This window comes from Lentzea kristufekii, assembly GCF_033949925.1.
In the GTDB taxonomy this organism is placed as follows: Bacteria; Actinomycetota; Actinomycetes; order Mycobacteriales; family Pseudonocardiaceae; genus Lentzea; species Lentzea kristufekii.
Map to the genome: position 1 here is coordinate 224445 of NZ_JAXAVV010000010.1, position 56354 is coordinate 280798.

The following is a 56354-nucleotide window of genomic DNA, read 5'->3' on the forward strand; positions in this document are numbered from 1 at the left end:
CGGCCGGGGGGAGTTCGCCGCCCGCCTTGCCGACCAGCTCGCGCACGAGGGTGTACTGCGCGTGGTTCGTGTCCTGGTACTCGTCGACCAGGACGTGGCGGAAGCGGCGGCGGTAGTGCTCAGCCACGTCCGGGAAGCGCTGCAGGAGTTCGACCGTCCTCATGATGAGGTCGTCGAAGTCGAGCGAGTTCGACTCGCCCAGGCGGCGCTGGTAGACGGCGTAGACCTCGGCAACGCGGCGTTCCAGGTCGTTCGTGGCCTGGGCGGCTGCGGTCTCCGGGTCGATGAGCTCGTTCTTGAGGTTCGAGATGTGCACGGCGAGGGTGCGGGCCGCGTACTTCTTCGGGTCCAGGTCGAGGTCCCTGGCGACGAGCGTGATGAGGCGGCGCGAGTCGTCGCTGTCGTAGATCGAGAAGTTCGACGACATGCCCAGGGTCTTCGCGTCCCGGCGCATCACGCGGACGCACATCGAGTGGAACGTCGACACCCACATCGAGCGGGCGCGGGCGCCCACCATGTCGGCGACGCGCTCCTTCATCTCGGCGGCGGCCTTGTTCGTGAACGTGATGGCCATGATCTGGCCGGGGTGCACGTCACGCGCCGCGAGCAGGTACGCGATCCGCCTGGTGAGGACGCGCGTCTTGCCGGAGCCGGCGCCCGCCACCACGAGCAGGGGCGAACCGGCGTGCTCGACGGCTCGGCGCTGCGCGGGGTTCAGGTCGTCGAGCAGGTGGCCCGCGCGGGAAACGGGGGGACTTGAAGGCAAGTCGAACAAGGCGCTCATCGTCCATCCACGGTACCGGGCGGCACCGACGATTCCGGTACCGCCCGACCATGTGTTCGAGGAGCGGCGTCTGTCAGGTGCCGGTGTCGATCATGAAGTTCTGCCCCGCGTGCACCGCTTCGTGGCCGCCTGCCTCGGCGTACACGTCGATGCTGTCCTGCGTCCAGATCGTCGCGGCCCTGGTCTCGACCGTGAGCTTCGGCCACGCCTCCTCGTGCACGATCAGGTGATCCTGCGTGCACTGGCCGCCTTGGGCGCCTGGACCTTCGTCGACGTCCCAGCAGGTCCAGCCGTCACCGTCGTACCCCGTGACCTCGAGCCGGTCGGTCGGGAACGAGATGAAGACGGACAGGCCCTGTTCGTCAGACCTTCGTGAGTGCGACGGTGGCGAAGTCAGGCTCCGCGGACGCGGACGGAACGACCGTGAGAGACAGCGCCAGGGCAGCCGTCATCCCGAGTACGTGTTTCACATGACCCCCAGGTCTTCGACATGTACGGCACGACTCCACGTGGGGGTTCAGGCCTCCCGGCCAGGGCAGAAGCAGGAACTTGCGACCGGCACGTCCCACCTGGTGAGCCCGCTCGGCGCGCGGACTTGGCAGGCCCGGGAGGTTCTGTGCAACACTGAATCCATGCGCGCGACGTTCTTCGAGTTTTTCTACGGGACCCGGACTCCGGCTCCCGTGGTCGTCTAGCGCTGAAAAGCCACCACGAAGCCCCGGAGTCCTCGGACCCCGGGGCTTCGTCGCTTCCGGGCCAGGACTCGAAGTTCTCGAGAGGTCACCAATGATGGACACCACCACCGACCCCGACATCAACGAGCTGCGCGAGGAGATCGACCACCTCGACGCGGAGATCCTCCGCCTGGTGCAACGCCGCGTCGAGGTATCCAAGATCATCGGCGCCGCCCGGATGGCGGCCGGCGGCACGAAGATCGTGCACAACCGCGAGATCGACGTGCTCAACCGCTACCGGCCGCTCGGCCCGGAGGGCAAGGACCTCGCGATGATCCTGCTCAAGATGGGCCGCGGCCCGCTCGGCAGGTAGCACGTCAGACGGGCCCGGCGTCACAGCACGCCGGGCCAAAAAGGTTTCAGGGCGGCCCTGACGCGGTCGAGGTCCGCATCCGCCGGCCGGCTGTCGTCCGGCACGTACGCCAGCGGGTCCTCGAGCAACGGCTCCGGCAGCCGCAGCAGCCCCTCGACCAGCGCATGCAGGCACAGCGCCGAGTACCCGCGCAGGTAGCCGCCCTCCTGGGTGAGCACGGCCCGCGGTCCGAACGACGCCACCCTCCGCCCGATCTCGCGGTACCCGTCCGCCGTGAGGTTGTGGCGCCCGTTGGGGTCGAACGCCGATCCGTCGAACCCGGACGCGCACACCAGCAGGTCCGGCTGGAACTCGCGCAGCAGCGGGAAAGCGATCTCGTCGAGCGCGCGCATGTACGTCGTGTCGCCCGCACCGAGCGACAGCTCGATGTTGACGTTCCTGCCGTTGGCACCCACTTCTGATGGTGCACCCGTCTGCGGGTGGTTGGTGCCCCACGAGCCGTGCCGCATGTGCACCGAGATGGTCAGCACGTCCGGGCGGTCGTAGAACACCTCCTGCGTGCCGTTGCCGTGGTGCACGTCCCAGTCCAGGACGGCGACCCGCATCCCTTGGCGCCGCGCGGTTTCCGCCACCAGCGCCGCGTTGTTCACGAAGCAGTAGCCGTCCGCCATGTCCGGCTGCGCGTGGTGCCCTGGCGGCCGCACGAGTGCGTACGCCACCGGCGCACCGGACTCCAGCGCCGCCAACGCGGTCCCCGCCGCCGCAGACGCGGCACGCCACGTCTCCGGCCCTACGACCGTGTTCACCTCCAGCGCCACACGCTCCAACACGCGCAATGAGTCCAAGTACCCCGCTGTGTGCACGCGCAGAAGCTCGTCGACGGACGCATGCCGACCCTCGTGCCACTTCAAGTGCGGCGCTACGGGACCGTGCGTCAGCGCGTGCCGGAACGTGCGCAGCCGCGCCGCCGTCTCCGGGTGCGGCTCGGCGACGTCGAGCCACGGCCAGGAGCCCGGCAGCTCCCACAGGCCCTCACCGGCGTCGTGCTCGAGGCAGTCGTCGTGCCAGAACATGTCCACCCGAATCGGATATCAGGGCGATCACGGATGGTCCACCGAAAAATTCTCGGGGCACACTGGAGGCATGGGCCTCATCGCCGCACTGATCGCCATCGCCGGCCTGCTCGCCGCCTTGGCGCACGACGCATACCTGGGCTTGCTCGGTTCGGCCGCGAACAAGAAGGGCCTTTCCGGAGCACCTGTCTCTCAGTTCGTCCGCAGCCGCTGGAAGACCGCGATCATCACGACCGCGGGCGCGGTGATCGGCTTGCTGATCACCAACGGCGACTCGCTGGGCGCCGACGTCATCGGCTCGCTGATCGCGGGTGGCAGCGGTCTGGCCGCGCTCAACGGCGTGCAGAACACGCGCAAGCAGCTCAACAGCGGTCAAGCTCAACTGCCGCCGCGCTGAACAACTTCACACAAAAGAGTGTCACTCGTCCTGAACACCCCCTTTTGGTTGCTTCGGCACCGCCGGACGGCCCTACCCTGATTGCGTCGCAGAGGGGTGTCGGGGATGGACGAACTGCCGGGCAAACATCGTCTCGGCGACGGGCCGCAGCCGCTGGACGCGCGACCCGTCGCCGGGGGCGACCGCATCCCACTGCCCCGCCGCCGCCAGACAGATCCGCTGCAGGACACCGACGGCCTGCGGAAGTTCAACATCGGCCTGGTGCCCGCGTCGGTCACTCCGCCGCGCACGTGGAAGCGCGCGGCCTGGTTCGCCGTCGTCTCGTCCGTGCTCGTGCTGGTCGGCCTGAGCGTCGCCGCGGCCAAGCTGGTCGGCGGTGGCGGTGCGGTCGAGACGGTCGGGCTGCCCGGCTACCCGTCGGACGTGCCGACGATCGGGGCGCTGCGGACGGGTGGCACGAGTCCCTCGGCCACCGGCGGCTCCACGCCGTCCGCCGCGCCCACCGGGAAGGTCGCTCCCGCGCCGGGCACGGGGACGAGCAGCGTGCCGGGCACGAGCGGCCCGGCGTCCGCCACGAACACCAAGCCGTCCGGGACGGCCCCGCCGGTCATCACGACCGTGCCGGTCACCCAGGCCCCCGTCGTCGACGGCGGCAAGATCGCCGAGCAGACCGAGAGCTTCTACCGGGCGATGGCGACGAACGCCGACACGGCGCTCGCCATGACCACGGACACCGTGCGCTCGAACGCCGACGCGTTGCTCGAAGGCAGGGTCGCCGACATCTCGCTGATCGAGGTGAAGGAGATCCTGGTCGACCCGAGCAAGGGCCTCACCGTGAGCCTGTTGCAGGTGACGAAGAAGGACGGCTCGGTGAGCACCGAGAAGCGCGAGCTCACCTTCACGCTCGGCGACCTGCCGTTGATCAACGGTGAACGGTTGAAGACCGGCGGCTGAAGTGGCTCAAGGTCCTGCCTGGAGCTACCGAACGTAGTAGGTAGCACCATCGAGCGATTTCCGCGCACCGCTGGCCGCCACGGACGAGTGAAGTCCATCAAGAAACTGGCGTCATCACGTGAGGGCACGGTACGTCTTCAGCTGTACACGAACAGTACGGAGGACCAGAGCAGTGCAGCGTCCCGCGGCGACGACCGGACGGCGGCACAACCGCGCCGGCTCGATCAGCGTGGCCGAGCTGATCAAACAGCAGCCGGCACCGATGCGCATTCTGTCGAACGAGGAAGCCGCCACCGACGCTCTCGTCACCTCACTGCTCGGCCCGACGGAGAACATGACCGCGACGACGACCGTGATCCCGGCCGTCCCGAACCGCCGCCGGCGCACGAAGCCGGGCCGCGTCGCCAGGGTCGCCGGCCTGCTGACCGGCGCGGTCGTGCTCGTCTCGTCCATCGCGGGCGCGGCGATCCTCGCGGGCAAGCGCCCGGCGAACGTCGGCGTCCCGGTCACCGAACGGCCCGTCGCGCTGTCGGGGTCGAGCGCGCTGCGTCCCGACGTCCTGTCGGCCCAGCTGCCGCACGAGCGCCCGCCGCTGCAGACCACCTCCACCGCCGTGATGCCCATGCCGCAGCCGTCCGCGTTGCTCCTGGAGACCGCCGCCGAGACCACCGAACCGTCCACGCCGGAGGTCTCAGTCGGTCCGCTTCCGCAGGTCGACGTGGTGAAGAAGTTCTACGAGCTGCTCGCGACCAAGCCGAACTCGGCGGCCAAGCTGCTCTCCCCGGAGCTGGTCGGCGCGAACCCCGCGGAGTTCGCCCAGTCCTGGGGAAAGATCAAGACGGTGAGCGTCGACCAGACGTCGGTGCGGCCGGACGGATCGGTGCTCGCGGTCGTCTCGATGCAGGAGATGGACGGCGGCTGGCTGCGCATCGAGCAGCTCTTCTGGCTGACCAGCACGACCCAGCCGAGGATCGTCGCCACCGAGGTCCTTTCGGCGCAGCGCAGTTAGGCCGAGCAGTTAGGTCGCACCCAACTGGTTCGCCGTTCGCAGTCGAACGGTGACCGCTCGTCGCGAAAACCGGGTTGCGGCCGTGAAAATTCCCCCATAGGGGTTACATCTCGGGTCACGATTCGGTATCCATGTTCCCGCCAGTACGCGTACGCGAACTTGGAAGGGTGAACGAGCGGTGTCGATTGAGGACCATCGTCGGCGGTTGAACGGATCGGCCGAGTCGACCGGCCAGCTGTCCGTCGCCGAGCTGATCGCCCGCCGCGAGGCGGAAACCGTGGAGATCCCGGTGATCACCGACGACATCACCCCCGCGGCGTTCGAGCCGACGATCAAGTTCAAGCCGGTCAAGGCGCCGGGCGGCAAGGCGAAGAAGCAGCCCATGAAGGAGCTGCACATCACCGAGCTGCTGCGCCGTGAGGGCCGCGCCGACGACACCCAGCGCGGCGGGTTCACCGTCGGCAAGCTGGCCGCCGCCGCCAGCGGTGGCGTCATCATCTGCGGTTCCGTGGCGTTCGCCGCCTCCTCGTGGCTGTCCTCGCCCGACGAGCGCCCGCTCGCCGAGGTGCGGTTCGACGAGCGCGCCCAGGCCCGTGGCGCGAGCGCGGGCACCGAAGGCGTCGTGAAGCTGCCGTCGAACAAGACCCAGCAGGCCGACGCCACCGAGACGCAGGAGGCCGACCCGACGTCGGCGAACCCGACCACGCGCGTCGCCCCGTACGTCCAGACCCAGCAGCAGCGTCCGACGCAGCAGGCCCAGACGCCCACCCAGCAGCCGACGCAGCAGCCCACCTCCGAGACCTCGACCACGCCGTCGACGTCCACGGAGACCAGCACGCCGAGCACGCCGCCGTCGAGCGAGACGCCTCCTCCGCCGCCGAGCTCGTCCACGGCCACCCCGCCGAGCAACAGCACGCCTCCGCCCAGCTCCGAGAACCCGCTGCCGCGGCCGTCCAACCCGGTCGACGTGAGCGTGGACCTCGGCATCCTCGACCCGGTGCTGAACACCGTGGGCGACACCGTCGGCGGATTCGACTTCTTCGCCCCTGTGAACTGACGTACGACAGGTAGCTCAGCGGCGGGCCTCGACAGGTACCCTGTGCGGGCATTCCGGACGACCTGCTGACTACCGCACGAGGAGCACGAGCGTGGGATCTGCTGCCGCAGCCGCAGTCACGCCTTCGAGCACCCATGGGGTGGGCTTGTGACGACGTCCGGCACCTCGGACGGCCGTCTGATCGCCGACCGCTACCGCTTCCTAGACCGCATCGGCTCCGGCGCGATGGGCATCGTCTGGCGCGCCCACGACGAACGCCTCGGCCGTGAGGTCGCGATCAAGCAGCTGCTGCTCGCGCCCGGCCTGGACGAGACCGAGCAGGACGAGGCCATCCAGCGCGCCATGCGCGAGGGCCGCATCGCCGCCAAGCTGCACCACCCGAACGCCATCGCCGTGTACGACGTCGTCGAGGAAGACGGCGTCCCGTGCCTGGTCATGGAGTACCTGCCGTCCTACAGCCTGGCCGACGCGCTGGCCGAGGGCGGGCCGATGGACCCGGTCGAGGTCGCCAGCATCGGTGCCCAGTGCGCGGCGGCGCTGGCCGCGGCCCACGCGGCGGGGATCGTGCACCGCGACGTGAAGCCGGGCAACGTGCTGATCGCCGAGAACGGCGTCGTCAAGATCACCGACTTCGGCATCTCGCGCGCGTCAGACGACATCACGGTCACCAAGACCGGCCTGATCGCCGGGACGCCCGCGTACCTCGCGCCGGAGATCGCGCGGGGCCAGGACCCGACGCCGGCCTCGGACGTCTACTCGCTCGGCTCGACGCTGTTCGCCGCGATGGAGGGCGAGCCGCCCTACGGAGTGAGCGAGAACACTCTCGGTGTGCTGCACGCCGTCGCGGCCGGGCGGATCAACCCGCCGACCGTCGACCACCCGCTCGCCGACACGCTGCTGTACCTCCTGAACTTCGAGCCGGACGACCGGCCTACGATGTCCCAGGCGCGCGAGGTGCTCAACGCCGTTGCGCACGGCCGTTCGCCGTCGTTCAGCGGCCTGGCCGTGACCGACGGGCCCGACCCGACGACGATCGTGGAGCCTGACCGGACCCGAGTGGTCCGGCCGGTGGCTCGGACCGCTCCGCCGCGGACCGCTCCGCCGATGGCCCCCGCAAGGGGTCAGGAGAACAACAAGCCGCTGGTGATCGCCGCCGTGGTGTTGGCGTTGCTGCTGGTCATCGGTGGTCTGATGGTCGCGCTCGGGGTGTTCAACAAGGAGCAGCAGAACCCGTCCGCGCCTCCGGCGAGCAGTTCACAGACGGTGGAACCAACGACCTCGTTGCCCGAGGTGACCACAACCACGCCTGAGGCAACGACGACGCAGCAAACGACGTCTAGCACTACGACGACTACAACCACGACCACCACGACGACTACTACGACTACGACAACCACCACGACGACTACTCCGAAGCCGTCGTCGTCGGTTCCCGTCGTGACGACCACGACAGTGCCGCCTCCGGCGGGCTAAGCGTCGTTACACCGTAGAAATCTCGTAAGGTGGGTACTCGCACCTAATGGGGTGATCTGAACCCGAAGGTGTGATCAGCCGTTGAACAGAGAGCAAGTGACCGCACAGCGGGGAGCAACTGTGACCGACGATGGCCGATTGGTCGCTGGTCGCTACCGATTGAGCCAGCGGATCGGCAGCGGCGCCATGGGCGTCGTCTGGACGGCACATGACGAACGCCTGCACCGCACAGTCGCGGTCAAGCAACTCCTCCTGCAGCCTGGACTAGCCGAAGCTGACACGGACGAGGCCAAGAGACGTGCCATGCGCGAGGGCCGTATCGCCGCGCGCCTGCAACACCCCCACGCGGTCGCCGTCTACGACGTGGCCGAGGACGACAGCCAGCCGTGGCTGATCATGGAGTACCTGCCGTCGAAGAGCCTGTCCGCGGTGCTCTCCGAACGCGGCACGCTCCCTCCGCGCGACGTGGCGTCGATCGGCATGCAGGTCGCGTCCGCGCTGGCCGCCGCGCACAACGCGGGCATCGTGCACCGCGACATCAAGCCCGGCAACATCCTGCTCGGCGACGACGGCACCGTGAAGATCACCGACTTCGGCATCTCCCGCGCGACCGGTGACGTCACGGTCACCGCGACGGGCATGCTCGCGGGCACCCCCGCCTACCTCGCACCCGAGGTGGCCAAGGGCTACGACCCCGGCTCACCGTCCGACGTGTTCTCCCTGGGCTCGACGCTCTACGCCGCGATCGAGGGCGAACCGCCGTTCGGTCTGAGCGAGAACACCATCGCGCTGCTGCACAAGGTCGCGTCCGGCAAGGTCAACCCGCCGCGCAACGCCGGCCCGCTGACCGCGCTGCTGATGCGCCTGCTGCGCGCGGAGCCGGAAGACCGCCCGACCATGGCCGAGGCCCGTGACGCGCTCGCCGCCGTCGCGAACGGCCAGGCCGCCCCCGCCTTCACCCCCGCCGTGGTCGCGCCGACCCACCCGCCGTCGTGGCGCGGTGCGCCGGTGCAGCAACCGCAGCAGCAGGCCGCCACGCGGGCCCTCACGCCGCCGCAGGGGCACCAGCAGGCGCCGCCACCCAACGCGACGCGGGTGGACATGCACACGCCGCCGGCACGCACGGCGTCCGCGCAGCAGCCACCGTCGAACCACCGCCCGGCCGCCGCGCCGCAGTACTCGCAGCGTCCGAGGCCGGCAGCCGCCTCGTCGTCGTTGAAGAGCAAGAAGTCGACGGTCTACACCGCGCTCGCCATCGTGGCGGCGGCGGTCATCGGCATCATGTTCGCGAGCATGATCTCCAACGGTGGCGACAACGGCACCAACAACAACGCGGGCGCGAACACCTCGGCGCAGCAGACCCAGGGCAACGAACCGACCAAGCAGTCGACGCCGCCGAAGTCCGCGGGCAAGGCCGGTCAGTGGACCCAGGCACCAGAGCCTTCTGACCAGGAAGCATTGCTGCGTGACTACTTCACCGCCGCTCCCAAGTCGGCTTCCGAGTCGTGGCAGATGACCAACGCCAAGTTCCAGGGCAGGCAGCAGGGCGGCTATGCCGGGTACGAACAGTTCTGGAAAGGCATCCAAAAAGCCGAGCTGGTCAGCGCAACTTATGACGGCAACTTCTTCTGGAAAACCGAAGTAAAGTACACGAAGAAGGACGGTTCGGTGTCGATCGAACCCAAGGGATTCTCAATCAAATGGGAAAGCCCAAATATGCTGATCGAGACCGAGTCGTCGCTCGGCGCACCGCGCAGCGGCTGACTTATTTGCCGCCAACCGTCAAACGTCAACGCCTTGACATGATCGCCACGGTCCCCCAGGATCGAAGAAGGCCAACAATCAAAATCCTGGGGGATTGTTTTATGCCACGAAAAGGCTTGAAAAAGCCGATCGCTGCTTCTGCTGCTATCGCAGCGGCGCTGGCCGTCCTGCCGCTCACGACCGGCACAGCGCTTGCAGGCGATCCGGGATGCTTCGCGAGGCCGCCGATGACCACGGCCGGGACGGTTTACACGCCCAGCGGCCGCACTCGGATCCGCCTCATGTACAACGCCGAAAGCAAGTGCGCTTATGGCGACGTCAAGGGCGATCCGTACTCCAGCCACGTCTGGGTGGACCGGCAATACCCGTACCAGGGCATGCTCGGAGGAACGTACCTCGCCGATCAGCATGGCACCGGCGGAACTGAGATGTGGAACGACGACGGCCTGCTGATGAGGGCCTGCGGCGCCGACCAAAAGAACAGCACGATCGTGTGCACCAACTGGTACTGAGCAGTTCACGAGGCGATGAGTCCTGGAGAAGGCCGCGCGGGTCAGCTAGCCCGCGCGGCCTTCGCCAGGGCTTCCGCGAGAGTGAGCACAGCGGGATTCCCCGCGGCGTCTTCGCGGTACACGACGTGAATGTGCCGAACGGGTTCGGGATTGCGCACCTTGCGCACGACAACGCCGGGGTGCGCATATCCCAGCCCGAGCCGGGGAATGATCGTGACACCCAGCCCGGCCGCCACGAACCCCTGCGCGGTCGCGTAGTCGTCGCTTTCCACGACCACCTGCGGTGAGAACCCGGCGCCCGCACAGGCATTTCTCACGAGGTTCGCGCACAGACCGGTGGCGCCGCAGTCCGCGTCGATCCACGGCTCGTCGGCCAGTTCACCGAGATCGAGCACGCGTTTGCGGGCCAGGGCGTGACCGCGCGGGAGCACGGCGTACAACGGGTCGGCGAGCAGGTGCCGCGCGACCATGCCCTCCGGAGCGGGGGCGTCGGGTTCGAGGACGGTGATCGCCACGTCCGCGCGGCCCGCCGCCAGTTCGACGAAGGGGTCGGTAGGCTCGGTGAGCTTCAGATCGAGTTCCACGCCCGAGCGCTCGGCCCGGAACGCCGCCACCGCGGGTGGCACGAGCGCCGCTCCCGCCGTGGCGAAGTAGCGGACGCGCAGGGTGCCGGCGCAGCCGTTGCGCAACGCCGTGAGGGCGCTCTCGGCCTCGGCCAGCTGTTCGGCGAGGCGGCCGGCGTGCTCGGTGAGCAGGCGGCCTGCCGCGGTCGGCCGGATGCCCCTGCCGACGCGTTCCAGCAACGGCATGCCTGCCTGCTTCTCCAGGCCAGCGACCTGCTGCGAGATGGCGGACGGGGTGTAGCCGAGGTTCGTCGCCGCCGCGGTGATGGAACCCGTGCTCACGACGGCCCGGAGCACCTGCATTCGTCGCACGTCCAGCATGCCTCGACCTTACAGCGCTGCTTAAAGGTTTCCCAGAACAATTAAATTGTTTTCATGTGTTCGCGGGCGCATGGTTGACCTGTGAACCAACGCGGAACGTTGATCAGGATGGGCGTGCTCGCCCTGCTGTGGGGCTCCAGCTTTCTGTGGATGAAGCTCGCGCTCGGGAGCCTTGCACCTCTGCAGATCTCGCTCGTGCGGACGTTCTTCGGGGCGGTCGTGCTGTTCGTCGTGCTCGCGCTGGCGAAGATGAGCCTGCCGCGGGATCGCAGGATCTGGGGTCACATGCTCTTCGTGGCCCTGTTCGGCAGCGCCATCCCGTTCACGCTGTTCGCGTTCGGCGGCCAGACCGTCGACTCGGGCGTCTCCGGCGTGCTGAACTCCACGACACCGCTGTTCGCGCTGGCCATCGGCCTCGTGCTCGGTTCGGAGAAGATCAGCAACTTCGTGCGCCTGCTCGGCCTCGTGCTCGGGTTCGCGGGCGTGCTGGTGATCTTCGCGCCGTGGCAGTCGGCCAACAGCATCGCGAGCTGGGGTGCGGTGCTGTGCCTGATCGGCGCCGCGAGCTACGCCATCGGCTACTCCTACGCCGGCCGCTACCTGGTCAACACGGGCGCGAGCTCGACTCAGCTCGCCGCCATGCAGCTGACCACCGCGATGGGGATGCTGCTCCTGGCGACGCCGTTCGGCGGCCTGCAGCCGCTGCACCTGCACTGGGTCGGCATCGTCGCCGTGGTGATCCTCGGCGTCTTCGGCACCGGCATGGCGTTCATCCTCAACTACCGCGTCATCGCCGACGAGGGAGCCACGACGGCGACTACCGTCGGTTACCTTCTGCCCGTGGTGTCGGTACTCCTTGGAGCGATCTTCCTCGGGGAGCAACTCAACGCGAGGATCGTCATCGGCATGCTGGTGGTGCTCGTGGGCATCGCGCTGACCCGGAAGAAGCCCGTCGCGGCAGGTCAGACCGTCTCACCAAACGAGACGCGCGACCTGGTCAAACGCTGAGGGGTGAGACGCACGTCTCCCCCGTTAGGATGGTTCCGAGACGAATCGCGTCCTTATCAGGCTGCTTGGCCGTCTCCTCTTTGTGAGCGGACATGGAGACCAGCCTGGGAAGGACATCGACATGAACAACGACAACCTGAAGGTCACCACCCGGACGACTTTTCAGCTGTTGGCACCCGGAGCGGCTCCCGCGCCGGTCGAGGCCGAACTCGTCTACGACCCGGAAGACCCCTACGCGGTCGCCATCGTCTTCTTCACGGGCTCCGGCCGCGTCGAGTGGATGTTCGCCCGCGACCTGCTGGCCGACGGCCTGCTGACGCCGTCCGGTGAGGGCGACATCCTGGTCCGGCCCGCCTCCGACGACCCGGAGCGCGTCCTGGTCGAGCTGAACGCGCCGACCGGGTTCGCCATCCTCAGCGCCGTCGCCGAGGACGTGGCGGAGTTCCTGGACAGTTCCTACGACGTCGTCCAGCCGGGCGAGGAGGACCTGTGGATCGACTTCGACCGGGAGCTGCAGAAGCTGGTCTCGACGATCGACTAGTCGCTCGGGTGTTGGTCCGGGGTGGTCGTACGGGCGCGGGGCGAGGTGCCGGCACGCGGGGCAGCGTGGCCGACCAGCTCGTCACCGGAGACCACCGGGAACGGCGATGCGCGACGCCGTGGGCAGCGGCTACGAGATCGCAACTGACTACTCGGTCGCCTTGGGGTGCGCACCGGCGTAGTCGATCCACACCGTGCGCTTCTCGACATCGAGCAGATACCAGATACGGTCCCCACCGGTTACTTCGATCTGCCAGCGTGGCATGACACGGCCGCCGTGGACCCCGGACGCGAGAATGCCCTTGAGCTTCTCGTGACGGCTGGTCTGCACAGCAGGCCCACGGTCCGCACGCATGGCGTCCCAGGCCCGGCGCAGGTTGTTCGCGGCGCGGTTCTCCAGCTCCTGCCAGCCCTTCACCGACTCGCTGGTGCGAAAGCGGATCTGCCACTCCCCGTTGACGGGTGGCGGAGCGACCGGATCGTTCTTCTTCGGGCTCACGCGGTGGTGACCCCTGGCGCGGGAACCTCACCGAAGTCCTCGTCGTCGTCCCGGTTGAGGATCGCGACCAGTCGCGGATCAGCGTGAACCTCGGCAGTGCGCCGCCATTGACCGATCAGCTGCGACACGGGTGCCGGCGTACCCAGGGAGTTCGCGGCTTCGAGCGTTTCGACGAGTTCGACGACGAACGCCTGCATGTCCTCACGCGGCAGAAACCGCACCCAAGGGAACACCTTGGGCATCACGTCTGTGACCAACTCGCGGACCTCGGCGTGATGCTGCATCAGGGCGATGAAGAGTGTCGTGGTTGTCGAGACGACTTCGCGCACTTCCTCAGCTCTGCTGGCCGTCGTCAGCACCAGGTCTTCCTCACCACCGCGGCGATGCAGGAGCAGAGTCTGATTCGGCGACTCATGCAACTTCCGCACCGAGTCGACAGGCTTGTTGGACAACTCGCTGAAGTTGATCCCCGAACCGACAGTGGACATACTTTTAAAGTACTTGAAAACTAGCCGGGCTGCCAGCGGGTTGCAGAAGGTGGCCCCCAGCGCGATCTGCACCACCAGCGAGCGGGGAACCGCAGATGCACGTCTGCGCGATTGATTAGTCTCACGGTGTGACAACCGTCGGGGGCCGCTACACGCTGATCGAGCGCATCGGCAGCGGTGCGATGGGTGTGGTCTGGCGAGCACGGGACGAGGTGCTGGCCCGCGAGGTGGCGGTCAAGGAGCTCATCACCGGCGACCACCAGCGGGCGATGCGGGAGGCGCGCAACGCCGCGCGACTGCACCACCAGCACGCGATCGCGGTGTTCGACGTCGTGGGCAGCGACGACGAAGAGCCGTGGATCGTCATGGAGTACCTGCCGTCGCACAGCCTCTCGGCGCTGATCGCCGAGCGCGGGCCGCTCCAGCCGGCCCAGGCGGCGAGCATCGGGGCCAAGGTCGCCTCGGCGCTGGCGGCGGCGCACGCGGCCGGACTGGTCCACCGCGACATCAAGCCCGGCAACGTCCTGATCGGCCACGACGGCACGGTCAAGATCTCCGACTTCGGCATCTCCAAGGCCAGCGGCGACGGCACGATGACCGACACCGGCATGATCTCGGGCACCCCCGCCTACCTCGCACCCGAGGTGGCGCGCGGTGAGCAGCCCGACGAGGCGTCCGACGTGTTCTCGCTCGGCGCCACCATCTACACGGCCATCGAGGGCGAGTCCGTCTTCGGGCCGAGCGACAACAGCTTCGGCCTCATCTACCGCGCGGCCAGCGGGCAGCTCCGCGATCCCAAGAACGCCGGTGAGCTCACCCCGTTGCTCATGCGGTTGCTCTCGCAGGACCCGAAGGACCGGCCGACCGCGCAGGAGGCCGCCGACCTGCTGGGCGCCGAGCCGCAGCCGTCACAGCCACTGGAGATCCCGCAGCAGCAGAGCAGGCGCAAGGCACCGAACAAGCGGATCCTGGTGATCCTGGCCGTCATCGCGGTGCTGGCGATCGGTGGTGGCGCGGCCGCCGCGTACTGGAACGGCACCCAGGGCGGGGGCGGCACTCCCGTCCACCAGTCGGACTTCCAGCAACAACAAAAGCAGCAGCAGCCGCGCTACTTCACCGCGAGTGAGGCGGCCGGGTTCGTGCTCGACCACTACGGCCAGCTGCCCGCCCATCCCGACGTGGCGTGGCGCAACCTCTACGAACGGGCGACCGAGCCGCAGGAGAAGTACGTGGCGCGGTGGAAGGGCTACTCCTCGGTCAAGTGCGCCCTGTCCAGCGTGCCCGTCCGGTCGCACGGCCCGAACTGGGTGGTGACGTTCGACCTGGCACTGCAGACGGACCTGGGCGAGCAGAAGAACGGCGTCTACGAGGCCGAGGTCGCCGCCGTCAACAACGAGATGCGGCTCACCAGCATCACGCAGATCAGCTGAGCAGCCAGAAGCTCCCGCCACCGACGACCACGCCCATCACGGACCCGGCCAGCACCTGCGCCGTCGTGTGGTCGCCGAGCTCGACGCGGGACCACGCCACGAACGCGGCGGGCAGCGCGAGAAGCAGCCACCACGGGCCGTAGACGATCGCCAGCGTCACCACGGCGGCCCACGCCACGGCGGTGTGCGGCGAGATGTTCCGCATCATGCCGAGAATGATCAATCCGCTCGCGACCTGCATGGCGACCATGCCGCCCGACAGCGCGACCATGCTTCGGGGCGCGTCGCCCAGGACCATGATCACCGTGCCGGCCACCAGCGACGCACCCGCCTTGACCAGCGGAAAACGTGTGCCATCACGCATGTCGCCCGTGAGGGCGATCACCGGGATGACGCACATCGTCAGAGCCACCACGAGCCCCCACAGCAGCGTCTTCCACACACCTTCGGAGGACGCGGCGACCGCGAACGGCAGCAGGACCACCCAGACCCACGGTGTCAGCACCTGGGTGACACCGCGGGCGACCCGGTACCTCAGGTCCTTCAGACCAATCTGCGATCGGTGGCCCAGCGGGACAGCTCGTACCGGTTGGAGAGCTGGGTCTTCCGCAGGACGCTCGACACGTGCGTCTCCACCGTCTTGACGCTGATGAACAGCTCGGACGCGATCTCCTTGTAGGCGTAGCCACGCGCGAGGAGCCGCAGGACGTCACGTTCGCGCGGCGTCAGCAGGTCGAGCTCGGGGTCGCTGATCGGCGCGGCACCCGGCCGGTCGGCGAACGCGTCCAGCACGAACCCCGCCAGACGCGGCGAGAACACCGCGTCGCCCTCCGACACCCGCACGACGGCCCTGACCAGCTCCTGGCTGGAGATCGTCTTCGTCACGTAGCCGCGCGCACCGGCGCGGATGACGTTGATGACGTCCTCGGCCGCGTCGGAAACCGACAGGGCGAGGAACGTGACCTCGGGGATCTTGGTCCGGATCTGCCGCAGCACCTCGGCGCCGCCGCCGTCCGGCATGTGCACGTCCAGCAGCACCACGTCCGGCTTGTGGTGCGCGATCCCCGCGACCGCCTCGCCGACGCTGCCGGCCTCGCCGACCACGTCCACCTCGTCGGTGATGGTGTCGAGCTCCGCCTTGACCCCCGCGCGGAACAACGCGTGGTCGTCCACCAGGAACACCCTGACGCTCATGTCCTGGCCTCCAACTTCCTCGGCATCTCGAGCTGCACCTCGGTCCCCTCTCCCGGAGCCGTGCGCAGTCGCATCTCCCCGCCGTGCCTGGTCATTCTCCCCCGGATGCTGCCCGCGAGGCCATGCCGGTCCTCGGGCACCGCGTCGGGGTCGAATCCCTTGCCGCGGTCGCGCACGAACACCGTCACCTTCTCCGGCTCGACCTCGGCGTAGACGCTGACCTCGGCCACCCCCGCGTGCTTGGCCGCGTTGACCATCGCCTCCTTCGACGCCTGGACGAGAGCGAACATCCCGTCCTCCAGCTCGCAGTCGCCGACCACGACCTGGGAGACGGCGATGGCGAAGTCGTCCTCCACCTCCGCGCACGCCTGGGCGATCGCGACGCTGATGGAGTGCGGCAGTTCGCCCACCTCACGGCCGTAGAGCCAGCTGCGCAGCTCGCGTTCCTGGCTGCGGGCCAGGCGCTTGACCTCGCGCGGCGACTCGGACTGCTTCTGGATCAGGGCCAGCGTCTGCAACACCGAGTCGTGCAGGTGGGCGGCGATCTCGGCACGTTCCTCGGTGCGGATGCGCGCACGGCGTTCCGAGTCGAGATCGCGCACCAGCCGCATCCACAGCGGCACGGTCAGCACCGCGACACCGATCAACGTCGCCAGCACGGAGAGCACGACGGTCGAGAGGTTCTGCACGGAGTCGTTCACCACGAGGAACGCGGCGACCCCCGCCACGACCAGCGCCCCGCCCGCGACCGTCCGCACGATCCCCGTCTTGCCCTGCGAGAAGGCCCCGTCCCTCCAGCGGCGGCGCTGTGCCTCGTCCGCCTCACGCCACACGACAGCAGCGCCGATCAGCGCGACGGCGATCGGCCCGGTGATCCACCCGCTCCACGCTCCCCCGAGCAGACCGGTGAACACCGCGACGCCGATGCCGAGGGCGGCGAGGCCCACGGCCTGCTGCCACTCCTTGCGGTCCTTGTCCGTCTCCGGCTCCACCACCGCCGACTGCGGGACGAACATCCAGAGCAACGCGTAGGCGATGATCCCGACCCCGCTGAACGCGCCGAGCACGGCGAAGATCGCGCGCACCCAGAAGACGGGTGCGCCGAGATGGTCGGCCAGTCCGCTCGCGACGCCCGCGACCACCCGGCCGGTGCGTCGACGGCGCATCGGCTCAATGCGTGCACTCACGAACTGATCGTCACACGTCATGGCGCGTTGTTCATCAGGGATGACCCCGGTTCCGCGAATCAGGGCTGGTCCCTGATGTGGTTCCAGGCGTGACAGCGCAACCTTGTCGTCGTGAGCGGGACTGAGAAGGCAATGCAGGGCGTGGCGGACACGCTCAGAGAGTTCTGGGCCCACCGTCCGGTGCGGCCCCGTGCAGGTCGCAAAGCCGGTGGTGTCGCCACCGGTATCGCCCTGCGCTACCAGATCGACCCGGTGATCGTCCGGATCGCGTTCGTCGCGCTCGCCTTGACGGGCGGCGTCGGCCTGCCGGTGTACCTCGCCGGCTGGCTGCTGCTGCCCGAGGAGGGGGACGCGGTCTCGCCGCTGGAGTCGCTGGTCAACAAGGGCTCCAGCTCGATGTCGCACGGCCAGACGGTGCTGCTGGGCATCCTGATGTTCCCCGCGCTCGCGTTCACCTTCGGGAGCAACAGCGGGTTCGAGGTCTTCGTGACGCTGGCCGCGACGATCGCGTGCATCTACCTGCTGCAGAAGAACCGCGGGCACCTGCAGCCGGCCGCGCTGACCGAACCCCTGCCCGTGCCACCGGCGCCGGGGGCGCCGGCCTGGGACCCGCTGGGCGCCGCTCCGTTCGCCTGGGACCTGCCCGAACCCGCGCCCGCCCCGACGCCCCAGCCGCCGGTGCGCCGGCCGCGCAACCCGCGCGTCGGGCTGATGACGCTGGGCGTGGCGACGCTGGTGATCGCCGGATCCGCGATCGCGGGTGTCTGGGCGCCGTGGTTCACCGTGGCGCACACCGTCGGCCTTGTGATCGCGGTGCTGGCGGCGGGCCTGCTGATCGGTTCGTTCACCGGCGGCGGCCGCGGCCTGATCTGGCTGCTGGTCCCGTTGTCCGTGGTCGGCTTCGGCCTGACCGCCCTCGACTTCGACGGCAGTCCCTCCAAGCTGAGCAGCTTCAACGAGACGCCCAAGAGCGTCGAGGACGTCCGCGACCGGTACGAGACGAGCGTCGGCAGCGTCGTGCTCGACCTGCGGCAACTGCCGGACTCCGGTGAGGTGCAGACCGCGATCGAGGTGGAGCTCGGCGAGGTGGAGGTGCACGTGCCGAGGAACGCGGACGTGACGTACCGGTGCGAGGCCTCGTCCCTCGGCGACCTCGACTGCCTCGGCAAGCGGGCCGAGGGCAGCAGCGTGGACGTCAGCGGCAAGGACCTCGGCGAGAACGGCGAGGGCGGCCTGAAGATCGAGCTCGACGTGCAGGCGAGCGTCGGAGAGGTGAAGGTGCTCCGTGACTGAGCAGGGAATGCGCAGGCGGATCGACCCCGTGACGCTGGTCTTCGGGCTCGGCGGCGGACTGATGGCGGCCTACGTGCTGAGCAACGGGTCGTTCCAGTTCGACTTCCGGTGGGCGCTCGGGGGAACCGCCATCGTCGTCGGCCTGGTGCTGCTGACGAACTCGCTCAGACGCAAGAGCCACTGAACTGGAAAGGCCCCGGTCTCCCGGGGCCTTTCCTCATGTCATTCCCACTCGATGGTGCCCGGCGGCTTGGACGTCACGTCCAGCACCACGCGGTTGACCTCCGCCACCTCGTTGGTGATCCGGGTCGAGATCCGCTCCAGCACCTCGTACGGCAGACGCGTCCAGTCCGCGGTCATCGCGTCCTCGGACGACACCGGGCGCAGCACGATCGGGTGGCCGTAGGTGCGGCCGTCGCCCTGGACGCCGACGCTGCGGACGTCCGCGAGCAGCACGACCGGGCACTGCCAGATCTGCCGGTCGAGACCGGCCAGGGTCAGCTCCTCGCGGGCGATGGCGTCGGCCTGGCGCAGCGTGTCGAGGCGGTCCTGGGTGACCTCGCCGATGATGCGGATGCCGAGGCCGGGGCCGGGGAACGGCTGGCGCTGCACGATCGTCTCGGGCAGGCCGAGCTCGGTGCCGACGCGGCGGACCTCGTCCTTGAACAGCGCGCGCAGCGGCTCGACCAGCTCGAACTGCAGGTCGTCCGGCAGGCCGCCGACGTTGTGGTGCGACTTGATGTTCGCGGTGCCCGCGCCGCCGCCGGACTCGACGACGTCCGGGTAGAGCGTGCCCTGGACCAGGAACTTGTAGTCGCCCTCGGCCTTGAGGTCGCGCTCGGCCTGCTCGAACACGCGGATGAACTCGCGGCCGATGATCTTGCGCTTCTCCTCCGGGTCCGTGACGCCGGCCAGCGCGTTCAGGAACCGCTCGCGCGCGTCGACGGTCACCAGGCGGATGCCCGTGGCGGCCACGTAGTCGCGCTCGACCTGGGCGCGCTCGCCGGAGCGCAGCAGGCCGTGGTCGACGAAGACGCACGTGAGGCGGTCGCCGATGGCGCGCTGGACCAGGGCGGCCGCGACGGCGGAGTCGACGCCGCCGGACAGGCCGCAGATCGCCTTGCCGTCACCGATCTGCTCGCGGATCCGCGAGACCTGCTCGTCCACGATGGACGACGTGGTCCACTGCGGACGGATGCCCGCGATCTCGTGCAGGAACCGGCGCAGCACCTCCTGGCCGTGCGGCGAGTGGTGCACCTCGGGGTGGTACTGCACGCCGGCGAAGCGGCGCTCGGTGTCCTCGAACGCGGCGACCGGCGCGCCCTCGCTGGTCGCGGTGACGGTGAAGCCCTCGGGCGCCTTGGTGACGGCGTCGCCGTGGCTCATCCACACCGGGTGGCTCGCGGGGAGCTCCTGGTGCAGCGCGCCACCCTCGGTCGGCACGCTCAGGTCCGTGCGGCCGTACTCGCGGGTGCCGGTCTGTTCAACCGCGCCGCCGAGTGCGCGTGCCATCGCCTGGAAGCCGTAGCAGATGCCGAAGACCGGGACGCCGGTCTCGAACAGCTTCGGGTCGACCTGCGGGGCGTTCTCCTCGTACACGCTCGACGGGCCACCGGACAGCACGATGGCCAGCGGGTTCTTGTCGAGGATCTCGCTGACGGTCGCGGTGTGCGGAACGACCTCGGAGTAGACCTGGGCCTCGCGGACGCGGCGGGCGATCAGCTGCGCGTACTGGGCGCCGAAGTCGACGACGAGAACAGGGCGGTTGCTGGTGTCGGACACGCCGCCAAGGATCTCATGCGTGGACGGTGAACTGCTGACCGGTGGCGGGCTGAACCAGGTGTTCAGGGTGGGTGACGCGGTGCGACGACCGGCCGGGCCGTGGGCACCGCGGGTGCACGAGTTGTTGCGACGCTTGGCGCCTCTGGGGATCGCGCCGGTTCCGCTCGGGCTCGACGCCGAGCACGAACTGCTCAGCTACCTGCCCGGTGACGTTGGCCACGTGCCCCCTCCGGGCGACAAGACGTTGATCGAATCAGCGCTGCTGCTGCGACGGCTGCACGACGCCACAGCCCCGCTTGTCGGCGAGCTGAACGGGTGGCAGTTCGCCGCCAGGGAGCCCGTCGAGGTGGTGCTGCACGGTGATTTCGCGCCGTACAACATCGTGTTCGAGGACGGGATGCCGGTCGGGGTGTTCGACTGGGACGGCGCGCATCCGGGTCCGCGCTGGTGGGACGTGAGCTGGGCGCTGATCCAGTTCGTGCTGGCGCTGCCGGACGACCGCGAACGGCGCACCCGGCTGTTCTGCGAGACGTACGGGATCGAGTACGTGGCCGAGCACGTGCTGATCCGGCTGGACGACATGATCCAGACGATTCGGAAACATCCGGCGTTCGTGCTCCAGCGGGCCGAACGGCATGACGACTACTACTTGGGACTCATCAAGTACGTGCAGGCCAATAGGGCTTAACGTGAGTCTCATGGACGCGTTCACGCCGCAACCCAGGCCGTGCTGGGTCGCCGGCCGCCCCGAGCAGGGCGAGCAGGCGCTAGAGGTCTTCCACCCGTTCGACGGCACCGCGGTCGCCTCGGTGGCCGTGCCGGGCAGAGATCAGGTGGAACGCGCGGTCGCGGCGGCGGCGGCCGTCGCGAAGGAGTTCCGGCGAACACCCGCGCACGTGCGGGCCGAGGCGCTGCTGCAGGTGTCGCGGACGCTGGCCGAACGCGCCGAGGAGATCGCCGAGACGATCACCGCCGAGAACGGCAAGCCCCTGAAGTGGGCCGAGATCGAGGTGCGGCGCGCGGTCAACACGTTCCGCTTCGCCGCGGAGGAGGCGCGCCGGTTCACCGGTGGGCTGCAGCGGCTCGACACCGATGCCGGTGGCGCGGGGCGGATGGCGATCGTCCGGCACGTGCCGCGCGGACCGGTGCTGGCCGTGGCGCCGTTCAACTTCCCGCTGAACCTGGTGGCGCACAAGGTCGCGCCGGCCCTCGCGGTGGGTGCGCCGGTGATCGTGAAGCCCGCCTCCGCCACGCCGCTGAGCTCGTTGCTGCTGGGCGAGATCCTGGCCGAGACCGATCTGCCCGAGGGCGCGTTCTCGGTCCTTCCCGTGCGCGGCAAGGACATGGACGTCCTGGTGAAGGACGAACGACTGCCGGTGATCTCGTTCACCGGGTCCACGAAGGTCGGCTGGTCGTTGATGGAAGCCGCGCCGCGCAAGCACGTCGTGATGGAGCTGGGTTCCAACGCGGCCGCCATCATCTGTCCTGACTGGACGGACCTGGACCACGCGGCGCAGCGCATCGCGACGTTCGGCAACTACCAGGCCGGGCAGTCGTGCATCGCCGTGCAACGGGTGATCGTGGACCGCTCCAAGGCGGACGAGTTCGTGCCGAAGCTCGTGGAAGCCGTTGCCGCGCTGAAGACCGGCGATCCGCACGACCCCGAGGTCGAGGTCGGGCCGCTGGTCGACGAGGACAACGCCCGGCGCGTCGAGGAATGGGTCAACATGGCCACCGACGTCGGCGCGAAGGTGCTGCTGGGTGGTAAGCGGACCGGGGCGACGGTCGAGCCGACCGTGCTGACGGACGTGCCGAAGACCGCCAAGGTGTGGACCGAGGAGATCTTCGGGCCGGTGCTCGTGGTGTCGGTCGCGGACGGCGTCGAGGACGCGTTCGCGCAGGCCAACGACTCCAAGTACGGGCTGCAGGCCGGGGTGTTCACCCGTGACGTGCAGGTGGCGTTCGAGGCCGCGGCCGAACTGGAGGTCGGCGGCGTGATCATCGGTGACGTGCCGTCCTACCGCGCCGACCAGATGCCGTACGGCGGGGTGAAGGGGTCGGGCACCGGGCGCGAGGGCGTCCGGTCGGCGATGGAGGACTTCACCGAGGAACGGGTGACCGTGCTGACCGGAATCCAGCTCTAGAGCCCCTGCGGGAACGCCAGCACGCGGTCCGGGTCGTAGCGTCGCGCGACTTTCCTGAGTCGCGCGAGGTTGCGGCCGTAGTAGGCGGTCGGCCAGTCGGGCATCTCCGGGTCGATGTAGTTCACGTACCCGGTGTTGCCCGCGCCGAGCCCGTCCCGCACGCCCGCGAGGATCCGGCGGGCCTCCGCTTCCGTCCGCTTCTCCGCGCCGATGAAGATCTGCGCGCTGGCGCGGGCGTCTCGGTGCGGGAACGCCGTGGCGTCCGGCGCGACCCTGGCGAGCGCGCCGCCGAACGAGTCGAACAGGATCGCGCCGTCGTCCTGCCCGTCCATCAGGCCCGCGACCCGCTCACCCGGCACGTGGTGGCGGAGCATGCGCGACGACGCCGTGAACCGAGATCCCGGCCCGGGATTGCCGGCGTAGTAGCGCATCGTCTCCAGATAGCTCATGTCGTGGACCTCGCGCGTCGCGGCGGGCATCTTGTCCAGCAACGGCAGCAGGTTCTTCCGCGGGCCGACGTAGACGCCGCCGACGTTGGGGTACGACACCGGTTTCGCCTCGACCTTGCAGCTCGACCACAGCTCGTCGGGCGCCTCGGCCATCCACCCCTGCCAGGCGTCGAACACGTCCGCCGACGCACCCGGCGGGTAGGCGAGGTTGAACACGGTCAGCTCGGGCGCGGGATCGGTGCGGAAGGTGAACTCCGTGACGATCCCGAAGTTGCCGCCGCCACCGCCGCGCAACGCCCAGTACAGGTCGGGTTCCTCGTGCGCGGAGGCGGTGCGCAGGCACCCGTCCGGCGTGACGATCCTGGCGCTGACCAGGTGGTCGCTGGTGAGGCCGTACCTGCGGCCGAGCACGCTGATGCCGCCGCCGAGCGTGAGGCCGCCGATGCCGACCGAGCGGCACGTCCCCGCGGGCAGGGCCTGGCCCGCGGCACCGACCGCCTCGTAGACGGGCAGGAGTTGTGCGCCCGCACCGATCCGCGCGCGGTTGCCGGAGACGGCCACCGCCGACATCGCGGCGAGGTCGACGACCAGGCCGTTCTCGGGCAACGAGTAGGCCGCGTAGCTGTGCTTGCCACTGCGTGCTGCGACCGGGATGCGTTCGTGCGACGCGAAGTCCAGGCACGCCTGCACGTCCTCCGGCCGGACGCACCTCGCTATCGCGGCCGGCCTGCGGTGCTCGTAGATCGTGTTCCACGGCACGCGAAGCTCGTCGTACCCCGGATCCTGTGGCAGCACGAGCCGGTCGCCCAGCCTCCTGCGCAGCTTCGCCCAGTTGGTGCCGGCGGCGGCCGTCGCGGTGCCCATCCCCAAGCTTGCGACGCCGAGTGCGGTTCCCTGCAAGAAAGTTCGCCTGTTTACCCCCATGACGAGAGCACGCCCGGCTCTGGTCGCGGGTTGCCCTGCCAGCCGAGCGCGCGCCGTTTCACCTGTTCGTCGCAACGGTGTGCGGCGACGTGCCCGTCCGGTCTGATCAGCCACCCGTCCTTCGTGGTGAAGCCCGGCCCCGCCGTGCGGGAGTTCGGGATCAGCTCGCCGCCGTCCGTCGTCAGCGAGGAGTTCTCGTAGGAGAACGGGGTGAAGAGCTTGCCCGAGTCGATGCCCTCGCCGGATTCGAGCGCCTGCCGCCGGTGCGCGCGTTCTTCGGGAGTGCCCGGTACGAGGAACCGCATGGTGTCGCCGGTGATGCGGAGGTTCTCGTCGGCGGCAGCGCCACGCTCGGTGTCGTAGGAGTCGAGCAGATGTGGGCCTGCCTCGCCTCTCCGGTCGGCCGCGATCTTCCAGGCGGCGTTGTCGGCGTCGCAGATGCCGGAGTTCAGGCCACGGGCGCCGAACGGGCTCATGACGTGCGCCGCGTCCCCCGCGAGCAGAACCTTGTGGTCACGGAATTTCGCAGCTCTGCGCTGGTGGAAGCGGTAGGTGGACTGCCAGACGATCTCGTACGGCTTGTCACCGACGATCGCGCGGACGTGGGCATCGGTGAGCTCGACGTCCTCGGCGACCTGCCAGTCGATCCGCCAGACACCGTGCGGTTGCGGGTGCAGCAGCACCTGACGGCCGGGATTCCACGGCGGGTCGAAGTAGAAGCGGCGCTCGGGTGTCTCGAAGTCCAGGTCGACACGAACGTCGGCGATGATGAACCTGTCGTCGAAGGAGAAGCCCTCGAACGGGATGTTCAGGAGCTGCCGCACGGTTGAGTGCGCGCCGTCCGCCGCGACGCAGTGCGTGGCCCTGATTCCATCCTGTGTGGACACCCCCTCGTCGTCCTGGGTGAGGGCTTCGAGGGCGTGCCCGTAGCGGAGTTCGATCAGTGGTTCGGCGCGGACCCGTTCCTCGAGAAGCTGTTCGACGACGGTCTGCGGAGTGTTCACGAACGGCGGGAAACCCTTGGCCTCCGGGAAGGTCAGGGTGAGCACCTCGCGGTCGCGGTGGTAGGTGCGGCCGGTGTACCAGGTGACGCCCGCGTCGGCGACGGCCTGCCCGACACCGATCCGTTCGAGGATCTCCAGGACGTCGCGCTGAACGCAGATCGAGCGGCTGCCCGTCTGCGCACGCTTCGGTTCCTTCTCCAGAACGATGCTCGGCACACCGGCTCTCGCGAGGAACAGCGCCGACGCCAGCCCCACCGGCCCGGCACCGACCACCAGGACCGTCATTGCAGGGCGTCCCAGACGGCGCGGTCGCGTTCGGCGGTCCAGATCTCCGGCCAGTCCTTGCCGTCGCACTCGTCCCAGTAGCGCTTCACGTCGAACGGCAGGCAGTGCTCGAAGATCGGCCAGCGGCCGTAGCGGGCCACGAGCGTCTTGTGCGCCAGTTCGAATGCCTGCTTGAGCGTGCCGCCCTCGGCGTGGACCCCGCCGACGGTGCTGCGCAGTTCGTTGAGGAAGTGCCTGCTCTGGTTGATCGCGGCCTCGACCTCGATGCGGTCGCGCGCGACCTTGCCGCGCCCGCCGACGAGGACCTCGGCGCCCAGGTCCTCGATCTCGTCCAAAGTGGACGTCGCCCACTCGTCGTGGAACGCGTCACCGGTGTAGAGCGCGGCCTGCGACTCGACCAGGTCACCCGCGAACAGGATGCGTTGCTGCGGCAGCCACGCCACGATGTCGCCGGCCGTGTGCCCGCGCCCGAGGAACTGCAGCACCAGGTCGCCCCGCTCGTCGCCGAGCGGGATCGTCATGCGGTCGGAGAACGTCAGCGTCGGCCACGTCAGGCCGGGGATCTCCTCGGGCTGCTCGAAGAGCCGCGGCATGCGGCCGAACTCGCTCTCCCAGTCCTGCTGCCCCCGTTCGGCGATCAGCACCCGCGTCATCTCGTGGGCGACGATCTCCTGGGCCTCGAACGCGCTGGCCCCGAGCGTGCGCACGGCGTGGTAGTGGCTGAGCACGAGGTACCGGACCGGCTTCCTGGTGTGCTTGCGCAGCTGCGTGAGCCACCTCCTGGCCGCCGCCGGGGTGGCGCGTGCCTCGAAGCAGATCAGGAAGTCCTCGGCCTCGATGGCCGCGACGTTGGGGTCGCCTTCGGCGGTCAGGGTGTAGACGCCCTCGGCGAGTTCGACGAAGACCTCGTCCTTGGGGGCGAGGTCGGCGCTGGACGCGAACGGCTTGTTGGCCATGCCTCCACCGTGTCAGGAGGCCTTCACGATCGGCAACCGCAAAGCGGCTGGAGCTTGATCGGGAACCGCCGGGTTCTTCGGCTTCGTCGGGTTGATCCGCCGGTAGGGCTGGTCCTGCGCGGGCCGCTGGTCCTGCTCACCCTTGTTCGGCCACAGCGAGAACGCCCGCTCGGCCTGTGCGGTGATGGTGAGGCTGGGGTTCACGCCGAGGTTCGCACTGATCGCCGAACCGTCCACAACGGACAGTCCGGGGTAGTTGAAGACCCGGTGGTACGGGTCGATCACGCCCTGCTCCTCGCCGCTCGCGATCGCGCAGCCGCCGATGAAGTGCGCGGTCAGCGGGATGTTGAACAGCTCACCCCACGTGCCGCCGGCCATGCCGTCGATGTGCTTGGCGGCCAGCAGGTTCGCCTCGTGACCGGCGGGGATGAACGCCGGGTTCGGCTCACCGTGGCCCTGCTTGCTGGTGAGCTTGCCGCGCTTGAGGAACGTGGTGATCGAGTTGTCGAGGCTCTGCATCACCAGCAGGATCACGGTCCGCTCGCTCCACCGGTGCACGCTCAGCAGCCGGAGCAGCCGCAACGGGTGCCGGACCGCCTGCTTGATGAACTGCAGCCACCGCGGCGTGCTCAGCGCGCCGTCCGTGGCGAGGGTCTGCAGCATGCCCATGGCGTTGCTGCCCTTGCCGTACCGGACGGGCTCGATGTGCGTGATCTCGTCGGGGTGGATGGAGCTCGTGATCGCGACGCCCTGCGTGAAGTCGTTGTCCGGGTCGACCGTGTAGCGGGCGGCGCCGATGATCGACTCGGAGTTGGTGCGGGTGAGCTCGCCGAGCCTGCCCGAGATCTTCGGCAAGGTGCTGGCCTTCGCCTGGTGCAGGAGCTGCTGGGTGCCCCACGTGCCGGCGGCGATCACCACCTGGTCCGCCGTGAACGTCCTGGTCGCCTTCCCGCCGGTCGCCCTGGTGTCGACGGTCCAGGTGCCGTTGTCCTCGCTGAGCCGCGTGACCGTGGTCAGCGGGAAGACCTGGGCGCCGAGCTTCTCCGCGAGGTAGAGGTAGTTCTTGACCAGCGTGTTCTTGGCGCCGACCCGGCAGCCCGACATGCAGCCGCCGCACTCGGTGCAGCCGGTGCGCTCCGGCCCGGCGCCACCGAAGTACGGGTCAGCGGCCTTCTTGCCCGGCTCGCCGAAGAACACACCGACGGGCGTCGCGTGGTAGCTGTCCTCGACGCCCATGTCCTTCGCGACCTTCTGCATGACGACGTCGCTCGGGGTGGTCGTGGGGTTCGTGACGACACCCAGCATCCGGCTCGCCTGGTCGTAGAACGGGTCCAGCTCGTCCTGCCAGTCGGTGATGTGCGCCCACTGCCGGTCCTCGTAGAACGGCTTGAGCGGCCGGTACAGCGTGTTCGCGTACACGAGGCTGCCGCCGCCGACGCCCGCCCCGGCGAGCACCATGACGTTGCGCAGCAGGTGGATGCGCTGGATGCCGAAGCACTTGAGCTGCGGCGCCCACAGGTACTTGCGGAGGTTCCAGCTGGTCTTGGCGAACTCGTCGTCGGCAAATCGGCGCCCCGCCTCCAGGACGGCGACGCGGTAGCCCTTCTCGGTCAGGCGGAGCGCGGCCACGCTGCCACCGAACCCGGAGCCGACGATGACGACATCGAAGTTACCGGCGAGTTCACCCATGGATCGGAGAGTAGGCGTTACTTCCGGTAACGCCTAGTCCCCTATCGGTTCAGACGGGCGGGACGCGCTCATGAAATCGGTCCAGAGGTCGACTGCCTGCTCCAGGCTCAGGGCCGCGACCTGCACCGGAGGAATGCCGGCCGTGTGCACGAGACGCTGCGCCAGCCAGTCGGGCACGGGTTCGCGCGGCGGGAGCTCTTCCACGACCACGTCGCCCGCGAGGCGACCGAGCCTTCCGATGACGTCGGCCAGCTTGGAGCCCTCGTCAGCCATCGACGCGACTCTCGCCGACGCCTCGGCGTAGACCTAGGCCTCGGAGTACACCTGACCTCGACGGCCGTCCACGGTCGACAGCCGTCTGGCAGACGATCCGCCGTCGACTGCCGCATCGGCCTCCGCAAGCTGGTCAGCTCACCGTCGAGCAGCTACCCAGCCTCCAGGTCGTCGAACAGGAGTCGGATCGGTACTTCAGCCGTCAAGCGAGTCGTCGTCCTCCACCGCCGCCAGCGACTCGCGGGTGTGTCCGAATGCCGCCAGCACGTCGTCGAAGGAGGTGAGCCGACCGGGGCCGGCCGCCGACTTCGCCAGCTCGCTCAAATCTGCCGCCGCCTCGGCGAGTTCGGTCAGGCGACTCACAGGAACGACAGCGACGACTCGACGGCCATGCCGGGTGACGGCCACCGGACCGCACTTCTCGACGTCGGCGATCAGGCCGGCAACGCCGCGTTCGGTGGCTTCGACGACGGTCAGGTCGCGAGCCTCGTTGAGTGCATCCACGGACAGAATCTAGACAGAAGGTCGAGGGTGCGCGGGCAGGCGCACCCGTCGACTCAGAGCACCAGACCCTCGATGACCCAGACCATGAAGGCCACGGCCAGCGCGGTGATCACCAGGCCGCCGCAGACGAACAGGGTCAGCATCTTCCAGCCGATGCCCCCGACGCCCTCGTCCTCCTCAGGCGCTTCCTCGATCTCGAACTCTTGGACCTCGGCGTCCGGGTCGATCGTGTCCACGTCACTGTTCTTGCCGTTGCCGAACAAGTCATCCAATTCCACGCACAGAAGGACGCACGGGGTAGCCGTCTGGTTGCAAGATCAGGTTTGGGCCCATGCGGCGATCGGCAGGCTCAGGTAAACGCCCACGTCAGCGAGGCCAGTGGCCTCGGCGATGGCCGAACACAGGTCTTCGACGCGGTCCTGGCGGTTGGCGGCGCGGCTCTCGAAGTACTTGGAGCGGACCTCGACAACGATGTCCATGCCGGTCGAGTCGAACGGGCCGCGCGGCTGGAAGCGCAGATCGACGTCGCCGGGCTGGAGGTCGCCGCCGTAGGGCTCCTCCGGGCATTCCACGGCCACCGACACGGCGTGCGGGAGCATCGCCGCGAGTTGCTTCAGCACTGCGTGGGGGACGTGGGGTGCGTAGTTGATCTCGACGAGCGGCACGTCGCCAGCAAAGCAGAGGGGCGCGTCCCGGCAGGAACGCGCCCCTCGACGTCGAACGGGTCAGCCGCGGATCGTCAGGCCGACCTTCTGGAACTCCTTGAGGTCGGAGTAGCCGGTCTTGGCCATCGCCCTCTTCAGCGCGCCGAACAGGTTCGTCACGCCGCGCGGGTCCGCGGACGGGCCGAACAGCAGCTTGCGCAGGTCGAGCTCCTGGTCCACCGCCTCGGCGACGAGGCTGCGCGGCACGGACGGGTGCGCGGACGCCGCCGTCCAGTACAGGCCCTGGCCCGGTGCCTCGGTCGCGGCGGCCAGCGGCTCGCCGAGCATCACGGCGTCGGCACCGCAGGCGATGGACTTCGCCACGTCGCCCGACGTCGTGACGCCGCCGTCGGCGATGACGTGCACGTAGCGGCCGCCGGTCTCGTCGAGGTAGTCGCGGCGCGCGGCCGCGGCGTCGGCGATCGCGGTGGCCATCGGCACGCCGATGCCCAGCACCGAGTCGGTGGTCGTGACGCCGGGGGCGTAGCCGTAGCCGACGATCACGCCCGCCGCGCCGGTGCGCATGAGGTGCATGGCGGTGCGGTAGTCGCCGACACCGCCGGCGATCACCGGGATGTCGAGGTCCGCGATGAACGACTTCAGGTTCAGCGGCTCACCGCCACGGCTCACGTGCTCGGCCGAGATGATCGTGCCCTGCACGACCAGGATCTCGACGCCCGCGGCCAGCAGGTCCGGCGTGAGCTCCGCAGCGCGCTGCGGGCTGACGCGGACCGCGACGGTGACGCCCGAGTCGCGGATCTGCTTGACCGCCATGGCGATCAGGTCCATCCGCAGCGGGGCGGCGTGCAGCTCCTGCAGCACCTTCACCGCGGCTGCCGGGTCCTCGCTGTCCTCGGTGGCCTGGACCAGGCGGAACAACGCCTCGTCCACGTCACTGTGCCGCGCCCAGAGGCCCTCGGCGTTGAGCACACCGAGGCCACCGAGCTCGCCGACCGCGACCGCCGTGCCCGGCGACACGATGGCGTCGGTCGGGTGGGTGATCAGCGGGATGTCGAAGCGGTAGGCATCGATCTGCCACGTCGTGGAGACGTCCTTCGACGACCTCGTCCGACGCGACGGGATGATCTCGATGTCGTCCAGCTCGTAGGCCCGCCTCGCGGTCCGGCCCATGCCGATCTCGACCAGATCGCGCACCTGTGGTTCCTCTCCCAAGCTCTTGAACAGCCCTTTGAACGGGCGCGCAGACTCTAACGGGTGGTGTAGTTCGGGGCCTCGACGGTCATCGTGATGTCGTGCGGGTGGCTTTCCTTCAGGCCCGCCGCGGTGATGCGCACGAGCTGCTGCTGCTGCAGCTCGGCGATCGTGTGGGAGCCCGTGTAACCCATCGCCGCGCGCAGACCGCCGTTGAGCTGGTGCACGACCTGCGACAGCGGGCCGCGGAACGGCGTGCGGCCCTCGATGCCCTCGGGGACGAGCTTGTCCTCGTTGAGCACGTCGTCCTGGAAGTAGCGGTCCTTCGAGAAAGACTTGTTCTCGCCGCGGGACTGCATGGCGGCGAGCGAGCCCATGCCGCGGTAGGTCTTGAACTGCTTGCCGTTGACCAGGATCAGGTCGCCGGGCGCCTCCTGGGTGCCCGCGAGCAGCGAGCCGAGCATCACGGCGGACGCGCCGGCCGCGATGGCCTTGGCGATGTCGCCGGAGTACTGGATGCCACCGTCACCGATCACCGGCACGCCGGCCGGGCTGCAGGCCAGGGAGGCCTCGTAGATCGCGGAGATCTGCGGCACACCGACACCGGCGACGACGCGCGTGGTGCAGATCGAGCCGGGGCCGACACCGACCTTCACGCCGTCCGCACCCGCGTCGACGAGGGCCTGGGCACCGGCGCGCGTCGCGACGTTGCCGCCGACGACGTCCGCCGAGTCGCCGAGCTCCTTCTTGATGCGGGCGACCATCTCCAGCACACCGCGCGAGTGCCCGTGCGCCGTGTCGACCATGAGCACGTCGACGCCGGCCTCGGCGAGCGTCATCGCGCGGATGAACGAGTCCTCGCCCACGCCGACTGCGGCGGCGCACAGCAGGCGGCCGTCCGGGTCCTTGGTGGCCATCGGGTACTGCTCGGTCTTGACGAAGTCCTTGACCGTGATCAGGCCCTTGAGCTTGCCGTCACCGTCGACGATCGGCAGCTTCTCGACCTTGTGGCGGCGCAGCAGGCCGAGCGCGGCCTCCGCGGACACACCGACCTGGGCCGTGACCAGCGGGCCCTTGGTCATGACCTCGACCACCCGCTTGGAGTGGTCGAGCTCGAAGCGCATGTCGCGGTTCGTGATGATGCCGACGAGCTTGTTGTTCTCGTCGGTCACCGGCACGCCGGAGATGCGGTAGCGGGCGCACAGCGCGTCCACCTCGGCCAGCGTGGCATCGGGCGAACACGTGACCGGGTCGGTGACCATGCCGGCCTCGGACCGCTTGACGGTCTCGGCCTGGCGGGCCTGGTCCTCGATGCTCAGGTTGCGGTGCAGCACACCGATGCCGCCCTGACGCGCCATCGAGATGGCCATCCGGCCCTCGGTGACCGTGTCCATCGCGGCGCTGGCCAGCGGAATCTTCAGGGTGATGTTGCGCGAGATCCTGGTGCTCGTGTCGACGCCACTCGGGACGACGTCCGACTCGGCAGGCAGCAGGAGCACGTCGTCGAAGGTCAGTCCCAGCATGGCGAACTTGCTCGGGACTCCATCAGCGTTGAGCTCGCTGGTCATAGCGGGTGACATGCCTTCCGTCGTGCGGTCTGCGCTCTGCCTGCCCTTTTGGGGTCCTGCGTGTCCAGTTTCCGCAGGCGGAGGCGGTGCGACCCATGGTATCTGGACGCCCCCGGGGGTACGGCGGGTACCGTGCGGGGTCGTGCCGCACGACGCGTTGCCACCAGACCCTTTCGAAGGCGACCCAGAGGACCCCGCACTCTCTCTGGGCGAGCCCGACCACGACCATCCCCCGATGGATGAAGACGAGCGAACAGAGCTGGTCAGCGACCTGGCCGACCTCGCCGTGTACCAAGCGCTGCTCGAACACAGAGGCGTCCGGGGCATCGTCGTGGACTGCGGCGAGTGCCAGGAACCGCACTACCACGACTGGGCACTGTTGCGAGCCTCACTGGAGCAGCTGCTCGCCGACGGGCGCATGCGCCCGCACGAGCCGGCCTTCGACCCGAACCCCGGCGCCTACGTGAGCTGGGAGTACTGCCGCGGGTACGCGGACGGCGTGACGGCCACGGAGTCGGCCCGCTGACCTCGCGGCGCGGTTGTGAGGTCGGACGCACCCACCGGTCACATTCCACCTGACGTGTGAACGCCCGAGCATGTGAACGGCCCCTGACCTCGAAAGATCAGGGGCCGTTCACACTGCGTCTCAGTTGGAGCCGGTGCTCTCGACCGACTGTCCGGTGGACTCACCGTTCGTACCGGTCGAACCCGGGTTCTCCGCACCGGGATCCGGCGGCGGCGGAGGAGGCGGCGGGTTCTCGCCGTTCGACGTCGGTGGCGCGGGGGTCTCCGACGACGGCGGGATGGACGGCTGGGTGGTCGACGGCTCGGCCGACGGCGTCGACGGCGTGGTCGACGGCTGCGTGGACTGGCTCGGCTGCGTCACCGGCGGAGGCGTCGAGGTGGGCGGCGCGGTCGAGGTGTTGGTGTCGAGCTCCTTTTCGAGCTCCTTGTGCTTCTCCTCGAGCTGCTCCTTGCCGTCGGCCGTGGAGACCGAGTCAAGGGTGGCGCCGATCTTGTTCAGCTTCTCGCGCGCCTCGTTGACCTTGCCCTCGCGCAACGCCAGACGCGCCGCGTCGAGGTCACCGCTGATGATGGCCGCGGCTTCGATCGACTTCGCGTGCTCGGAGTAGAGCACTCGCGTGAGACCCCACAGCGCGTCGCCGGGCTGGGCGTCGCGGGCGACGAGGCTCACGCCGGTGAAGGCGATGGCCAGGACCGCCGCGGCACTCGCCAGCGGGATCAGGAAGCGGTGCCTGCTCACCGGCTGCGGGCGGGCAGCCTGGATCGTGGCGATGGCGGTGTCGGTGTCGACGAGCTCGCCGAACGGCTCCGTCTCCACCTCGTTGCGCCATGCGAGCAGCAACGCGTTCAAGTCGTCGTCGCCCAAGGAGCCGGCCGCGCCCGGAGTCGCAGACCCCAGTGCGTCCAGCAGCCTGTCATCGGCCTGTACAGCCGAAAGATCGTCAGCGACGGGTTCGTGCGGGGCTCTATCGTCCTGTCCGCGCACTTGCTCGTCGTCCTTTCCGTGTTCGTCGGCCACTCAGACCACCTCCTCCGCTGCCAGCGACTTGCGGAGCCGAGCAAGCGCTCGATGTTGCGCCACCCGGACCGCACCCGGCGTCGAACCGACCGCCTCGGCAGTTTCCTCGGCGGAGAGTCCGACCACCACCCTCAACAACAGGATCTCCCGCTGCTTCTCCGGCAGGACACGCAGCAACACAGCCATCCGGTCGGAGAGTTCTCCCTGCATGGCCCGCTGCTCCGGACCAGCTTCGGTCTCCGGCGCGTCGGGAACTTCGGGAACGGGCTCTGAGCGGTTCCTGGCGGCGGACCGATGTGCATCGGCGACCTTGTGTGCCGCGATCCCGTAGACGAACGCGAGGAAGGGCCGACCCTGATCGCGGTAGCTGGGCAATGCCGTGAGCACCGCGAGACACACCTCCTGGGCCACATCGTCCGCCGAAGCGAAGCTTCGTTCCTGCCTGCCAACTCTGGCGCGGCAGTACCGCACCACGAGAGGACGAATGGAGGCCAGCAGGCGTTCGATCGCCTGGCGGTCGCCGTCGACGGCCGCGCCCACTTCGGCGTCCAGTCCGTCCCCCAAGTTGGTCATCGCAGACAACAGCCCTGGTGTTACTTGTTGGCGTACCGACATGAAACAGCACGAGTCACTCACAGCGACCCGTTGCAGCAGCTTCACCGTACCGGTCTTCAGGCCTTCTGTTCATAGGTGGGGTATGGACACCCCGAGTGAACAGTGGACGCGCCCGAACGGATGACAGCCCGGCGACATTGTCACCGGGCTGGGCTAAACGCGCGACCTGAGGATCACCACTTGCACGGGTGAGCCGTCTCACGCCACCGGCCCCGCTTCCCCACATGCGGCATATGAGGACGCGGGGCCGGTGCGGCAAGAGCGACTACTGGACGAGGCCTCGCCGGAAGCCGTGTGCGACCGCCTGAGCGCGGTCACGAACACCGAGCTTGCGGAAGAGACGACGTGCGTGCGTCTTCACCGTGTCCTCGGACAGGTAGAGCTCGCGACCGATCTGGCCGTTGCTCTTGCCCTGGCTCATGCCACGCAGCACCTGGAGCTCGCGCTCCGTGAGCTGCACGCCGGGGTCGGAGGGCTGGCGAGGCGCCGGCACCGAGGTGCTGGCGAGCGTGTGCGCGAGGGCTGCCACAAGCTCGGGACGCGACGCGTCCCACCTCAGGTAGCCACGGGCACCGCCGGCGATCGCCGCGGCGATGCTCCCGGCGTCGTCGGGTGCGCCGAAGACGATGACGTTTGCCTGCGGATTCGCAGAGACGAGCCGACGGGTTGCTTCAACCCCGGTCGGGACGGCGCGCTGGGTTCCCACCAGGACGACGTCGACCGGCTGCCTTGAAAAGCGAGCCAACAACTCGTCACCGTGCGCTACGCAGTCGATGCGGCTAACCCCGGGGACAGCCGACATCACGCGGGTGAGACCCTCCCGCACACTGCGCCGGTCGTCGCAAATAAGGACCGTGGTCACGGGGACTCCTTTCCTGCAGCCGAGTGACGTTCCATCTCCCCTATCGGACGCTCGCAGCCCAACCTTGACACGATCCGGTGCTTAATCCGTCAAGAAGTTCGCCTGAGGGTCTGCGTTCGGGGGTTCCCCGGAACGGAGCAGCCCGGTCGGCACCCACGGGGAATCAAGGGCGACCTGTCGGCTGACAGGATCAGCTCTGCGTAACACGCAGCTCAGAGCCTCCGTCGCCCGGTCGATGGCGCTTGCGCCCACCGTGGGGGCATGGCCCGCCAGGACAAGAGCGCTCGGCCAGATCAACGGCTGAAGTCCCTTCTCGGCGCTGTGATTTAGCTCACACTCGACCAGTTCAACCCCGCGGTTCAGGCCGTCGGGGGTCCCCCACACGACCAACGAGGTGCCCAGAACGAGTGCCGATTTGAGCTCGTGCCGCAGCGCCTTTGTGCTCGTCGCTACGCCGTACGCCGCCTCCGCGGGTGCCACGGCGGCATGCGCGCGACCGTCCGCCAGCTCGATCTCAGCGGATACCCAGCCCCTGCGGACCTCACTCCGCCACGAGCGCGTCTCAACTCGTGCGAGCAACCCGCGGGCCTCGTTCAGGCGTTGAGCACCGAGCGAATCGGCGGCGAGACCGAGCAGAGCGTCCGTCCGGGCGCCCGAGGCGTCGATCCCGTCGGGGTCGCTCTCGCCCGCTGACGGGACGCGCGCGAGGGCGGCGCCGTCGAGAGCGCGGGCGAGGTGGTGGGCCCCTAGCTGACGGTGGTGCGACGCGCGAGTCGAGAGGGACAGGGACGCGATCACCTGGTCGGGCTCGTGTCGGAGCTCGTCCAGCACGGTGGCGGCGGCCGCGTAGTGGCCCTGACCACCCAGGACGACCGCTGCGAGCCACCTGATCCTGGGGCTTGGCGCCGCGAGAGCGGGCCACACGTCGAGGTCGGGTGAGTCGCCGAACGCGGCTCGGCGCAGCTCGTCTTCGGTCACGGTGAGGAGTGTGCCGCCAGGTGGTGGGCGGCTCGGTGGTGGGCTGAGTGCGGGGCGCGGGAGGCACGGGACGTAGGAGGCGCGGGTCGCAGACGCTAGGCCTACGAGACGAGACGGTTCGTCTCGGCAGTGGGTGGGTGCGCGGGTGCTGAGTCCGCAGAGGGCGTGCGGGATGGGTGAGGCACGGTGCGGGTCGCGGGCGCGAGGTTCACGAGACGAGACGGTTCGTCTCGCCACTCGGCCGAAGCGTCGGGCCGGACTTCCGCATCGGCGGCGTCAGAAAACCGGCGCCAGCGTCAGGTGACAGCCGCCTCGACCGCGTCGACGGCGGCGGCCAAGTCCGCCACCCGCTCCGCCGGCGCCGTCACCACACCCCGCGTCCACCCCGGCCCTCCGACGAACACCCGCACCTGTTGCCGGGTCCGCGGCAGCGCGGAGATCACCCCCGGATCGGCGTAGCGCGGCAACTGCGCCCACAGCACCACCGCGGAGGGTGCGGTGCGGCGCACGGCGGCGGCCAGAGCGTCCATCGGCAACGCCGCCCCGAGCTGCCGGACGACGACGCCGCGCTGCGCCAGTTCCGCGGCCAAGGGGTAGAGAGGAAGGTTGTGCCTCTCCTCCGGCATGCACGCCAGCAGCACGGGCCGATGGTTGCGCCCGACCGTGACGAGCGGTGTGGCGCGCACGAACGCCGCGAGCACGCACTCGTTCAGCAGGTGCTCGACCTCGACGCCGGCCCCGGAGAGCTGCCAGCGCGCGGCGACGGCCGTCAGCACGGGGCGCACCACCTCGTTCCAGGTGGCGACCACCCCGTCAGAGGCCAGCGAATCGGTGAGCATGCTCTGCACCGCGATCGAGTCCATTGCGACCGCGGCGCGGCCCAGTCCACGCGCCAATCGAGACGCTCCGGGCATTTTCAGTCCACGTCCACCCGATGGTGCGACAGGGACCACTCCGTGTGTCATCGACGATTTCGACTCGAGCGCGAAACGGGCCGCCTCGGAGGACGACGCGCCACGAAGAAGAGCGCGTTGCATCAATTCCAGACGGGCCACGTCGGGTGGCCCGTATTTCCGGTGCCGACCCACCGTGTGGCCGGTCGGACCGAGTCCGTAGCGGCGGTCCCAGGTGCGAAGGGTGGCGGGAGCCACGCCGAGTCGCCTGGCCACCGCGGCCACTGAGAGAAGGGGCTCACTCGTGTGACTCCCGGCAGAGGTGTGCTCCGGCGGTGTCATCACGAGAGCCATGTTCCGTTCACCTCATCCGGGCGGCAACTCCGGGCGGTGAGTGATCGAACACGCGTGCCGTCACCCATCAGTTGATAAGGGTCTTCAGCCTCTTGAACAAGTTTTGACGCGGTTCTACGGTGGATCATCGTTAAGCCGAATGGAGCAGTCGTCACGGAGGCGGTCTCGATGGCGGACACCCGAAGGCTCCCCGGTCCCAACGCAGATCTGTGGGACTGGCAGATGCGCGGTTCGTGCCGGGGCATGGACAGCGCGTTCTTCTTCCACCCCGACGGCGAACGGGGCCCGGCGAGATCACGCCGGGAAGCTCGCGCCAAGGCTGTCTGCCTCGCCTGCCCGGTGCTGGAGATGTGCCGCAAACACGCGCTGGCAGTGCAGGAACCGTATGGAATCTGGGGCGGGCTCTCGGAATCGGAGCGCGACCACATCATCAAGGCACGAAAGCGACAATTGGCTGTTGTTTAATGGCCGCGCCTCCGGCGCGGCGGCGAGTTCGCCGGGAAGTCGGCCGTCCGGCCGACGCGAACTCGCGACTCTTTTGAAGGCAAAGAGGGTGGCACCCGGAAAGGTGCCACCCTCTTTGCTCACTGCTCGCCGTCCCGCCGGAGGCGGGACAACAAACTCAGTGGCCGTGCCCGTGCCCGTGGCCGTGGCCACCGGCGGAAGCGGGCTCGTCCGCCTTCTTCTCGACGATGGCGCTCTCGGTCGTGAGCACCATGCGCGCGATGGAGGCGGCGTTCGCCACGGCGGAACGCGTGACCTTGACCGGGTCGATGATGCCCTGCTCGAGCAGGTCACCGAACTCCAGCGAGGCGGCGTTGATGCCGAAGCCCCACTCGCCCTCGCGGACCTTGTTCACCACGACGGCGCCTTCGAGGCCGGCGTTCGCGGCGATCCAGAACAGCGGCGCGGACAGGGCCTTCGCGACGAGCGCGACACCCGTGGCCTCGTCACCGGACAGGCCGAGGCCGCCGTCGAGCACCTTGGCGCCGTGCACGAGAGCGGAGCCACCGCCGGGGACGATGCCCTCCTCGACCGCGGCCTTGGTAGCGGCGACCGCGTCCTCGATGCGGTGCTTGCGCTCCTTGAGCTCGGTCTCGGTGGCGGCGCCGACCTTGATCACGGCGATGCCGCCGGAGAGCTTCGCGAGGCGCTCCTGGAGCTTCTCGCGGTCCCAGTCGGAGTCCGTGGCCTCGATCTCGCGGCGCAGCTGCTCCGCGCGGCCGGCGATGTCGGCCTTGGTGCCGCCACCGTCGACGATCGTGGTGTCGTCCTTGGTCACGACGACGCGGCGGGCGGAGCCCAGCTGGTCGAGCGTGGTCTCGGACAGCTTCAGGCCGATCTCCGAGGAGATCACCTCGCCGCCGGTGACGACCGCGAGGTCGTCCAGGAACGCCTTGCGGCGGTCACCGAAGAACGGCGCCTTCACGGCGACGACCTTCAGGGTCTTGCGCACCGCGTTGACGACCAGCGTGGACAGGGCCTCGCCCTCGACGTCCTCGGCGATGATCAGCAGCGGCTTGCCGGACTCCGCGACCTTCTCGAGGATCGGGAGGACGTCGGCCAGGGCCGAGATCTTCTCGCGGTGCAGCAGGATGCGGACGTCTTCGTAGACGGCCTCCTGCGCCTCGAGGTCGGTCGAGAAGTGCGTCGACACGTAACCCTTGTCGAACTGCACACCCTCGGTGATCACGAGCTCGGTCGCGAGCGTGGACGACTCCTCGACGGTGATGACACCGTCCTCGCCGACGCGCTCGATGGCCTCGCCGAGCAGGGCGCCGATGGACTCGTCACGCGACGAGACCGTGCCGACCTGCGCGATGTTCTCGCGGCCCTTGACCGGGGTGGCCTTGGCCTTGAGCGCGTCCACGACGGCGTCGGAGGCGGCCTGGATGCCACGGCCGAGCGCGGTCGGGTTCGCACCCGCGGCGATGTTGCGCAGGCCTTCCTTGACCAGCGCCTGCGCCAGCACGGTGGCGGTGGTGGTGCCGTCACCCGCGACGTCGTTGGTCTTGGTGGCGACCGACTTGGCGAGCTGAGCACCGAGGTTCTCGAACGGGTCGTCCAGCTCGATCTCGCGAGCGATGGTGACACCGTCGTTGGTGACCGTCGGGCCACCGAACTTCTTGTCGAGGACGACGTGGCGCCCGCGCGGGCCAAGGGTGACCTTGACCGTGTCCGCGAGCTTGTTCACGCCGCGCTCGAGAGCCCGACGAGCGTCCTCGTCGAAGCTGATCTGCTTGGGCATTTAACTCAAAGCCTCTCTGGGTAGCGAAACGCCCCGGCTACCCCGGATGGGGCGCCGGGGCGTCAGGCATGACAGCCGAGCGTCTTAGTTGACGACGGCCAGCACGTCGCGGGCGGAGAGGATCAAGTACTCCTCGCCGTTGTACTTGACCTCGGTGCCGCCGTACTTCGAGTAGATGACGACGTCGCCGACAGCGACGTCCACCGGGACGCGGTTGCCCTTGTCGTCGATGCGGCCGGGGCCGACCGCGAGGACCTTGCCCTCCTGGGGCTTCTCCTTCGCGGTGTCCGGGATCACGAGGCCGGAGGCGGTCGTCGTCTCAGCCTCGGAGGCCTGGACGACGATCTTGTCCTCAAGCGGCTTGATGTTCACGCTCACCGGGATGACCTCCACGGGTCGTTGGCAGGTTCGATTTAACGGCTCCTGCCACCCCGCCGTCGCGGGGGTCGGGGCGGTGCTGGTGCCGTGCAATTGGCACTCTACCCATGAGAGTGCCAAGGCTTCAACGAGACCCCCGAACCGTTCACCATCCGGTAGCCGTATTCAGGGCATGTCCTCGTTGACGCGCCGAACGCTGCTGCTCGCAGGCGTGGCCGGAGTCACAGCGTTCTCGGTCGCCGCATCGGCCCGGCCGAGTGACCCTTTCACACTGGGTGTGGCCTCGGGTGACCCCACACCCGACGGGGTGGTTCTGTGGACGCGGCTGGCCGTCGCCCCGCTCGCGGACGACGGTCTGGGAGGCATGCCGGCCCGTCCGGTCGACGTGGCGTGGCAGGTCGCCGAGGACGAACGATTCACCCGGATCGTGCAGCGCGGCTCCACCGCGGCTCGACCCGAAGAGGCGCACAGCGTCCACGTGGAACTCGTCGGGCTGGAGTCCGGCCGCGAGTACTTCTACCGATTCAAGGCCCTCAACCACCTCTCGCGGACGGGCCGCACGCGCACGGCACCCGCTCCGGGCTCGTTGCAGGTACCGCTGACGATGGCCTTCGCGTCGTGCGCCCAGTACGAGCACGGCTATTTCACGGCGTACCGCAGGCTCGCGGAGGACGAGCCCGACCTGGTGCTGCACCTCGGTGACTACACCTACGAGTACGAGAGCGGCATCCACGTCGCCCCGAGCGGCAACGTCCGGCAGGTCGAGGGCCCGACCACGACGACGCTCGCGGGCTACCGGCGGCGGCAGGCGCAGTACAAGACCGACCCCGACCTGCAGGAAGCACACGCGGTGGCGCCCTGGACGGTGATCTGGGACGACCACGAGATCGACAACAACTGGGCGGGGCTGCTGCCGGACAAGCCCCAGCCGAACTTCCTCGCGCGCAGGGCCGCGGCCATCCAGGCCTACTACGAGAACATGCCTTTGCGCAGGTCACCGAGGCTGTACCGGCGGATCGGGTGGGGTGCGCTCGCGACGTTCCACATGCTCGACACCCGCCAGTACCGGACCGACCAGGCCTGCGGGGACGGACTGCAGCTGTGCCCCGAACGGCTGGAGCCGTCCCGCACGATGCTCGGCGCCGCGCAGGAGGACTGGCTGTTCGACGGCTTCCGCGGCTCGCGAGCGCGCTGGGACGTCCTCGGGCAGCAGGTGTTCTTCTCGCAGTACGACTACATCCCCGGCGAGGTCGACAAGTTCCTGCTGGACGCGTGGGACGGCTACGTGGCCGACCGGGACCGGGTCGTGGCGGGGCTCGCGGACGTCCGGAACCCGATCGTGCTGACCGGGGACGTGCACGCGGCGTGGGGTGCGGAGGTCAAGGAGCGCTGGAACGACCCGTCGTCGAGGACGCTCGCCACCGAGCTGGTCACGACGTCGATCACGGCCGGTGGCGACGGCTCGGAGGAGTACGCCGAGACTCCGCTGTGGCTGCGCGAGAACCCGCACGTGAAGTACTTCAACAACCGGCGCGGTTACACGCTCACCAGGTTCACGCCCGATGAGCTGCGCACGGACTTCCGCGGCCTCGACTACGTGACGAAGCCCGGCTCCCCGGTCTCCACGAAGGCTTCGTTCGTCGTGGAGGACAGGAGGCCGGGCCTCAACGAGCTGTGACTCAGCCGGACCAGTTGCCCGACACGAACATCAGGTACATCAGGGTCTGCGTGACCAGGCCCGTGTACATGACCACGTAGACCGCGGGCTTCAACGCGGAGACGCGCTGCCCGAGCAGCACCAGCGCCAGGTAGATGCCGAAGCACGGCAGCAGGTAGCGGTGCACGGACACCAGGTTGCCGTTCAGCGTGAGCATGACCATCGACGCGAGCCCGAACAGGCCCACCGGCACGAGCTCGTTGCGGCGGACGGCCAGCAGGTAGATCGAACCCGCGATCAGCAGGACCATGCCGGCCAGCGGGACCACGTGGTTCGTGAGGTTCCACGTGCCGAGGTCGGCGGGCTTGGTCAGGGTGTTGACCGACATCAGCAGCTCGTTCCAGAGCGTGCCGAAGATGTTCGGGGTGAACTGGTGGTACGACCAGGCCGGGGCCTTCTCGTACGCCGACGTCATGCCCAGCGGGTCGCCGACCAGGATCTTCAGGTACAGCGCGAAGCCGAGGAAGCCCACCGCACTCGCGGGGAACCACAGCAGGTGCCACGACAGCAGGCCGCGGAACTTCCACTCCTTGCTGCGCCAGAACTCCAGGAAGCACAGGCCGACGAACAGCACGGCGGTGATCCGCACGCCGGTCAGCGGCATCAGGCACAGGCCCATGAAGACCCACTGGCGGCGCAGCGCGAAGAGGTACGCCCAGAAGCCGAGCGCGATGAACACGGCCTCGCTGTAGAACACGTGCAGGAAGTACGCCGACGGCCACGTCAGCATGGCCATCACGACAAGCCACGGTGCGCGCTCGCCGGTCAGGAAGGTCCTGGCGATCTTGAGCAGCGCCACCGCGCCGAGCCAGGTGGCGACGGTGTTGACGATGATGCCGGCGACCAGCGTGCCGATCTTGCCGAGGAACAGCATCTTCACGAGCCACACGAACAGCGGGAAGACCGGGTAGAACGCCTGCGAGGTCGGGATGTTCTGGTACGCCGTGCCCTCGGCGATGCCGGTGAAGTTCTCCCCGTCCCAGCGGTGCGTGTGCGACAGCAGCGTGTCGACCGCACGCGACGAGACCGGCGTGCCCTCGAAGATCGGCAGCAGCGGTTCCAGCACCCGCCCGAGCACGGTCATGAAGACCTGCCAGGCGAAGACCAGCAGGAAGACCTTCGCGAAGTCGCCCGTCAGCGCGGTCTTCCACCGGGGAGCGGGTCTGGGCGCCTCGGCGGCGACGACCTCCGGCTCGCGGATCGCGGTGTCAGTCATGAACGGGTTCCTTTGCAGGCTCTTCTACCGGGCGGAACACGAGCCGGCTGTACAGCACGTAGTTCCAGACGAGTGCGACGCAGATGCCCGCGAGCTTGGGCGCCGCGATGGCGAGCGTCTCGGGCAGACCGGCGAACAGGTCGCGGGTCAGCATGATCACCAGCGGCTGGATCGCCCACAGACCGATGCCCGTGACCAGCACGAACAGCACGATCTGACGGACAGCGCCACCGCCTGCCGCACGGAACGTGAAGCTGCGGTTGAGCGTGAAGCTGAGCGCCATGCCCATCGTGGTCGAGATGAGGTTCGCGATCACCAGGGGCGTGCCGAGCGCGAACAGCACCGTGTAGCCGACGAGGTCGACGAGGGTGTTGCCGATGCCGACCAGTCCGAAGCGCAGTTGCTGGGCGCTCAGCAGCTTCTTCACGGCGCGAGGGCCCTGGCGTCGTTCGGCACCGTCGTCCCGGTGCGCACCGACGCCACGCTGTAGAGCGGGCGGGCCTGCACCTCGGTGTAGATGCGGCCGATGTAGCTGCCGAGCACGCCGAGCATGATCAGCTGGATGCCGCCGAGGAAGAACACGGCGCTCGTGATGAACGCCCAGCCGGGAACGGCGGTGTCCGGCAGGAACAGTTTCACGCCGACGACGTAGCAGATGCCGAGAAACGCGAGGAACGAGATGAAGTAGCCGACCTTGGAGATCAGCTTCAACGGGGCGGCGGAGAAGCCGACGATGCCGTCCGCGGCGAACCGCATCATCTTGCGCAGCGGGTAACCGGTGACGCCCGCGTGGCGCTTGTCGCGGTCGAACTGCACGGCGGTCTGCTTGAAGCCGATGAAGCTCACCAGCCCGCGCAGGAACCGGTTGTGCTCGCGGAACTTGCGCAGCTCCTCGACGACCTTGCGGTCGATGAGGCGGAAGTCGCCGGTGTTCTCCGGGATGTCGATGTCGGCGACCTTGCGCAGGAACCAGTAGAACGCCCGCGCGGTGGCCTTCTTGAACGCCGTGTCCTGGCGCGAGCGGCGCTGGGCGTAGACGACCTCGTAGCCCTGCTCCCACTTCTCGATCAGCTCGAGGCTGACCGCGGGCGGGTCCTGCATGTCGCTGTCCATGATGATCACGGCGTCGGCGTCCGCGAGGTCGAGCCCCGCGGTCACGGCGAGCTGGTGACCGAAGTTGCGCGCCAGGTCGATGACGGTGACCCGGTCGTCCGCGTCGGCGACGGCGTTGAGCAGGTCCAGCGAGTTGTCGCGGCTGCCGTCGTTGACGTAGATGAAGTTGACCCGGTACCGGTCCTCCAGCGGCTTCACGACCTCGGAGACCGTCTTGTGCAGCAGATCGATGTTCCCGCCCTCGTTGTAGATCGGGAACAGGTACGTGATCGTGCGCATGGGTTCAGCGCTCACCGCTTACTCCAAGATTCAGGTCCGCCCAGGAATGGCGTCAGAGTATCTGCACCGTGCCGACGGGCAGACCGGGCGTGGTCGAGAGGTCCATCGGGGACGGCTTGGCGCCCGCCGCGACCAGGTGGGCACCGAGCGCGGCGATCATCGCGCCGTTGTCGGTGCACAGCCGCGGCCTCGGCACGCGCAGCTCGATGCCCGCCTCGGCACAGCGCTCGGCGGCGAGCCCGCTCAGGCGGGAGTTCGCCGCGACGCCGCCGGAGATGACCAGCGTGCCGACGTCCAGGTCCTTCGCGGCGCGGATCGCCTTGGCGGTCAGCACGTCCGCGACGGCCTCCTGGAACGACGCGGCGACGTCGGCCAGCGGGATCTCCTCGCCGGCGCGCTCGGCGCGTTCGACCCAGCGGGCGACCGAGGTCTTCAGGCCGGAGAACGAGAAGTCGTACTTCGCGTCGCGCGGGCCGGTGAGGCCGCGCGGGAACGCGATCGCGCAGCCGTTGCCCTGCTTGGCGAGCTTGTCGATGGGCGGGCCACCGGGGTACGGCAGGTCGAGCAGCCGCGCGACCTTGTCGTACGCCTCGCCGGCCGCGTCGTCCACGGTGGACCCGATCTCGGTGATCGAGTTCGCCAGGCCGCCCTCGATCAGCAGCAGCTGCGAGTGGCCGCCGGAGACCAGCAGCGCGAGGCAGCGCTGCGGCAACGGGCCGTGCTGCAGCGTGTCCGCGGCGACGTGACCGGCGAGGTGGTTCACGCCGTAGAGCGGCTTGCCGAGCGCGGCCGCGTACGCCTTCGCGGCGGACACGCCGACCAGCAGCGCGCCGGCCAGGCCCGGCCCGGCGGTGACGGCGATGGAGTGGATCTGGGAGAGCTCGACCTTCGCGGTGTCGAGCGCGCGGCGCATGGTCGGGACCAGCGCTTCGAGGTGGGCGCGGGAGGCGACCTCGGGCACGACGCCGCCGAAGCGGGCGTGCTCCTCGACGCTGGAGGCGACCTCGTCGGCGAGCAGTTCGAGCGAGCCGTCCGGACCGAGGCGGACGATCCCGAAGCCCGTCTCGTCGCACGAGCTCTCGATGCCGAGGATCAGGCGATCAGACACTGTGAGCAGGCCTTCCCATCGTGTACGCGTCGGCACCCGACGGCTGGTAGTAGCGGCGGCGCAGGCCCAGGCGTTCGAAGCCGTGCGCCAGGTACAGGGCGATCGCGGGCTCGTTGTCCGTGCGGACCTCGAGGTAGACCGGCACGTTGATCTCGTCGACGCGGGCCAGCAGGTCCCTCAGCAGCATCTTGCCGACGCCCCTGCCCTGCCAGTGCCCGACGACGGCGATCGTGTGCACGCTGGCCTCGTACTCACCGGCTGCGAGCCCGGCGTACCCGATCAGCTCGTCGTCGGCGTACGCGCCGATGTAGTAGTTGCCGTTGTCGAGCTCGGTGCGGAACGCGTTCTCGCTCCACGGGTCGTCGCCGGGGAACAGGGCCAGCTCGATCTCGTGGCACCTGGGCACGTCGGCGTGCCGCAGCGGCGCGAGCGTGACGGTGCCGGTGGTCATGCCCTGGTCACCCTCTTGCGCCCGGTGGGCTCGACGGCGTCGGGACGGCGCAGGTAGAGCGGGGTGAGCGCGGCCGGGCGGGCCTTCGCGAGCACCTCGGCGGCCGCGGCTGCGACCAGGCCCTCGGGGCTCGGGTGCTTCGCTTGGAGGAGCTCCAAGCCGAGGACGTCAGCGTAGATCTCGGCGCCCTCACCCGTGGCCTGGTGCACGCCCAGGGCCGGCAGCTTCTCGGCGAGGTCCTGCGGGCGTTCGACGTGCGGGCCGTCCGTGCGGCGACCGGCGGCGTCGTAGGCGGCCCAGTAGACCTCCTTGCGCCGCGCGTCGGTCGCGACGAGCAGCGGGTGACCGCTGGCGGCGTCCTTGGCGATGGCGTCGGTGGTGGCGACCGGGTAGACCGGGCGGTTGAGCGCCTGGCCGAGCGCGGCGGCGGTGGCGAGACCGACCCGCAGGCCGGTGAACGGCCCGGGACCCGCGCCGACGACGATGGCGTCGAGGTCGGCGAACGTCCTGCCGGCTTCCGCGAGCGCGTCGGTGATGTGCGGGGTGAGCAGCTCGCCGTGCGCCTTGGCGTTGAGCGTCACCCGCTTCGCGAGCAGGCGCGGCGGGGAGTCGGGCGCGAGTTCGACCACACCGGCGGTGACTGCGGGGGTGGCCGTGTCGACGGCGAGCACTAGCACGGTTGTCCAGAGTAGTACGAGGTCGTGTTGGTCGTCCGGTCACCTCTTGCTGTCAACCGCCGGAGGCGATTCGGCGGCAAGCGGTGGCCGGATGACCAACTTCGCAACGACCTCGTCGCCATCTGCGGAGCAGGGGCAATCGAACACGTGTTGGTTGTCCGGTCACCTCTTGCTGTCAACCGCCGGAGGCGATTCGGCGGCAAGAGGTGAACTCCGCGACGGCCTCGTCGCCACGTGGCGGACGCCGGGCGGCGGGGCCGCGGACCTGATCAAGAGCAGCGGCTGCGGAATCGGCGCGGGCGAGATCGGGAACGTCCTGCTCAAGCATCCGTCGACGGCCGAGGTGGCGTGACGGGCGAACTGGACGGCGACCTGGGCGAGCGGATCGTGGCCTGGGTGGTTCCAGCGAGCGAAGCGCCGGAACCACGGCCCTGAGCGATCACGTCGCGAGCCGCACGAGCGGCCAAGGGTGGTGCACGGGCTACAGGCCTTGCCGGGCAACGAAACGGCAAGTGCCCAGAAATGTCCTGAAAGGACTGTCAGAGGGATGGCCGACGGGCTCGTTCGGCCATCCCCCGCGACGTTCCGGCGACTAGTGGCCGGACGTGTTGCCGTTGCAGGCGACGTAGGACGGCGAGTGGTCGACCGTGAAGATCTCCAGCGGGCCGTTCCACTGCCACGGCGCGACGCACGCGTTGTTCAGCACGCTGATGCCGTGACCACCGGCGGCGTGGTTGTCGTTGCACGCGGCGTAGCCGGGGGCGTGGCCCTCGTGCAGCAGCGACAACGGGCCGTTCCACTGCCACGGCGCGGCGCAGAGGTTGTCGGCAACGCTGATGCCGCCGGAGGGGTCGTGCTCACCGGCGGACGCCGGAGCAGCGGCAGCCAGCAGGGCGCCGCCGATGACTGCGGTTGCGAAGAGCGTCTTCTTGATCATGCGGTTCTCATCGGCAGGTCACGCTCTGTCCTTAATGGACGTCATCCCATGTGTCACAAAACATCACACCGGAAGGGGACGTGAGCTCCAGTCGCCCTGCGGGATGAGCTGAGCTGTGCGAACGTCGTCGACTCCGCGTTCGAGGCGGATCAGCAGATGATCTTCACTCAGGCGTTCCGCGACGCCCTCGCCCCACTCGACGGCGACCACGGCGTCGACGAGTTCGGTGTCCAGGTCGAGGTCGTCCAGCTCGTCCAGGTGACCCCCGAGCCGGTACGCGTCGACGTGCACCAGCCGCACGCCCCTGCCGTCCTCGGCGGGCTCGTGCACGCGGGCGACGACGAACGTCGGCGAGGACACCCGGCCCTGCACGCCGAGGCCGCGCGCGAGCCCGCGCACCAGCGCCGTCTTCCCGGCTCCCAACGGCCCGGCGAGCAGCAGCAGGTCGCCCGCCCGCACCAGTTCACCCAGCTTGCGGCCGAACTCCTCGGTGTCCTCCACCAGGGGCAGTTCGACGGTCTTCACGCTCGGCGCCACCACTTCTTCCGACTCTCTCCGCGATCGGCCGCGCAGCGTTCGACGAGCGCGACCAGGTGGTCGTTGACGAGATCAGCCTGCTCCATCATCACCATGTGCCCGGCACCGGGGGCCCGCACGAGGGTGGCGTGCGGCATCTCCTCGGCCATCCGCTCGGCGTGCGAGAACGGCGTGAGCTTGTCCGCGTCACCGCTCAGGATCAGCACCTCGCAGTGCCGCAGTCCGGCCAGCGCCTTGTAGCGGTCGTGCGTGCCGAGGGTCTCCAGGAACTCGGTGAGGACCTTCACCGTCGTCCCGTTGATCATCTGCTCCATCAGGTCCACGAGGGACGGTGCGACCTTGCGGTCGCCGAACGCCAGCGCGCGGATGCCGCTCCACGTCAGGGTCTTCGTGCCCTTGCGGACCCACTCGACCAGCCCCGGCTGGATGCCCGCGAGCCGGCCGACGCCGAGCGTCACCGGGTTGTACCGCGACAGCACGGACTTCGGCAGTCCCGCGCCACCCACGGCACCGGCGGCCGTGCCGATCAACGCGACGCCGCGCACCCGTTCCTCGAAGAGCTCGGGGTGCTTCTCGGCCAGCGCCATGATCGTCATGCCGCCCATGGAGTGGCCGACGAGCACCAGCGGACCCTCCGGCACGACCGCGCGGATCACCGAGTCGAGGTCGAGCGCGAGCTGGTCGATCGTGCTGTGCTCGACGGAGGACTTCCCGGAACGGCCGTGGCTGCGCTGGTCGTAGAGCACCTGGTGCACGCGCGGGTCGATCAGCTCGGCGAGGTCGCGGCGCTGGAAGTGGAAGCAGCGGCGGTCCAGCGCGAACCCGTGCACCAGCACGACGGTGATGTCCGGCTCGCCGCCGTCCGCCGGGTCGACCTCCTCGACGGAGATCGGCACGCCGTCCTCGGCGGCGACGGTCGACTCGCGATCGGGCCTCAGCAGGCCCAACGGCTCGTCGGCGAGGCTGTCGGACGCGGTCTTGCGCTCGTGCGAGACCTTCGCGGTCTGCGCCACGGCCGCTCCGGCGACGACGGCACCGACCGCGCCACCGACCCACCCGACGACCTTCCACACCGGCTTCACGTGTAGATCCTCCGCACCCGCGGCCGGTACATCCCGCAGACGATCTCGTAGTCGATCGTCCCGGTCAGCTCCGCCCACTCCGTCGCCGTCGGCTCCCCCCGGCTCCCGTCGCCGAACAGGACGACCTCGGCACCCTCCGCGATCTCGTCGTCCCCGCAGTCCACGACGATCTGGTCCATGCAGACACGGCCGACCACCGGGCGGCGCCTCCCCTCCAGGAGCACCTCCATCCGGCCGGAGAGCGCCCGCGGGACACCGTCCGCATACCCCGCCGGCACCAGTGCCAGCGTCGTGTCCGTCCGCGCTGTCCATGTCATCCCGTAGGAGACGGACTCCCCTGCGGGGATACGTTTCGTGAGCGCCACGTGTGACCGGTAGCTCATGACCGGCCTGAGGTCGTGATCGGTCGGCACCGGGTTCAGCCCGTAGACGGCGATGCCGGGCCTGACCATGTCGAAGTGCAGATCGGGCCTGGTCAGCAGGGCCGCGGAGTTCGCGATGTGCCGTTTCGGGTCGAGACCGGCGGCTCTGGCGACCTCGTAGGCGTCGTCGAACCGCTTGGCCTGCAGGTCGATGGACGGGTCGCCGATCTCGTCCGCGGACGCGAGGTGCGACCAGATGGCCACGACCTCGTGCTTCTTCGCGGCCTCGACGAGCTCCGGCCAGTCGTGGGGCTGGCAGCCGTTGCGGCTCAGCCCGGTGTCGATCTTGAGGTGGAGCCGCGGCCGTGCGTCGGCCTCCAGCGCGGCCTGCTCGACGCGGCGCAGGTCGGACAGCGATGCCACGGACATGTCCACATCGGCCGCGAGACCGGCCGCCAGGTCCTCGTCCGGGGCGTCGAGCCAGGCCAGCACCGGGGCCTGGATGCCCGCCGAACGCAACGCGAGGGCTTCCTGCGTCGAACACGAACCGAGCCAGGTGGCGCCCGCTTCGAGGGCGGCGCGGGCGACCTGCACCGCGCCGTGGCCGTAGCCGTCCGCCTTGACGACGGCCATCGTCTCGGAGGCAGGGGCCAGACCGGCGAGCAGGGCGACGTTGTGCCGCAGCGCGCCTAGGTCGACGACAACTTCTGAACGGGCCATAACCTTTTCATCGTGCCATGAGCCCGCAGCTCATCAGGTGTGAGCGAGCGCTCAGGGCCGTCGAAGTGCCCTGATCGCCGCTGGGATCGCCGCCATCAGGCCCGAAGCCGGCAACGGCGCCCCGTCCGCTCCCAGTTCGGCGGCCAGCACGTGCGCGTACGCCGCGTACCCCGCCGCCAGGAACGGGTCGACGCCACCGGCCAGCAACGCGCCGATCATGCCGGACAGGACGTCGCCCGATCCGGCCGTCGCCGGCCAGGACGACGTCGCCGAGTTGACCAGTGCCCGTCCGTCCGGCGCCGCCACGACGGTCCGGTGGCCCTTGAGCAGCACCACGGCACCGAACCGCTGCGCGGCCTTCCTGGCCGCCGCGACGCGGTCCGCGCCGACCGGGCCCGCCAGGCGTTCGAACTCGCGGTCGTGCGGGGTCAGCACCAGGGCGGCGTCGGGGTCGCGGGCGTCCCAGAGCGACGGCGTCGAGGCGAGCAGCGTGATGGCGTCGGCGTCGGCGATCACCGGCACACCGGCGTCCAGCACGAACCGCAGGACCTCCGCGGACGAACTGCCGGTGCCCATGCCGGGGCCGACGACCCAGGCCTGGACGCGACCGGCGTCGGTGATCGAGCCGGTGCAGATCGTCTCGGGCCAGCGGGCGCGGATGGCGTCGGCGGCCGGACCGGCGTAGCGGACCATGCCCGAGGTCGCGAGCACGGCGGCGCCGGTGGACAGCACCGCGGCGCCGGGATAGGTGGCACTGCCGGCCGCCACTCCCGTGACGCCCTGGGTGTACTTGTCGTCGGACGGGCCCGGCACCGGCCAGGCGATGTCCTCGCGGTCGAGCAGCACGAAGTCGGGATCTGCCGGCCGGAGGCCGATGTCGACCAGGTGCACCTCGCCGCAGTCGGCCAGCGCGTGCACCGGCTTCAGGCAGCCGAACGTGACGGTGGTGTGGGCTTTCACGTGCGGGCCGGAGATCTCGCCGGTGTCCGGGTCGATGCCGGACGGCAGGTCCACGGCCAGGATCGGGACCTTCACGCTCTCGACCAGAGCGGCGGCGGCCGGGCGCAACGGGCCGCGCGCGGACAGGCCGACGATGCCGTCGATCACGAGATCGGGGGTGCCGGCGTCGGGGACGATCCGGCCGCCCGCGCGGCGGAACGCGGCGAGGCCTTCGGCGTGGGCCTTCTCGGGCGACAGGAGCACGGCGGAGACCGCGACGCCGCGGCGGCGCAGGAAGCAACCGGCCCACAGGGCGTCGCCGCCGTTGTTGCCCGCGCCCACGAGCAACGTGACGCGGCGGCGGCCCTGCAGGAGCCTGAGGGCGTGGGTGGCCACACCGAACGCGGCCTTGCGCATCAACGAGCCCGGCGGGACGACCGCCATGAGCTCCTCTTCAGCGGACTTGACGCGTTCGGTGTGCCAGACGCCTCTCACTCACTCGACGGTAACGGACTTCGCCAGGTTGCGAGGCTTGTCGACGTCGTAGCCGCGGGCGGACGCGATCTCGGCCGCGAGGATCTGCAGCGGCACCGTCGAGATGAGCGGCTGCAGCAGCGTCGGGACGGCCGGGATCTCGATCAGGTGGTCGGCGAACGGGCGCACGGTCTCGTCGCCCTCCTCCGCGATCACGATCGTGCGGGCGCCGCGGGCCTGGATCTCGCTGATGTTCGACACCAGCTTCGAGTGCAGGACGGCACGGCCCTTCGGCGACGGCATGACCACGACGACCGGGAGGTTCTCCTCGATCAGGGCGATCGGGCCGTGCTTGAGCTCGCCGGCCGCGAAGCCCTCGGCGTGCATGTAGGCGAGCTCCTTGAGCTTGAGCGCGCCTTCCAGGGCCACCGGGTAGCCGACGTGGCGGCCGAGGAACAGCACCGCCTTCGAGTCGGCGAGCTCACGGCCGAGCGCACGGACCTGCTCGGCCGTGCCGAGCACGCGCCGCACGGCCTCGGGCATGGCCTCCAGCTCGTGGAACTCGCGGGCGACCTCGTCCGGGTACTTGGTGCCGCGGGCCTGCGCCAGGGCCAGGCCCACCAGGTAGTTCGCGGCGATCTGGGCGAGGAACGCCTTCGTCGACGCGACACCGATCTCCGGACCGGCGTGCGTGTACAGCACGGCGTCGGACTCACGCGGGATCTGCGCGCCGTTGGTGTTGCAGACGGCCAGGACGCGGGCCTTCTGCGCACGGGCGTGGCGCACGGCCTCCAGCGTGTCCGCGGTCTCGCCGGACTGCGAGACGGCGACGACGAGCGTGTCGCGGTCGAGCACCGGGTCGCGGTAGCGGAACTCGGAGGCCAGCTCGACCTCGACGGGCAGGCGGGTCCAGTGCTCGATCGCGTACTTCGCGACGAGACCGGAGTGGTACGCGCTGCCGCAGGCGATGACGAAGACCTTGTCGACGTCGCGCAGGTCCTGGTCGGAGAGGCGCTGCTCGTCGAGGACGATCCGGCCGTTCGCGAAGTGGCCGCGCAGCGTGTTGGCCAGCGCCTCCGGCTGCTCCTCGATCTCCTTGAGCATGAAGTACTCGTGGCCGCCCTTCTCGGCGGCGCTGAGGTCCCAGTTGACCGTGAACGGCTTGGCCTCGGCGATCTCGCCGTCGAAGTCGGTGACCTCGTACCCGTCGCGGGTCAGCACGACCATCTGGTCCTGGCCCAGCTCGACGGCTTCCTTGGTGTGCGCGATGAACGCGGCCACGTCGCTCGCGACGAAGTACTCGTTCTCGCCCACGCCGACGACCAGCGGCGAGTTGCGGCGCGCGGCGACGACCTGGTCGGGCTCGTCGGCGTGCGTGATCACGAGCGTGAACGCGCCCTCGAGCCGGCGGGCGATCTTGCGCACGCTGGCAGGCAGGTCACCCTTCGTGTCGCCCTCGGCGTAGGCGAACGCCACGAGGTGCGCGACCGTCTCGGTGTCGGTGTCGGACGCCATCTCGACGCCGAGGCCTTCGAGCTCGGCGCGCAGGGCGAGGAAGTTCTCGATGATGCCGTTGTGCACCACGGCGACACGGTTGGTCGCGTCGCGGTGCGGGTGCGAGTTCCGGTCGATCGGCGCGCCGTGTGTCGCCCACCGGGTGTGGCCCATGCCGACGGTGCCCGCGAAGTTGTCGCGGCCCACCTCGTCGAGCCTCGTCTCCAGGTTCTGCAGCCGTCCGGCCTTGCGTTCGACGGCGAGGTCGTCGCCTGTCACGACCGCGACGCCCGCTGAGTCGTAACCCCGGTATTCGAGGCGCCTCAGCCCGTCCAGCACGACGTCGAGCGCCGACTGGTGACCCACGTATCCCACGATTCCGCACACGGGAAACAGACTAGCTAGACCACGCCGCTAACCCTAATGAGTGAGAGTGCTCTGTTTGCGCTGGTCAAACGGACGTGTGGTGTAGACCAATCTCGGATGTGGTGCGGACGACAGGATCGACTACGGTTCACCACATGGCTCGCCGCGTGATCACGCTGACCGCGAAACAGGCCCTCGAGCAGCTCAGCAGGCCCGGCCCGCACCCCGTGCTGCGCGGCGACCTCGCGCTCGTCGGCCTGCCGGGCGTGATCTTCACACCGCAGTCCGGCCTCGGTCTGCCCGCCGTCGCGTTCGGACACGGCTGGATGCAGCCCGTACGGCGCTACCACGGCCTTTTGCGGCACCTGGCCTCGTGGGGCGTGGTCGCCGCGGCACCGGCCGTGGAGCGCGGCCCGCTGCTGTCGTCACGGGTGCTGGCGGCGAACCTGCTGACCACTTTGGACATCTGCACCGGTGTGCGGCTCGGCACCGGGGAGATCAGCGTCGACCCGGCCCGGCTCGCGCTGGCCGGACACTCGATGGGCGGCGGCGCGGCCGTGCTGGCAGCGTCCTCAGCGGACCGGGTCCGGGCCGTTGTGACTTTGGCCGCAACGGAGACGCGCCCGTCGGCACTGGACGCGGCCCGCGAGGTCCGCGCTCCCGGCCTGCACCTCGCGGCCGGCGAGGACCGCATCGCACCCCCGGTCGGCCACGCCGAGGCGATCGCGTCCGCGTGGGGCGGCCCCGTGCAACTGCGGCTGCTGCCCAAGGCCTCGCACCTCGGCTTCACCGAGGGCCGGCACTGGAGCGAGCTCATGCTGGACGGCAGCTCCGAGCGGGGGTCGAACAAGCTCGGACGCGCGTTCGTGACGGCCTTCCTGCTGCGCGTGCTGACCGGCGACCGGACGTACGACGACCTGCTCGACAGCGACCTGAAGGCCGCGAACCTCGTGTTCCAGCGGGAAGCCCTGGTCCGCCGCTGACGACTCCGGCCCCGGTGCGGGATCGCACGCGGGGCCGGAGATCAGGTCAGCTGAGCCAGGTCTGGCCGCTCAGGTCGTCATCGTCGTCCACGGGCGCCGGACGACGCCGATGCACAGGTGGCGGCGGTGCGACCGGCGGTGGCGGAGGCGCGGCCACTGGTGCCTGCTGCGGCGGCGGCGCATAGCCGCCGTCGTCGTCCTCCGGGCCGAACGCCAGTTCACCGGCGCCGCGTTCGGGACGGTCCCACTGCGGTTTGCGTGACTGCTGCCGTTCGCCCTGCGCGACGAGGTTCTCGGCGCTCTTCTGAGCGGCCGCGACGTCCTGCTTGTGCTTTTCCTCGCGAGCCGCGATGTCGGCAGCGACCTTGTCCTGGCTCGCCTTGAGCTCCGCCGAGACCTCGGCGGTGGCACGGCGGGTCTTGGCGATGTTCTCGTCGAACAACGCCTGAACGCGCGGGTCCACTTCCCCGATCATCGCCATGGGTTGGCGGCCTCCCCTCGGTCTTCGCCCAGCGTGGTCTGCATGGCGCTCAACGGGTTGTTGTTGTCGTCGTCGAACAACGTGCCCGTGGTGCGCCACTGGCTGGCACCGCGCTCGGAGTCACCGCCCTGCTGGCCGCCTGCTCCGGCACCGGCCATGCCACCGCCCATCATGCCGCCGCCGCCCATCATGCCGCCGGAGGCCGCACCGCTCGGCGCCTGGCCGTTGGCCTCCTGCATGGACGGCAGGTTCGCCGCGCCCGGCTGGCCCGCTTCGGAGGCGTTCGTGTTGAACGAGCCGCCGTTGCCGTCGCTCGAGTTCGGGCTGCTCCACGCGCTGTCGGCGTTGGAGCCGCCGAGCACGGACTCGCTGCCGCCGCCGGTGAACGAGACGCCGGACGTCGTCGTGCTGTCCGAGGCCTGGGCGAACTGCGGGCTCTCCGCCGAGACCCTGGGCTCGCCGAGGCTCGGCATGATGCCGTTGTCCTCGATGTAGCTGCGGGCCGCCGAGTCCTGGAAGCGCTCGGCCACGTTCGGCGCGGCCTCTCCCGGCGCACTCCAGACCTGCTCACCGGCGGGCGCCGGCATCGGCTGGAACCCGGCCTCGGCAGGCAGCGTCGTGACGGCCTCGGCGGGCAGCGTCGTGACGGCCTCCGGGAACTCGGCCTCCGGGGTGCGCAGGCCGTCCTCCAGCCTGGCACCGTCGGAACCGCCCCCACCGGGACCGGACTCGGAACCAGGCGTCTGCGCGGCGGGGTTCTCGTCCTCGCCGAAGCCCACGCCGATCTTGTCGGGCGTGCCGTCCCCGTTGTCCGCGGTCAGGTTGATCTCACCGGTGTCGGTGTCGACCTCGGCGGTGAAGTTGACGCCGTCCTGCTCGATGTGGATCTTGCCGTCCGCGCCGACCTCGACCGGGATCGGGTTCGACTCCGAACCGAGCGGGCCCGCGGCCGGAGCCGCTCCGCCGCCGGGCGCGGGGGTGCCGCCGGCTGCGGGGGCGCCACCGGCAGCGGGAGTCTGCGCGCCCGCCGTCGGGTTCGAGGCGGTGAGCTGGTTGGCCATGTTGGTGATGGCCTGCGTGCCGTTCTGCCCCATCAGGGCCTTGGCGGCCTCGGGGTTCTTGCTGAAGTCCAGGTCGTAGGTCTTCGGCTCGCCCTTGGGCGTGTCGATCGTCATCTTCACGTGCCCGTTCGAGTCGGGCTCCGTGACCTTGATCGTGTTGTCGCCGGCCGTGACCGTGACGGTCTCGAGCTCTTCCTCGGGCTTGGGCTGGTCGGGCTTGCCGTCGCCGTCGAGGTCGTCGGGCTTGCCGTCACCGTCGGTGTCACCGGGGACGTCCGGCTTGCCGTCGCCGTCCTTGTCGAGCGGGTTCTCCGGCTTCGGGATCTCCGGCGTACCACCGCCACCACCGCCGCCGCTCGGGCCGCCGCCACCGCTCGGGCTGCCGCCGCCACCGCCACC

61 protein-coding genes and 1 pseudogene (2 of these 62 cut by a window edge) are annotated in these 56354 nt (G+C 69.4%); 20 read left to right on the forward strand and 42 right to left on the reverse strand.

Going from position 1 to position 56354, the window contains the following annotated elements; all coding sequences use genetic code 11:
• Both pcrA and SK571_RS21995 read right to left on the reverse strand, forming a co-directional pair.
• A protein-coding gene (pcrA, locus tag SK571_RS21990; RefSeq protein ID WP_319985961.1) for a DNA helicase PcrA crosses the window boundary here: on the reverse strand, positions 1-784 show its 5' portion. 1529 nt of this gene lie to the left of the window's left edge; the window shows 784 of its 2313 coding nt (coding positions 1-784); its start codon is at positions 782-784; its stop codon lies off the left edge, out of view.
• Between the two features lie 73 nt (positions 785-857).
• Entirely contained in the window at positions 858-1004 is a 147-nt protein-coding gene (locus SK571_RS21995; RefSeq protein WP_319985962.1) for a hypothetical protein, read from the reverse strand.
• A gap of 566 nt (positions 1005-1570) precedes the next feature.
• Here SK571_RS21995 and SK571_RS22000 point away from each other — a divergent pair.
• Positions 1571-1831: a chorismate mutase gene (locus SK571_RS22000; RefSeq protein WP_090067154.1), complete on the forward strand. Its 261-nt coding sequence runs from the start codon at positions 1571-1573 to the stop codon at positions 1829-1831.
• 20 nt (positions 1832-1851) lie between these two features.
• On the opposite strand, the gene SK571_RS22005 is transcribed toward SK571_RS22000, so the two are convergent.
• On the reverse strand, positions 1852-2904 hold the full coding sequence (locus SK571_RS22005) for an arginase family protein (protein ID WP_319986036.1): 1053 nt from the start codon (positions 2902-2904) through the stop codon (positions 1852-1854).
• A gap of 70 nt (positions 2905-2974) precedes the next feature.
• On the opposite strand from SK571_RS22005, the gene SK571_RS22010 reads away from it, so the two are divergent.
• The 7 genes from SK571_RS22010 (at position 2975) to SK571_RS22040 (ending at position 10070) form a co-directional block, all read left to right on the forward strand.
• Positions 2975-3301 carry a hypothetical protein gene (locus SK571_RS22010; protein ID WP_319985963.1) on the forward strand — a complete coding sequence of 109 codons (327 nt, stop codon included), beginning with the start codon at positions 2975-2977 and terminating at the stop codon, positions 3299-3301.
• Between the two features lie 105 nt (positions 3302-3406).
• Positions 3407-4255 carry a hypothetical protein gene (locus SK571_RS22015; RefSeq protein ID WP_319985964.1) on the forward strand — a complete coding sequence of 283 codons (849 nt, stop codon included), beginning with the start codon at positions 3407-3409 and terminating at the stop codon, positions 4253-4255.
• 172 nt (positions 4256-4427) lie between these two features.
• A complete protein-coding gene (locus tag SK571_RS22020) occupies positions 4428-5264 on the forward strand; it encodes a hypothetical protein (protein ID WP_319985965.1) in 837 nt (278 codons plus the stop codon).
• Between the two features lie 205 nt (positions 5265-5469).
• The gene (locus SK571_RS22025; protein WP_319985966.1) at positions 5470-6321 is read left to right on the forward strand and encodes a hypothetical protein; all 852 of its coding nucleotides are present in this window, start codon (positions 5470-5472) and stop codon (positions 6319-6321) included.
• A gap of 147 nt (positions 6322-6468) precedes the next feature.
• A complete protein-coding gene (locus SK571_RS22030; protein ID WP_319985967.1) occupies positions 6469-7794 on the forward strand; it encodes a serine/threonine-protein kinase in 1326 nt (441 codons plus the stop codon).
• Between the two features lie 120 nt (positions 7795-7914).
• A complete protein-coding gene (locus SK571_RS22035) occupies positions 7915-9558 on the forward strand; it encodes a serine/threonine-protein kinase (RefSeq protein ID WP_319985968.1) in 1644 nt (547 codons plus the stop codon).
• 38 nt (positions 9559-9596) lie between these two features.
• On the forward strand, positions 9597-10070 hold the full coding sequence (locus SK571_RS22040; RefSeq protein WP_319985969.1) for a hypothetical protein: 474 nt from the start codon (positions 9597-9599) through the stop codon (positions 10068-10070).
• Positions 10071-10111: 41 nt separating this feature from the next.
• Here the strand turns inward: SK571_RS22040 and SK571_RS22045 are convergent, their stop codons facing one another.
• On the reverse strand, positions 10112-11014 hold the full coding sequence (locus tag SK571_RS22045; RefSeq protein ID WP_319985970.1) for a LysR family transcriptional regulator: 903 nt from the start codon (positions 11012-11014) through the stop codon (positions 10112-10114).
• 81 nt (positions 11015-11095) lie between these two features.
• On the opposite strand from SK571_RS22045, the gene SK571_RS22050 reads away from it, so the two are divergent.
• Both SK571_RS22050 and SK571_RS22055 read left to right on the forward strand, forming a co-directional pair.
• Positions 11096-12022: a DMT family transporter gene (locus SK571_RS22050; RefSeq protein WP_319985971.1), complete on the forward strand. Its 927-nt coding sequence runs from the start codon at positions 11096-11098 to the stop codon at positions 12020-12022.
• 121 nt (positions 12023-12143) lie between these two features.
• On the forward strand, positions 12144-12563 hold the full coding sequence (locus SK571_RS22055) for an SsgA family sporulation/cell division regulator (protein WP_266043839.1): 420 nt from the start codon (positions 12144-12146) through the stop codon (positions 12561-12563).
• A 147-nt stretch (positions 12564-12710) separates the two neighbouring features.
• Here SK571_RS22055 and SK571_RS22060 read toward each other — a convergent pair whose 3' ends face one another.
• Both SK571_RS22060 and SK571_RS22065 read right to left on the reverse strand, forming a co-directional pair.
• Positions 12711-13061, reverse strand: a complete 351-nt coding sequence (locus tag SK571_RS22060) for a hypothetical protein (RefSeq protein ID WP_319985972.1) — start codon at positions 13059-13061, stop codon at positions 12711-12713.
• A complete protein-coding gene (locus tag SK571_RS22065; RefSeq protein ID WP_319985973.1) occupies positions 13058-13621 on the reverse strand; it encodes a hypothetical protein in 564 nt (187 codons plus the stop codon). Before SK571_RS22065 ends, SK571_RS22060 begins: the two co-directional genes overlap by 4 nt.
• Positions 13622-13677: 56 nt before the next feature.
• On the opposite strand from SK571_RS22065, the gene SK571_RS22070 reads away from it, so the two are divergent.
• On the forward strand, positions 13678-14979 hold the full coding sequence (locus SK571_RS22070) for a serine/threonine-protein kinase (protein WP_319985974.1): 1302 nt from the start codon (positions 13678-13680) through the stop codon (positions 14977-14979).
• Here the strand turns inward: SK571_RS22070 and SK571_RS22075 are convergent.
• Genes SK571_RS22075 through SK571_RS22085 form a run of 3 tightly spaced genes read right to left on the reverse strand, consistent with a single transcriptional unit; the run spans position 14972 to position 17381 of the window.
• A complete protein-coding gene (locus SK571_RS22075; protein WP_319985975.1) occupies positions 14972-15484 on the reverse strand; it encodes a phosphatase PAP2 family protein in 513 nt (170 codons plus the stop codon). The two genes, SK571_RS22070 and SK571_RS22075, sit on opposite strands and share 8 nt — an antisense overlap.
• A gap of 38 nt (positions 15485-15522) precedes the next feature.
• On the reverse strand, positions 15523-16173 hold the full coding sequence (locus tag SK571_RS22080; RefSeq protein ID WP_090067146.1) for a response regulator: 651 nt from the start codon (positions 16171-16173) through the stop codon (positions 15523-15525).
• Complete coding sequence (locus tag SK571_RS22085; RefSeq protein WP_406602015.1) at positions 16170-17381, reverse strand: PspC domain-containing protein; 1212 nt, start codon at positions 17379-17381, stop codon at positions 16170-16172. The genes SK571_RS22080 and SK571_RS22085 overlap by 4 nt, the downstream gene beginning before the upstream one ends.
• Positions 17382-17471: 90 nt before the next feature.
• On the opposite strand from SK571_RS22085, the gene SK571_RS22090 reads away from it, so the two are divergent.
• Both SK571_RS22090 and SK571_RS22095 read left to right on the forward strand, forming a co-directional pair.
• Positions 17472-18653: a PspC domain-containing protein gene (locus SK571_RS22090; protein WP_319985976.1), complete on the forward strand. Its 1182-nt coding sequence runs from the start codon at positions 17472-17474 to the stop codon at positions 18651-18653.
• On the forward strand, positions 18646-18837 hold the full coding sequence (locus SK571_RS22095; RefSeq protein WP_319985977.1) for a hypothetical protein: 192 nt from the start codon (positions 18646-18648) through the stop codon (positions 18835-18837). Before SK571_RS22090 ends, SK571_RS22095 begins: the two co-directional genes overlap by 8 nt.
• Before the next feature lie 38 nt (positions 18838-18875).
• Here the strand turns inward: SK571_RS22095 and guaA are convergent, their stop codons facing one another.
• Positions 18876-20435, reverse strand: coding sequence for a glutamine-hydrolyzing GMP synthase (guaA, locus tag SK571_RS22100; RefSeq protein ID WP_319985978.1), 1560 nt, complete (start codon positions 20433-20435; stop codon positions 18876-18878).
• A gap of 19 nt (positions 20436-20454) precedes the next feature.
• On the opposite strand from guaA, the gene SK571_RS22105 reads away from it, so the two are divergent.
• Positions 20455-21123, forward strand: coding sequence for a phosphotransferase family protein (locus SK571_RS22105; protein WP_319985979.1), 669 nt, complete (start codon positions 20455-20457; stop codon positions 21121-21123).
• 10 nt (positions 21124-21133) lie between these two features.
• Positions 21134-22579 (forward strand): aldehyde dehydrogenase family protein, encoded by a 1446-nt coding sequence (locus SK571_RS22110; RefSeq protein WP_319985980.1) that lies wholly within the window; start codon positions 21134-21136, stop codon positions 22577-22579.
• Here the strand turns inward: SK571_RS22110 and SK571_RS22115 are convergent.
• From SK571_RS22115 to guaB, 10 genes are all read right to left on the reverse strand, one after another.
• A complete protein-coding gene (locus SK571_RS22115) occupies positions 22576-23892 on the reverse strand; it encodes an FAD-binding oxidoreductase (protein WP_319985981.1) in 1317 nt (438 codons plus the stop codon). The genes SK571_RS22110 and SK571_RS22115 overlap by 4 nt on opposite strands.
• A 50-nt stretch (positions 23893-23942) precedes the next feature.
• Entirely contained in the window at positions 23943-25241 is a 1299-nt protein-coding gene (locus SK571_RS22120; RefSeq protein ID WP_319985982.1) for an FAD-dependent monooxygenase, read from the reverse strand.
• Complete coding sequence (locus SK571_RS22125) at positions 25238-26197, reverse strand: MBL fold metallo-hydrolase (protein ID WP_319985983.1); 960 nt, start codon at positions 26195-26197, stop codon at positions 25238-25240. The genes SK571_RS22120 and SK571_RS22125 overlap by 4 nt, the downstream gene beginning before the upstream one ends.
• Positions 26198-26209: 12 nt before the next feature.
• On the reverse strand, positions 26210-27886 hold the full coding sequence (locus SK571_RS22130; RefSeq protein ID WP_319985984.1) for a GMC family oxidoreductase: 1677 nt from the start codon (positions 27884-27886) through the stop codon (positions 26210-26212).
• Between the two features lie 33 nt (positions 27887-27919).
• Entirely contained in the window at positions 27920-28159 is a 240-nt protein-coding gene (locus SK571_RS22135; protein ID WP_319985985.1) for a hypothetical protein, read from the reverse strand.
• Between the two features lie 195 nt (positions 28160-28354).
• A complete protein-coding gene (locus tag SK571_RS22140) occupies positions 28355-28663 on the reverse strand; it encodes a type II toxin-antitoxin system prevent-host-death family antitoxin (protein ID WP_319985986.1) in 309 nt (102 codons plus the stop codon).
• Between the two features lie 53 nt (positions 28664-28716).
• A complete protein-coding gene (locus SK571_RS22145; protein ID WP_319985987.1) occupies positions 28717-28941 on the reverse strand; it encodes a hypothetical protein in 225 nt (74 codons plus the stop codon).
• A 39-nt stretch (positions 28942-28980) separates the two neighbouring features.
• On the reverse strand, positions 28981-29328 hold the full coding sequence (locus SK571_RS22150) for a hypothetical protein (RefSeq protein ID WP_319985988.1): 348 nt from the start codon (positions 29326-29328) through the stop codon (positions 28981-28983).
• Positions 29329-29388: 60 nt separating this feature from the next.
• The gene (locus SK571_RS22155; protein WP_319985989.1) at positions 29389-30522 is read right to left on the reverse strand and encodes a GuaB3 family IMP dehydrogenase-related protein; all 1134 of its coding nucleotides are present in this window, start codon (positions 30520-30522) and stop codon (positions 29389-29391) included.
• A 53-nt stretch (positions 30523-30575) separates the two neighbouring features.
• The gene (gene guaB, locus SK571_RS22160; protein WP_319985990.1) at positions 30576-32087 is read right to left on the reverse strand and encodes an IMP dehydrogenase; all 1512 of its coding nucleotides are present in this window, start codon (positions 32085-32087) and stop codon (positions 30576-30578) included.
• A 142-nt stretch (positions 32088-32229) separates the two neighbouring features.
• Between guaB and SK571_RS22165 the strand changes: the two genes are divergently transcribed.
• The gene (locus SK571_RS22165) at positions 32230-32613 is read left to right on the forward strand and encodes a DUF5319 domain-containing protein (RefSeq protein WP_245982735.1); all 384 of its coding nucleotides are present in this window, start codon (positions 32230-32232) and stop codon (positions 32611-32613) included.
• A gap of 120 nt (positions 32614-32733) precedes the next feature.
• On the opposite strand, the gene SK571_RS22170 is transcribed toward SK571_RS22165, so the two are convergent.
• The 6 genes and pseudogenes from SK571_RS22170 to SK571_RS22195 all read right to left on the reverse strand — a co-directional run.
• On the reverse strand, positions 32734-33630 hold the full coding sequence (locus SK571_RS22170; protein WP_319985991.1) for an anti-sigma-D factor RsdA: 897 nt from the start codon (positions 33628-33630) through the stop codon (positions 32734-32736).
• Positions 33631-34203: a sigma-70 family RNA polymerase sigma factor gene (locus SK571_RS22175; protein ID WP_030471987.1), complete on the reverse strand. Its 573-nt coding sequence runs from the start codon at positions 34201-34203 to the stop codon at positions 33631-33633.
• A gap of 307 nt (positions 34204-34510) precedes the next feature.
• Positions 34511-35107: a response regulator transcription factor gene (locus tag SK571_RS22180; RefSeq protein ID WP_030471988.1), complete on the reverse strand. Its 597-nt coding sequence runs from the start codon at positions 35105-35107 to the stop codon at positions 34511-34513.
• 81 nt (positions 35108-35188) lie between these two features.
• On the reverse strand, positions 35189-36085 hold the full coding sequence (locus SK571_RS22185; RefSeq protein WP_319985992.1) for a hypothetical protein: 897 nt from the start codon (positions 36083-36085) through the stop codon (positions 35189-35191).
• 296 nt (positions 36086-36381) lie between these two features.
• Positions 36382-36924, reverse strand: a complete 543-nt coding sequence (locus tag SK571_RS22190) for a hypothetical protein (RefSeq protein WP_319986039.1) — start codon at positions 36922-36924, stop codon at positions 36382-36384.
• A 162-nt stretch (positions 36925-37086) separates the two neighbouring features.
• Positions 37087-37332: pseudogene (locus SK571_RS22195) on the reverse strand (MerR family transcriptional regulator); the annotation flags it as partial.
• 168 nt (positions 37333-37500) lie between these two features.
• Between SK571_RS22195 and SK571_RS22200 the strand changes: the two are divergent.
• The gene (locus SK571_RS22200; protein WP_084400893.1) at positions 37501-37797 is read left to right on the forward strand and encodes a WhiB family transcriptional regulator; all 297 of its coding nucleotides are present in this window, start codon (positions 37501-37503) and stop codon (positions 37795-37797) included.
• A gap of 157 nt (positions 37798-37954) precedes the next feature.
• Here the strand turns inward: SK571_RS22200 and groL are convergent, their stop codons facing one another.
• Positions 37955-39580 (reverse strand): chaperonin GroEL, encoded by a 1626-nt coding sequence (gene groL, locus SK571_RS22205; protein ID WP_319985993.1) that lies wholly within the window; start codon positions 39578-39580, stop codon positions 37955-37957.
• A gap of 84 nt (positions 39581-39664) precedes the next feature.
• Positions 39665-39958 (reverse strand): co-chaperone GroES, encoded by a 294-nt coding sequence (gene groES / locus SK571_RS22210; protein ID WP_053737364.1) that lies wholly within the window; start codon positions 39956-39958, stop codon positions 39665-39667.
• Positions 39959-40130: 172 nt separating this feature from the next.
• On the opposite strand from groES, the gene SK571_RS22215 reads away from it, so the two are divergent.
• Entirely contained in the window at positions 40131-41636 is a 1506-nt protein-coding gene (locus SK571_RS22215; protein WP_319985994.1) for an alkaline phosphatase D family protein, read from the forward strand.
• Between the two features lies 1 nt (position 41637).
• On the opposite strand, the gene SK571_RS22220 is transcribed toward SK571_RS22215, so the two are convergent.
• Genes SK571_RS22220 through tsaB form a run of 6 tightly spaced genes read right to left on the reverse strand, consistent with a single transcriptional unit; the run spans position 41638 to position 46519 of the window.
• Positions 41638-42891 (reverse strand): hypothetical protein, encoded by a 1254-nt coding sequence (locus SK571_RS22220; RefSeq protein WP_319985995.1) that lies wholly within the window; start codon positions 42889-42891, stop codon positions 41638-41640.
• Positions 42884-43318: a GtrA family protein gene (locus SK571_RS22225; RefSeq protein WP_319985996.1), complete on the reverse strand. Its 435-nt coding sequence runs from the start codon at positions 43316-43318 to the stop codon at positions 42884-42886. The genes SK571_RS22220 and SK571_RS22225 overlap by 8 nt, the downstream gene beginning before the upstream one ends.
• A complete protein-coding gene (locus SK571_RS22230; RefSeq protein WP_319985997.1) occupies positions 43315-44298 on the reverse strand; it encodes a glycosyltransferase family 2 protein in 984 nt (327 codons plus the stop codon). Before SK571_RS22230 ends, SK571_RS22225 begins: the two co-directional genes overlap by 4 nt.
• Before the next feature lie 37 nt (positions 44299-44335).
• Positions 44336-45391 carry a tRNA (adenosine(37)-N6)-threonylcarbamoyltransferase complex transferase subunit TsaD gene (gene tsaD / locus SK571_RS22235; protein WP_030478357.1) on the reverse strand — a complete coding sequence of 352 codons (1056 nt, stop codon included), beginning with the start codon at positions 45389-45391 and terminating at the stop codon, positions 44336-44338.
• On the reverse strand, positions 45384-45842 hold the full coding sequence (gene rimI / locus SK571_RS22240) for a ribosomal protein S18-alanine N-acetyltransferase (RefSeq protein ID WP_319985998.1): 459 nt from the start codon (positions 45840-45842) through the stop codon (positions 45384-45386). Before rimI ends, tsaD begins: the two co-directional genes overlap by 8 nt.
• Positions 45839-46519, reverse strand: coding sequence for a tRNA (adenosine(37)-N6)-threonylcarbamoyltransferase complex dimerization subunit type 1 TsaB (tsaB, locus tag SK571_RS22245; RefSeq protein WP_319985999.1), 681 nt, complete (start codon positions 46517-46519; stop codon positions 45839-45841). The genes rimI and tsaB overlap by 4 nt, the downstream gene beginning before the upstream one ends.
• Positions 46520-46688: 169 nt before the next feature.
• Here tsaB and SK571_RS46415 point away from each other — a divergent pair, with 169 nt between their 5' ends.
• On the forward strand, positions 46689-46871 hold the full coding sequence (locus tag SK571_RS46415) for a hypothetical protein (protein WP_406602016.1): 183 nt from the start codon (positions 46689-46691) through the stop codon (positions 46869-46871).
• Positions 46872-47111: 240 nt separating this feature from the next.
• Here SK571_RS46415 and SK571_RS22255 read toward each other — a convergent pair whose 3' ends face one another.
• From SK571_RS22255 to glmS, 6 genes are all read right to left on the reverse strand, one after another.
• A complete protein-coding gene (locus tag SK571_RS22255; RefSeq protein WP_319986000.1) occupies positions 47112-47456 on the reverse strand; it encodes a hypothetical protein in 345 nt (114 codons plus the stop codon).
• 63 nt (positions 47457-47519) lie between these two features.
• Positions 47520-47981, reverse strand: a complete 462-nt coding sequence (gene tsaE, locus SK571_RS22260; protein ID WP_319986001.1) for a tRNA (adenosine(37)-N6)-threonylcarbamoyltransferase complex ATPase subunit type 1 TsaE — start codon at positions 47979-47981, stop codon at positions 47520-47522.
• A complete protein-coding gene (locus SK571_RS22265; protein ID WP_319986002.1) occupies positions 47978-49075 on the reverse strand; it encodes an alpha/beta fold hydrolase in 1098 nt (365 codons plus the stop codon). The genes tsaE and SK571_RS22265 overlap by 4 nt, the downstream gene beginning before the upstream one ends.
• Positions 49072-50157, reverse strand: a complete 1086-nt coding sequence (alr, locus tag SK571_RS22270) for an alanine racemase (RefSeq protein WP_319986003.1) — start codon at positions 50155-50157, stop codon at positions 49072-49074. The genes SK571_RS22265 and alr overlap by 4 nt, the downstream gene beginning before the upstream one ends.
• Before the next feature lie 51 nt (positions 50158-50208).
• The gene (locus SK571_RS22275) at positions 50209-51591 is read right to left on the reverse strand and encodes an NAD(P)H-hydrate dehydratase (RefSeq protein WP_319986004.1); all 1383 of its coding nucleotides are present in this window, start codon (positions 51589-51591) and stop codon (positions 50209-50211) included.
• Complete coding sequence (gene glmS, locus SK571_RS22280; protein ID WP_319986005.1) at positions 51592-53451, reverse strand: glutamine--fructose-6-phosphate transaminase (isomerizing); 1860 nt, start codon at positions 53449-53451, stop codon at positions 51592-51594.
• Positions 53452-53585: 134 nt separating this feature from the next.
• Between glmS and SK571_RS22285 the strand changes: the two genes are divergently transcribed.
• A complete protein-coding gene (locus SK571_RS22285) occupies positions 53586-54413 on the forward strand; it encodes a dienelactone hydrolase family protein (RefSeq protein ID WP_319986006.1) in 828 nt (275 codons plus the stop codon).
• Between the two features lie 46 nt (positions 54414-54459).
• Here SK571_RS22285 and SK571_RS22290 read toward each other — a convergent pair whose 3' ends face one another.
• Together SK571_RS22290 and SK571_RS22295 are read right to left on the reverse strand one after the other, a co-directional pair.
• Positions 54460-54894, reverse strand: a complete 435-nt coding sequence (locus SK571_RS22290) for a hypothetical protein (RefSeq protein WP_319986007.1) — start codon at positions 54892-54894, stop codon at positions 54460-54462.
• Positions 54885-56354, reverse strand: the 3' portion of a protein-coding gene (locus SK571_RS22295; protein WP_319986008.1) for a hypothetical protein. Its footprint extends 1236 nt past the window's final position; only the last 1470 of its 2706 coding nucleotides appear in the window; its start codon lies off the right edge, out of view; it ends in the stop codon at positions 54885-54887. The genes SK571_RS22290 and SK571_RS22295 overlap by 10 nt, the downstream gene beginning before the upstream one ends.

Excerpts from the sequence above, each read along its gene's own strand:
- SK571_RS22000 (WP_090067154.1), top strand. The coding sequence starts at position 1,571 with ATGATGGACACCACCACCGACCCCGACATCAACGAGCTGCGCGAGGAG.
- SK571_RS22005 (WP_319986036.1), bottom strand. The coding sequence starts at position 2,904 with ATGTTCTGGCACGACGACTGCCTCGAGCACGACGCCGGTGAGGGCCTG.
- SK571_RS22010 (WP_319985963.1), top strand. The coding sequence starts at position 2,975 with ATGGGCCTCATCGCCGCACTGATCGCCATCGCCGGCCTGCTCGCCGCC.
- SK571_RS22015 (WP_319985964.1), top strand. The coding sequence starts at position 3,407 with ATGGACGAACTGCCGGGCAAACATCGTCTCGGCGACGGGCCGCAGCCG.
- SK571_RS22040 (WP_319985969.1), top strand. The coding sequence starts at position 9,597 with ATGATCGCCACGGTCCCCCAGGATCGAAGAAGGCCAACAATCAAAATC.
- SK571_RS22045 (WP_319985970.1), bottom strand. The coding sequence starts at position 11,014 with ATGCTGGACGTGCGACGAATGCAGGTGCTCCGGGCCGTCGTGAGCACG.
- SK571_RS22055 (WP_266043839.1), top strand. The coding sequence starts at position 12,144 with ATGAACAACGACAACCTGAAGGTCACCACCCGGACGACTTTTCAGCTG.
- SK571_RS22080 (WP_090067146.1), bottom strand. The coding sequence starts at position 16,173 with ATGAGCGTCAGGGTGTTCCTGGTGGACGACCACGCGTTGTTCCGCGCG.
- SK571_RS22085 (WP_406602015.1), bottom strand. The coding sequence starts at position 17,381 with ATGACGTGTGACGATCAGTTCGTGAGTGCACGCATTGAGCCGATGCGC.
- SK571_RS22110 (WP_319985980.1), top strand. The coding sequence starts at position 21,134 with ATGGACGCGTTCACGCCGCAACCCAGGCCGTGCTGGGTCGCCGGCCGC.
- SK571_RS22115 (WP_319985981.1), bottom strand. The coding sequence starts at position 23,892 with ATGGGCACCGCGACGGCCGCCGCCGGCACCAACTGGGCGAAGCTGCGC.
- SK571_RS22120 (WP_319985982.1), bottom strand. The coding sequence starts at position 25,241 with ATGACGGTCCTGGTGGTCGGTGCCGGGCCGGTGGGGCTGGCGTCGGCG.
- SK571_RS22125 (WP_319985983.1), bottom strand. The coding sequence starts at position 26,197 with ATGGCCAACAAGCCGTTCGCGTCCAGCGCCGACCTCGCCCCCAAGGAC.
- SK571_RS22130 (WP_319985984.1), bottom strand. The coding sequence starts at position 27,886 with ATGGGTGAACTCGCCGGTAACTTCGATGTCGTCATCGTCGGCTCCGGG.
- SK571_RS22135 (WP_319985985.1), bottom strand. The coding sequence starts at position 28,159 with ATGGCTGACGAGGGCTCCAAGCTGGCCGACGTCATCGGAAGGCTCGGT.
- guaB (WP_319985990.1), bottom strand. The coding sequence starts at position 32,087 with ATGACCAGCGAGCTCAACGCTGATGGAGTCCCGAGCAAGTTCGCCATG.
- SK571_RS22175 (WP_030471987.1), bottom strand. The coding sequence starts at position 34,203 with ATGACCAACTTGGGGGACGGACTGGACGCCGAAGTGGGCGCGGCCGTC.
- SK571_RS22190 (WP_319986039.1), bottom strand. The coding sequence starts at position 36,924 with ATGCTCACCGATTCGCTGGCCTCTGACGGGGTGGTCGCCACCTGGAAC.
- SK571_RS22200 (WP_084400893.1), top strand. The coding sequence starts at position 37,501 with ATGGCGGACACCCGAAGGCTCCCCGGTCCCAACGCAGATCTGTGGGAC.
- groL (WP_319985993.1), bottom strand. The coding sequence starts at position 39,580 with ATGCCCAAGCAGATCAGCTTCGACGAGGACGCTCGTCGGGCTCTCGAG.
- SK571_RS22215 (WP_319985994.1), top strand. The coding sequence starts at position 40,131 with ATGTCCTCGTTGACGCGCCGAACGCTGCTGCTCGCAGGCGTGGCCGGA.
- SK571_RS22220 (WP_319985995.1), bottom strand. The coding sequence starts at position 42,891 with ATGACTGACACCGCGATCCGCGAGCCGGAGGTCGTCGCCGCCGAGGCG.
- rimI (WP_319985998.1), bottom strand. The coding sequence starts at position 45,842 with ATGACCACCGGCACCGTCACGCTCGCGCCGCTGCGGCACGCCGACGTG.
- SK571_RS22255 (WP_319986000.1), bottom strand. The coding sequence starts at position 47,456 with ATGATCAAGAAGACGCTCTTCGCAACCGCAGTCATCGGCGGCGCCCTG.
- alr (WP_319986003.1), bottom strand. The coding sequence starts at position 50,157 with ATGGCCCGTTCAGAAGTTGTCGTCGACCTAGGCGCGCTGCGGCACAAC.
- SK571_RS22285 (WP_319986006.1), top strand. The coding sequence starts at position 53,586 with ATGGCTCGCCGCGTGATCACGCTGACCGCGAAACAGGCCCTCGAGCAG.
- SK571_RS22290 (WP_319986007.1), bottom strand. The coding sequence starts at position 54,894 with ATGGCGATGATCGGGGAAGTGGACCCGCGCGTTCAGGCGTTGTTCGAC.